Here is a 56,687-nt window from a genome sequence, read left to right on the forward strand (position 1 = left end):
CAAGGGCCCAGGCAAGGCCCGCTTCGACGACCCCGGGCAAGGCGCCCCGTAGGGGCCGCCTTTCAGGGGCGCGGGGAACTGCGCGACCAGCCCCCACCGGCCCGCACGCACACACACAAAGCCGATCACCACGAACCGAAAGGAGGGCGGACCATGCAGGCACTGCGCTGGCACGCCGCACGAGACCTACGGCTGGAGGAGGTCCCGGACCCGCCCGATCCCCGCCCCCACGAGGCCGTCGTGGACGTCACCTGGTCCGGAATCTGCGGCACAGACCTGCACGAGTTCCTAGAGGGCCCCCACATGATCCGCCCCAGCCCCCACCCCCTCACCGGCAAGGCCCCACCCCTCGCCCTCGGCCACGAACTCAGCGGCACAGTCCTCGCGTTGGGCTCGGAGACACCCGGGATCGAGATCGGTGACCGCGTCACCGCAGACCCCGTCTGGCACTGCGGAGTCTGTTTCTGGTGCGCGCGCGGCGAGTACCACATCTGCCCCAAGAGCGGCTCCGTCGGCCTCGCCTCACCCGGCGCCTTCGCCGACCGCGTCACCGTGCCGATAGCCGGCCTGACCCGCCTCCCCGACAACGTCAGCGACGAGATGGCGGCCGTGGCCGAACCGCTCGCCGTCGGCCTGCACGCCGTCACCCGCGCCGGAGTCCGGCCGGGCGACAACGTCCTGGTCGTCGGCGGCGGCCCGATCGGCGTCGCTGTGGTCCTCGCGGCCCGCATCGCCGGTGCCGCCGGCCTCTACGTGAGCGAACCCCTCGCGGGGCGCCGCGAGTTGCTGCTCAAACTGGGCGTCACCGAGGCGTTCGACCCGCGCGAGACGGACGTACGCCGTGAGGTGTTCCTCAAGACCGGCCGCATCGGCCCGGACGTCGTCATCGACGCGACCGGCGTACCCGCGCTCGCCGGACAGGCGGTCAGTACGGTCCGGCGCGGCGGACGCGTCGTACTCGCCGGTGTCGGGCACGGCGACGTCCAGTTCGACATGGGCCAACTCGTCTTCTACGAACGCTCGGTGGTCGGCACGCTCGGCTACAACTTCGACATCCCCCGTGTGATCGACCTGATGAGCACCGGGCGCCTGGACGCCTCCGCTCTGGTCACCGGACGTTTCCCGCTCGCGGACGGGGCCGAGGTCTTCGCCGACCTGGCCGCCGACCGGGCCCGGCACCTCAAGGTGCTGCTCACTCCGAAGGGACTGTGACATGGATTTCGACCTGCCGGAGGAGACCCGCGATCTCCAGGACATGGTCCGCGAGTTCGCCGCGAAGGAGATCGCGCCGAACGCCGCGGAGTGGTCCGAGACCGAGACCTTCCCGACCAAGATCTTCACCAAGCTCGGCGAACTCGGCCTGATGGGCATGCTCGTGCCCGAGGAGTACGGCGGCGCCGGCTCCGACACGGTCTCCTACGTCGCGGTCATGGAGGAACTGGGCGCCGCCGACCAGTCGGTCGCATCCTCCTGGAACGCGCACTCGACCATCGCCACGCTGCCGCTCCTGACGTACGGCACCGAGGAGCAGAAGCAGCGCTGGCTGGCACCGCTCGCCAAGGGCGAGGCCATCGGGGCGTTCGGTCTGACCGAGCCCGGCGCCGGGTCCGACGCGGCCGGCATCACCACCACGGCCCGCCGGGCGGACGGCGGTTGGGTGATCAACGGCACCAAGATGTTCATCACCAACGCCGGCACCGACATCAGCCAGGGCGTCACCCTGCTGGCCACGACCGGCAAGAACGACGACGGACGGAAACGGTTCGCCACCTTCTACGTCCCGACCGGCACGCCCGGTTACAGCTGCGGCGCCAAGCTGAAGAAGCTCGGCTGGCACGCCATGGACACCCGGGAACTGGTCTTCGAGGACTGCTGGATCTCCGACGACCATCTGATCGGCGAGGAGGGCAACGGGCTGCGCCAGTTCCTCAACGTCCTCGACAAGGGCCGGATCAGCGTCGCCGCGCTGGGTCTGTCGCTGGCGAAGGCGGCGCTCTCACTGGCCGTCAAACACGCCACGGAACGCCACCAGTTCGGCCGCCCGCTGTCCGCCTTCCAGGCGGTCTCCCACAAGATCGCCGACATCGGTACGGAGTTCCAGGCCGCCCGCTGGATGGTCTACCGGGCCGCATGGCTCGCCGACCAGGGGCGCCCGTACGGCACGGAGGCCGCCATGGCCAAGCTGTACGCCTCCGAGGTGGCCAACCGTGCCGCCTCCCAGGCCGTCCAGATCCACGGCGGATACGGCTATGTGCGGGAGTCGGAGATCTCCCGGTTCTACGCCGACGCCAAGATCCTGGAGATCGGCGAGGGCACGAACGAGATCCAACGCGACGTCATCGCACGGGCGTTGCTGAAGCAGACGTGACACGAGCAAGCGTGACATGAGCAGGCCGGTGCGCGACGCGAAAGGGCCCGCGGCGGATGCCGCGGGCCCGGGGATCCCGGAACGGGGATCAGCTCGCCAGTGCGGCCGGCTGCCACTCGGCCTCGGGGTCGAGCGGCAGGTCGGGCCGGTCGCGCTTGAAGGCCGCCGCCTCCTCCTCCACGTCCGGCAGGGCCGCGCCGGGTGCTCCGAACCCCCGCAGCAGGGTGTCGCAGTACTCGCTGGACAGGTACGAGGCGTCCCAGCGGCCGCCCGGCTTCACCCACTGGTAGGTGTGGTTGTGCAGATTCAGGAACTGCAGGGTGGCCAGGTGCGGTTCGACCGCGCGGAAGGTGCCCGCCTCCACGGCCTCCGTGAGCAGTCCCCGGACCAGCTGCTCGAACTCCGCGCGCTGGCCGAGGAGCGTGTCGAGGTAGTCGCCGGTGAGGCTGCGGTAGTCGTGCTCGTAGACCCAGATGTGGTCGAGCCTGCGGAAGATGATCGTCAGCAGCGACTCCGACAGCAGCCGCAGCCGTACCAGCGGGTCCGCGTCGAGGCCCGCGATCTGCCGGGCGCGGGACAGCAGCGGGTCCATCACCCGCGACTGGATCTCGATCAGCAGGTTCTCCTTGGACCCGATGTAGTAGTACAGGGCGCCCTTGGCGAGCCCGACCGCTCGGCCCAGTTCGTTGATCGAGGTCGCCGCGTAGCCATGACGGGCGAACAGGGTGGCCGCGGTGTCGATGATCTTCTGACGTCGGACCTCGTAGTCCGGTCCATGGCCCGGTGGTCGTGGCATGTGGTTCTCTCCCCGCCTGCTGTGTCGACATTCGACATACCGATGAGACATGACCTCGGGCCCGCATCCGGACGGCCGAATGGCACATCCGGGGGGAAGCGGGCCCGGGACCTCGTTCTATTGTGCTTGACCAGTTTGCTAGACCAGACGGTACATTAAAAGATGGACTCCGGCGGCGCGGCCTTGTACCGCCCGCGCGACATTGCGAGGACGCGCATGACGATCGAGGCATCGCACAAGACAACGACCGGTTCCGCCGGTTCCGCGCACGCGGAACAGCTGCTGGAAATGTACCGCCGGATGCGTCGAATCCGACGCTTCGAGGAGCGGGCTTCCGTGCTGTACAAGGCGACGGAGATCCCCGGATTCCTGCATCTGTCGATCGGCCAGGAGGCCAGTGCCGTCGGCGCCTGCTGGCCGCTCGGCCCCGGCGACGGAATCACCTCCACCCACCGCGGCCACGGGCATGTCCTGGCCAAGGGCCTGGACACGGCGTCCATGATGGCCGAGCTGATGGGCAAGGAGGCCGGGACCAACCACGGCCGCGGCGGCTCGATGCACATCGCCGACCCCCGCCTCGGCATCTACGGCGCCAACGGCATCGTCGGTGCCGGCCTGCCGATCGCCGCCGGGGTGGCCACCGCGGCCAAGCTGCGCGCCGCCGGTGACGTGGTGGTGGCGTTCTTCGGGGACGGCGCGGTCGCCCAGGGCATGTTCCACGAGGCCGTCAACCTGGCCGCCGTATGGGACCTGCCCGTCGTCTTCCTGTGCGAGAACAACCACTACTCCGAGTTCTCGCCCGCCTCCGAACAGCACCGCGCCACGCTCTCCGCCCGCGCCGCCGGATACGGCATCGACTACGCGCACGTCGACGGCAACGACGTCCTCGCGGTGGCGGGCCTGATGAACGACGTGGTGGAACGCCTGCGGGGCGGCGCCGGACCCGTCCTCGTGGAGGCCGAGACCTACCGCTGGCACGGCCACTACGAGGGCGACCCCGAGCGCTACCGCCCCGCCGAGGAGGTCGCCGCGGCCAAGGAGCGCGACCCGCTGCTGGTGGCCCGCAAGCACCTCGCGGCGGCGGGTGTCCCGGCCGTGCTGGCCGACGCCGTCGACGAGGAGATCGACAAGGAGATCGAGGCGGCCGTCGAGTGGGCCCGGAGCCTGCCCGAGCCGGCCCCCGAGACCCTGCACGACTTCGTCTCCGCGCCCCGGTCCGAGATCCCCGAGCCGGCTCCCGCCGACGGCGAGGTCTTCCGCTCCATGGACGCCGTACGCCTCGCCCTGGAGCACGAACTCACCGCCGACCCCGATGTGTTCATCGCCGGGATCGACGTCGGCGCGGGCGGCAACGTCTTCGGCCTCACCCGTGGCCTGGCGGACGCCTTCCCGGGCCGGGTCCGCGACACGCCGATCAGCGAGAGCGCCATCCTCGGTGCGGCGGTCGGGGCGGCCATGGCCGGGATGAAGCCGGTCGTCGAGATCATGTACATGGACTTCATCGGCGTCTGCCTCGACATGCTCCTGAACCAGGCGGCCAAGCTGCGCTTCATGACCGGCGGCCGGGCCTCGATGCCGCTCGTCGTCCGCACCCAGTTCGGCGCGGGCCGCTCCTCGGGCAGCCAGCACTCGCAGAGCCTGGAGGCGATCCTCGCCCACATCCCGGGCCTGACCGTGGTGATGCCGTCCAACCCGGCCGACACGTACGGCCTCCTGCGCGCCGCCATCCTGGACCCGAACCCGGTGATCTTCGTGGAGAACCGGCTCCAGTACGGCCTCAAGGGCCCGCGTCCGCCGGCCGACCACCTGATCCCGCTGGGCAAGGCCAAGGTGGTCCGCGAGGGCACCGACATCACCCTGGTCTCCTGGTCGCGGATGGTCCAGGACGCCCTGGCCGCCGCCGACCTGCTGGCCGCCGAGGGGGTGAGTGTGGAGGTGATCGACCTGCGCACGATCGCCCCGCTGGACCGCGAGACCGTCCTCGCCTCCCTCGCCAAGACCAACCGCCTGGTCATCGCCCACGAGGCGGTACGGGACTTCGGCGTCGGCGCCGAACTGTCGGCCCTCGCCGTCGACGAGGGGTTCTGGCACCTGGACGCCCCGGTGACCCGGGTGGCCCCGCCGCACGTACCGGCGCCGTACGCGCCCTCGCTGGAGCGGGTGTGGCTGCCGTCGAGGGACACGATCGCGGAGACACTGCGGCGGATCGCGGCGGTCTGACCGTCCGAAGTGAACAAAGGGAGGGGCCCCAGGACCAGGGTCCTGGGGCCCCTCCTCTGAGCGGTCCGGGTCAGACGGTGGCCACCGGAGTCAGGGGGCTGCCCTGCGTCCCCGGGAGGTTCAGCGGGGGAGCGGTGAGCAGGAAGCGGCTGCGGTTGTGCTCGCGCAGCCAGGCGGCGAGAGGGCCGAGGTTCCACAGCTCGCCGAGCGGAACGCCCAGCTTGAACAGGCACAGGTGGTGGATCGGTAGCAGCGAGTGCTTGCCCGTCGCGTTGCCGACGCCCACCCCCTCGACCGCGTAGTTGTCCGCGGCCAGGCCCGCGAGCTGCGAGTCGGTGATCCACTGGAGGATCTCCGGGTCGTGGGCGTCCAGGTAGGCGGCGGTCTGGTGGATCGCGACCGGGTCCGGGTTCTTCTCCCAGGCGAGGATCTGGGTGGCGAAGCCGGTGTGCAGCAGGACGATGTCGCCGGGCTCCACGACGACGTTGTCGGCGTCCATGATCTCGCGCAGCTGGCGGTAGTTGACGGCCTGGTAGCCGGTGCCGAGGTGGTGGGCGATGTCGATGAGGACACCGCGCCCCTGGACGCCGTGCTCGGCCATGTGCTCCAGACCGAGGTGACGCGCGAAGCCGAGGCTGCCGCTGCCGTCGCCCTTGGCGTCCTCCTGCGGTCCGACGAGGTCGGTGCCCGCGCGGTAGCCGTTGTAGTACACCGCCTCGGCGACCCCGTCGGAGTCCGCGTCGAACTCGGCGCCCTGGTGGCAGAGCGCGTCCCACTGCGTCGAGTACTGGAGCCAGAGGGTGACCACGTCGTCCGACCAGACGTCGATCAGGTCGGGCGAGAAGTGCTCGCTGCCCTTGATGTTGTAGAAGACGTCCTGGTTGTGCTGGAGGTCCTCGGTCGGGCGCAGGATCGGCGGGTAGCGACGCTGGTTCATGGCCGAGCCGCCCGGGTAGTCGAGTGGCAGGCTGAGGCTGAAGGTGATGCCGTGCTCGACCTCGCGCACACCCTGGAGCACCTTCTCCTTGGTGACCAGGTTGATCCGGCCCAGCTCGTCGTCCTCGCCCCAGTCGCCCCAGGTCGAGCCCGGCGGACGCTGCTTCCAACGCTTCGTCATGACTAACGCCTCCTCAGGCGACGGTCCCCGTTGACGGTCGGCGGCATGCTATTTGGATTATACCGGTCGGTCAACAAGAAGAACTGCTTCGGTTCAGCCCTTTATATTGTCTTGCGGTGAGCAATAGACTCAGTGGTCGAAACATCGACTGTTGGGGAGATGATGAGCGAATCCACACAGGCGTGGGTGGCTGCCGGAGTACGTGCCGTGATCGGGACGCACACGCAGGCCCAGGACGCCGGCCGCACCGACGAGATCGTCGCGCTGTACACACCCGACGGGGTCCTGGAGCTGCCGGGCACGGACCCCCTCCAGGGGCACGACGCGCTCCGCGCGGCCTTCAAGGGCTGGGAGCCGGAGCTGCCGCAGCTGCACCTGGTCACCAACACGGTCGTCACCTCCACCACGGCCGACGAGGCGACGGCCACGAGCGACGTGGTCTTCCTCCAGCGCGGCGAGGCGGGCTGGGCGGTCCAGGTCGTAGGCCACTACGAGGACGACCTGATCCGAACAGACGGCACCTGGCTGCTCAGGCGCAGGAAGACGACGTACCAGGTCTAGGCGAAGCGCCCCAAAGGGGCGCGGGGAACTGCGCGACCAGCCACAACGAACCCGCAGATCACCCGCGACCTGTCCACCCCCATGCACTTAGCCCTTGGAGAGAGATGACCACCACTTCCCCCGACACAGAGGCATCGGTCGCCGCTGGCGTACAGGCAGCCATCGCCGCCTACGCCCAAGCCCTGGACACGGGCCGCAACGACGACGTAGCCACCCTCTTCACCCCCGACGGCGTAGCCGAGATCGCAGGCATAGCCACCTTCGAGGGCCGCGACGCGATCCGCGAAGGCTTCGCGGCCTTCGCCCCGACCCAGCCGCAGCTGCACCTCGTGGCCAACACGGTGGTGACCTCGTACACCGAGGAGGAAGCCACCGCGGTCAGCAACCTCGCGTTCTTCCAGCGCGGCGAGGCCGGCTGGGCCGTGCAGATGGTCGGCCGCTACGACGACACGCTCCGCCACCACGACGGCACGTGGAAGTTCCAGCGGAGGGTCACGACCTTCCTGCCGTAGCAGGAGTGCCCGACGGAAAAGCCGATGCTCGTGCCACCCGAACCGCCGGGTGACACGAGCATCGGCTTTCTGCCTGATCAGCCCTTGGGCTCCGGCTCCCGCTCCGCCGCCTTGGAGAAGGCGAAGGCCGGAAAGTCGTTCTGGACCGCCTCGCGGATCAGCTCCTGGAGGTTCCAGCGGCCGGTCGGGTTCAGCAGCTGCTTGATCGGCTTGCCGGGGATGTTGCCCCCGGAGAAGTAGCTGCTCTCCAGGAAGGAGGACATCGTGCTGGAGTTGATGCTGTCCGTCCACTCCGCCTCGGCGGCCTCGGTCACCTCGATGACGTCGTGACCGTGCTCGCGGGCGTGGACGATCGCGTCGGTGACGAACTCCACCTGGTCGCCGGCGTACCGCGGGTTGTTGCCCGTGGCGCCGTGCGGCCCGCCGGGGAAGAAGAAGTTGGGGAACCCGGCCGTCGCGACCCCGAGGTAGGTGAGCGGGCCGTCCGACCAGTACTCCTTCAGCGGGAGGCCGTGACGGCCCTGCACGCCGAGCCGGTTGAGGGCGCCGGTGCCGAAGTCGTAGCCGGTCGCCCAGATGATGATGTCGAACTCCTCGACACCCGCGCTGGTCTCGATGCCGTCCTCGGTGATGCGGGTGATCGGCGTCTCGTTGATGTCGACGAGCGTGACGTTGGGCTTGTTGTACGTCTCGTAGTAGCCGGTTCCGAAGGGAGGGCGCCGGCCGCCGTAGCCATGGGCCTTGGGGATCAGCTTGTCCGCCGTCGCCGGGTCCTTGACGATGGAGCGGATCTTCTCTGCCATGAACGCGCACCACTCCGCGTTCACGGTCTCGTTCGAGAGCATGTCGTAGTAGTGCTCGGTCAGCTTGGTGAAGCCGGGGCCGTTCCACCGCTCCTCGTAGAACGCCTGACGGTCCTCCGGGCTGTCCTCCAGGCCGGAGCGCATGACGATCTGGTGCAGGAAGCCGCTCGGCGAGGTGTTCAGCGTCTCGCGGATGGACTCGAAGTTGGCCTTCAGCTCGGCCTGCTCCTCGGGCGTGATCGGCCCGTTGTTGAGCGGCGTGAGCCAGTCGGCGTCCTTCTGGAAGACCGTCAGCTGTGCCACGTCGTCCGCGATCGCCGAGATGATCTGCACACCGCTGGAGCCGGTGCCGATCTGGGCCACCCGCTTGCCGGTGAAGTCGATCGGCGTCTTCGGCCAGCGGCTGGTGTGGTGCTGCGCGCCGCGGAAGTCGTCGCGACCGGGGATGGCCGGGATGAACGGCACCGAGAGGTTGCCGGTCGCCGCGACGACGAAGCGGGCCCGGACCTCGGTGCCGTCACTGCCCCGCACGGTCCAGGTCCCGGACGCCTCGTCGAAGACGGCCGCGGTCACCTTGACGCCGAAAGCGATGTCCCGCCGCAGGTCGAACCGGTCGACGACATGGTTGAAGTACCGCTCGATCTCGGGCTGGCCCGCGAACTTCTCCGACCACTCCCACTCCTCCCACAGTTCCTTGGAGAAGAGGTAGCCGTAGGTGTAGCTCTCGGAGTCGAAGCGCGCCTCGGGATAGCGGTTCCAGTACCAGGTGCCGCCGACTCCGGTGCCCGCCTCCAGCAGTTTCACCGAGAACCCGGCCTCCCGGGCCAGGTACAGCTGGTAGATGCCGGTGACACCGGCGCCTATGACCAGCACGTCGACTGTGCTGTCCGCGCCGCCCGCTCCGACCTGGTCCGGGCCCGGCTTCGTCGTGTCGCTCATGTGCTCTCCCGCGTGAGCCTGATTCATTTTGTCGACCGGTCGGTCGAATACTCAGTGAGAAGTGAGAGTAGATGAGGCGGCGGGTCCGGGCAATGGATGTGAATCTCGCCCGGGTCATTGATTGTACCGACCGTCTGATCTAACTTTCGCTCAAGGACGTGAAGCCGCACAACGGGAGTACAGGCATGAGCGACAAGGGTGTCGAAGAGACCGCCGATCTGCGGGCCGCGGGCTGGAAGGCCATGCGTGCCGCACTTCCGGGTGTGTTCCCCGAGGGCGACATCGATCTGAAGGACGGCCGCCTCGGCGAGGATCTCGTCGACATCGGCCTCCTGAGTGTGTGGGGCGGGCTGTGGGGCCGCGACGGGCTGGCTCCGCGTGACCGCAGTCTGGTGACGCTGGGCATTCTCATCGCCCTCGGCGCCGAGACCGAGCTGAAGACCCATGTCCGTATCGCGCTGACGAACGGTCTGACCGAGGACGAGATCGCCGAGGTCATCTACCACTCCAGCGGCTACACCGGCTTCCCCCGGGCCGTGGCCGCCCGTACGGCGGCCCGCGAGGCCCTGGAGAGCTGACCGAAAGCCCCTGCGTCACCGCCGGCCGGGCGTGACCCGTCGGCACCCACCCCACATCACACGAGGAGTACCCATGTCACTGCAGGGAAAGGTCGCGGTCGTCACCGGCGGCGCCCGGGGGATCGGCCGCGGAATCGCGACCGTGCTCGCGGCCAAGGGCGCCGCGGTCGCCGTCTGGGACCTGAATGTCGAGGGCGCCGAGGAAACGGTCGAGCTGATCGTCAAGGAGGGCGGTACGGCGATCGCGGTGGGCGGCGACGCGGCCGACGCCGAGGCGGTCGCGGCCTCGGCCGCCCGTACCCGTGCGGAACTCGGTCCGGTCGCGATCCTGGTCAACAACGCCGGGACGACCGCGTACGAGCCCTTCACGAGCATCAGTGAGGCGGCCTGGGACCGGATGATCGGCATCAACCTCAAGGGCCCGTTCCTGGTCACCAAGGAACTGGTGCCGGACATGGTCGAGGCGGGCTGGGGCCGGATCATCAACATCTCCTCCTCCTCCGCGCAGACCGGCGCGCCCTCCATGGCGCACTACGCGGCCTCCAAGGGCGGTGTCATCGGCCTCACCAGGGCGCTGGCCGTCGAGTACATCGAGAAGGGGATCACGGTCAACCACGTACCGCCCGGGTTCATCGACACCCCGCTGGTGCGCCAGGGTCCGGTCGACGTCGACGCGGTCGCCGCCATGATGCCGATGAAGCGCGCCGGCACCCCGGAGGACATCGCCCACGCGGTGGCCTATCTGGCCTCCGAAGAGGCGAGCTATGTGACCGGTCAGACGCTCAGCGCGAACGGCGGCCGCTACCTGGCCTGAGCGGTTGCCGCCCAGGCGCCGCCGCCGGATCTCTTGTTCGAGTGTTTGTTGTACCGACCGGCAGGTATAATTTTCAGCGAGGCATCGGGCCCCGGCTGCAATGGAGCACGCATGAGCATCGACGACGACGTCAGAAGCGGCACCCGAGGGGTGACCGCATGACGGCCCGCGTCCTGGTGGTGGGCGCTTCCGCGTCCGGGTTGTCCACGGTGGAGGCGTTGCGGCGCAAGGGTTTCGCGGGTGGGATCACGGTGCTGGGTGATGAGCCGCATGTTCCGTACGATCGTCCGCCGCTGTCCAAGCAGGTGCTGTCGGGTGCCTGGGAGCCGGCCCGGGCCGAGTTGCGCAGCCAGGAGCAACTGGCGTCGCTGGACGCCGAGTTCCTGTACGGCGACCCGGCGGTCGGGCTCGATCCGGCGGCGCGGACGGTCCGTACGGAGTCCGGGCGGCAGGTGGGCGCGGACGCGATCGTGATCGCGACGGGTGTGCGGGCGCGGCGGTTGGCGGGTCAGGACGATCTGGCCGGTGTGCATGTGCTGCGGTCCCTCGATGACGCGTTGGCGTTGCGGGGTGATCTGGTGGCGGGGCGGCGGCTGGTGGTCGTGGGTGAGGGTGTGCTGGGGTCGGAGATCGCGGCGACGGCGCGGATGCTGGGTCTTGAGGTGACGTTGGCGGGTCCGTTGGCGGGGCCGATGGCGTTGCAGGTGGGTCCGGTGGTGTCGGGGGTGCTGGCGGGGCTGCATGCCGAGCGTGGGGTGAGCCTGCGGCTGGGTGAGGGTGTGGTCGGGCTGGCCGGTGAGGGTGGCCGGGTGTCGGGGGTGCGGCTGGCCTCGGGTGAGGTGCTGCCCGCGGATGTGGTCGTGGTGGCGATCGGGGGGATTCCGGCGACGGAGTGGCTGGCGGACAGTGGGCTGACGCTGGACAACGGTGTGGTGTGTGATGCGTACTGCCGGGCGGCCGAGGGTGTGTACGCGGTCGGTGATGTGGCGCGTTGGCATCACGAGGGCTTGGGCCGGTTGTTGCGGTTGGAGAACCGTACGAATGCCACGGAGCAGGGGATGGCGGTCGCGGGGGGGATCCTCGGCGAGGACCGGCCCTATGCACCGGTGCCGTATTTCTGGACGGATCAGTTCGACGCGAAGCTCCAGGTCCACGGTTTCCTGCCCGCTGACGCCGAAGTGGACGTGGTGGAGGGCGAGTTGGCGGCGCGGCGGTTCGTGGCCCGGTATCGGGTCGGGGGCCGGGTGACGGGTGTCCTCGGCTGGAACATGCCCAAGCAGACCCGGCTGGCCCGCCAGGAAGTCGTCGACGGGCTCGAAGCGGCCCCGGCCCCCACTCACTGAACGATCACCCACTGAACGACCACCCACAGAACGACCATTCACCGAGTGACCAGGAGAGATGCCATGAAGGTTGTCGTCGACGAGGAGAAGTGCGTCGCCGCCGGGCAGTGTGTGTCCGCCGCCATGGACGTGTTCGACCAGCGTGACGAGGACGGCATCGTCGTCCTCCTGGACGAGAACCCGCCCGCGGAGCTGGCCGAGGACGTACGCAACGCCGCCGCTGTCTGCCCCGCGCTCGCCATCCGCATCGAGGAATAGACCGAGAGACAGACCGAGGTCGGGACCGAGGCCGAGAACGTCCGGTTCCGCGTGCGTTCCCCCCACCATCACTTGAGGAGAATCCATGGCTGAGACAGAGACCCCGCTCGCCCCCGACGAGCAGGCGTACTTCTACCAGGACGACCGGGACGCCAAGTGCCCCTTCGCGCCACCGCCCGGACTGCGCGCCCTGAACGAGAGGGCTCCGGTCTCCCGGGTCCGTATCTGGGACGGCAGCACCCCGTGGCTGGTCACCGGCCACGCCGCGCAGCGGGCGATCCTGTCCGACCCCCGGGTCAGCTCGGACGACAAACAGCCCGGGTTCCCGTACCCCAACCACGTCATGGCGGAGTCCGCGCCGCACCACCCGCTGACCATCTTCAACGCGGACGGCGCCGACCACACGCGCATCCGCCGCATGATGACCCGGCCGTTCACGCGCCCCCGGATGGAGGCGCTGCGGCCGAAGATCCAGCAGTTCACCGACGAACTCATCGACCAGATGCTGGCCGGCCCGAAGCCGGCCGACCTGGTGACCGCGCTGTCGCTGCCGCTGCCCTCGCTGATGATCTGCGCGCTGCTCGGAGTGCCGTACTCGGACCACGACTTCTTCCAGGAACACGCCCAGTGGGCCACCCGGAGCGACAAGACGGTCGAGCAGCAGGAGACGGCGAACGCGGCGCTGGGCGGCTACCTGGCCAAGCTGCTCCAGCAGAAGATGGAGGAGCCGGCCGAGGACGTCCTCTCGGACTTCGCCGCGCGGATCAAGGACGGTGACCTCGATCTTCGCGAGGCCATCATGCTGTCCATGATCCTGCTGATCGCCGGTCACGAGACCAGCTCCAGCATGATCACCCTGGGTACCGCCCTGCTGCTGGAGAACCCCGAGCAGCTGGCGAACCTGCGCGGCATCGAGGAAACGAAGGACGCCGCGAACGCGGTCGAGGAGATCCTTCGCTATCTGACCGTTCCGCAGCTCGGGCAGCGCCGGATCGCGGCCGAGGACTTCGAGTTCGAGGGCGTGCAGATCAAGGCGGGCGACGGCATCATCGCCGCGCTGCCCGCCGGGAACTGGGACCCGGAGGCCTTCCCCGAGCCGGAGAAGCTCGACCTCACGCGCAAGGCGAACCACCATGTCGCCTTCGGCTGGGGCATCCACCAGTGCCTCGGCCAGCAGCTGGCCCGTATCGAACTGCAGGTCGTCTACGGCACGCTCTACCGTCGTGTCCCGACCCTGCGCCTCGCCGTCGACCGTGACGAGCTGGACTTCCGTCCGGCCGACGCGCTCGCCTTCGGCATCAGCGAGCTGCCGGTCACCTGGTAGTACCCGGCAGACCCGGTAGTCCTGGCAGTACCCGGCAGACGGCGACCGCCCCTCAACCCCAGCACAACAGGAGTCACCTATGAGCGAGTTCAGCTTCGAAGGACGCGTCGCCGTCGTCACGGGCGCGGGCCGCGGTCTCGGCCGGGCCTACGCCCGTCTGCTGGCGGAGCGGGGCGCCAAGGTCGTCGTCAACGACCTCGGCGGGTCGATCGAGGGCGACGGCGCGGACATCGGTCCCGCGCAGACGGTCGTCGAGGAGATCAAGGCCGCGGGCGGCGAGGCGGTGGCCGACACCAACGACGTGTCCACACCGGCCGGCGGTCAGGCGATCATCGACGGCGCGATCGCCGCCTTCGGCCGGATCGACATCCTCGTCAACAACGCCGGGATCGTCCGCTACGCCGGGCTGCCGGAGATCGAGGCGGAGAACCTGGAGCGCCATCTCGACGTCCACCTCGTCGGCTCCTTCAACACGCTGCGGGCCGCCTGGCCGCACTTCGTGGAGCAGGGGTACGGCAGGGTCGTACTGACCACCTCCAGCGGCATGTTCGGGCTCGACAACAACCTGTCGTACGCGGCGGCGAAGGCGGGCACGGTCGGTCTGGCCCGCAGCGCGAAGCTGGCCGGCGAGCCGCACAACATCAAGGTCAACCTGATCGCCCCGGCGGCGATGACCCGGATGGGCGGTGGCGAGCAGCCGGACGACGCGCAGCCCGTGCCCGGTCAGCCGTACATGCCGTCGAGTGCGGTGGCGCCGATGGTGGCGTACCTCGCCCACGAGAGCTGCCCGGTCAACGGGGAGATCTACACGGCCGGCGCGGGCCGTTTCGCGCGTCTCTTCATCGCCTCGACCGAGGGGTACGTCCGGGAGGACGGCCCGGCGACCGTCGAGGACGTCGCGAAGAACTGGGACACCATCAACGACGAGAAGGACTACTACGTCCCGACCGACCTGATGGGCTGGTCCGGCTCCTTCCTCAAGCACCAGTTCCGCGATCTCTCGGTGCCTGGGGCCCAGTAGGCACGCGAGTGGTCAGACAGTACGGCTGTACGGCCGTGGTCTGACCGCGAGCCCGATCCACCGATGAGCGACACGTCGTCGCAGATCGTCGGGGGGTCGGGCTCAGTGCTGTGCGGTGGTGTTGCGGACGAGGAGGACGATGCGGCGGGGCACGCCGGTCCCGGAGGTTGCCGGGACGGGGGTGCGTCACGGTACGGGCCGTCCCGGCTGCCGAGAGGGAGGGGCAGGTCTCCGTGACGTCGCCGGGGACCGGCGATGCGCATTCGCGCACGCACCTTGCCGGTCGGTGGGCGGTGCCGGCCGGTGCTTGGTGCTTGGCCGCACCTCGTCCTTGCTCCCTGCCCCTTTGCCCCTGCCCCCTTGACCAACGCGGACCGGCCCGCCGCTTCGGGGAAGCGGGCGGGCCGGTGCCGTGTGGTGCGGGCCGAAGCCGATGTGGCCGTCAGGGCCGAGGGGTCAGGCGACGGCCTGGCCGACCTGGACCTCGTCGAGGCGCTTGGCCTTGGGGATCAGGGAGACGAGCACCGTGCCCACGGCACAGCAGCCGACGACCAGCCAGAGGCCGTTGGTGAAGCCCTTGTCGAGGTAGAACTGGGTGCCGTGCATGACCGCCCCGTGCTGGGACATCACGACGAAGGCCACCTGGGACACGATGATCTGCGCGACGCCCTGGCCGAGGGTCTGGGCCCCGTTGGCCAGTGCCTGCTCCTCGGGGGTGACCACTTCGATGATCATGATGGGCACGATGGCCATCACGACACCCGTGCCGAACCCCGCGATGATGCCCATCCCGATGATCTGGGGAGCGCTGTGGTGCAGCTGGGTGCCGATGCCGTAGCCGAGGACGGTGAGCGCAGAGCCGACGGCGAGGATGATCCGCGCGTCCATCCGGCGGGCGACGAAGCCGGTGCCGACGGCGGCCACGATGATCATGGCGCTGATGGGACTGGTGACGATGGCGTTGTGGGTGCCGGACCAGCCCAGGCCCTCGGAGACGTTGGGGATCTTCGGCATCAGGATCAGCATCTGGATCACGACGCCGACGGCGCTGAGCGAACCGGCCGCGATGGAGGTGGCCAGCAGGACGCTCCACACCGAGCGGCGCCGGGTCATGGACGGCGGGAACAGCGGTTCGGCGACACGGCGCTCGACGAGGACGAAGACGAGCAGTGCGATGAGCGCTCCGACGATCCAGGCGGCGAACTTGCCGCTGCCCCAGCCCCAGTGCGAGCCCTGGCCGACGGCGTAGACGAGGGCGGTGATGCCACCGCCGAGGAGGATGCCGCCGAGCCAGTCCATCCGCCCGCCCGCCTCACGGATCGGGCTCTCGGGCACGAAGGCCGCGACCAGGACGAAGCTCACGGCGGTGCTGACGGCCATGAACCACAGGACGCCGCGGAAGCCGTAGTCGTCCAGGAGCCAGCCGGACAGGAACGGCCCGCCGAAGGCGACGAGGCCGACACCGCCCGCCAGGATCCCGCTGGCGAGTCCGACCCAGCGGCGGGGGAACACGTCACGGGTGATCGCGTAGGCGAGCGGGGCGGTGGCCGCGTAGACGCCCGCGATGCCACGCCCGATCAGCAGGGTGCGGTAGTCGGTGGCGAAGGCGGCGATCAGGTCACCGACGAAGCCCAGCCCGATGGCGACGAGCAGAACCTTCTTCTTGCCGAAGAGCGCCGCGGCCTTGACTGCGAAGGGCAGGAAGAAGGTCCCGGTCAGGAGGGTCATCAGGGTGAACCAGGCGATCTCGGTGGTCCGGAAGTGGATCGCGACCTCGGCCTGCGAGATTCCGGACAACGCGGCCATCAGCGCGACCAACTGGACGGTCCACACGAGCGCGATGACGACGAGGACGTTGCGCCTGGTCGAGAGAGGTCTCTCGTGTTCCTGTGGGGCGGCGGTCTGTGTCTGGGACATGGGCGGCCCTTCCAAGGGTGAGCGGAGATCCAGAGCACGGCTCTGACTCTGGAGATGTGGGGAGGTTGGTGCCGGTAAAGTAGACCTAACGGTCGGTACAATCAATAAGCTGCGCGTAAAGCCATCGAGCAGCCGTTCCGGGTCCCACTCACCGAGACTTTGAGAGGCAGCCCCGAAGGGGCGCCGATCAGGGGCGCGGGGAACTGCGCGACAAGCCCCCACCGGCCGCAAGTCGAATGAACCACCGAAAAAGGGGCCGCGAGGAACGACGCGACAACCCGGCCAACCCGCGCCCAAACGAACCGCCGAACCAGCGGAGCGTTACGCTCGGCACCGTGCTCCGCATCCTCGACGCCCGAACCGGCGAGACCGTCACCGCCGCCCCGGCCCGCAGGGCCCTGACCCGAGTCGAGGCGCACGCCCACCGCTTCGACGCCACCGCCCTCCGCGTACTCCTGGTCGCCGACGTCCTCATCCGCGCCCTGGAGGTCGGCGGCACCCCCGCCTGGCCCGTGCTGGCCGGTGAGGAACAGGTGGCCGAACTCCGGGCGGGCGCCGCGGCGCTCGGCATCCGCCCCTTCGAGGACCGGCACGACGTCGGACCGGAACTGGCGGAGGCCCAGCTGCTCCATGTGACGAGCCGGGACGACCGGGCGACGGACGGCATCCGCCTCGACGTCGCCCCGGTCGACTTCGCCGGCTCCGCGGGCGGCCTCGGAGAGATCGACCCCAACACCCTCCGCCTGGCCCTGCTCACCCATCCCCGCGCCGAGCCCGTTCGGCTGACCCCGGCCGCCCTGGCCGAAGCGGGCGACACGCTCACGCACTGGCGCCGGTCGGTCGCCGTCTGGGCCGGGCAGCCGTCCCGGCCGGTGCCCGACGCCGTACGCCGCGACCTGCGCGCCGCCTGGGAGGACGACCTGGACGTGCCCGCCGTGCTGGACGTCCTGCGCCGCGTCGAGACCCTCGACGGGCTGCGGGACGGGGCCCGCTTCGAGACGTACGCCTACGCCGACCGCATCCTCGGCCTCGAACTCACCCGCGACATCGGGACCCTGCCGTGACCGCCCACTGGGGCATGGGCCCGCTGCGCCGGCTGGTCGTCCTGCGGCACGCCAAGTCGGCCTGGCCACCCGGCGTCGACGACCACGACCGCCCCCTCGGCCCGCGTGGCCTGCGCGACGCCCCCGCTGCCGGACGGGCGCTCGCCGAGGCCGACTGCCTGCCCGACCTCGCCGTGTGCTCCACCGCCGAACGCGCCCGCCGCACCTGGGAGTTGGCGGCGGCCGAGTGGGGCACCCCGCCGCCGGTGCGGCACGATCCGAGGGTGTACGGGGCGGACGTACCGGAGTTGCTGGCCGTCGTCCGTGAAGTCCCGTCCACCGTCGAGACGTTGCTGCTGGTCGGGCACAACCCCGGCCTGGAGGAACTGGTGCTGGAGCTGGCCGAGGACGCGCTCGACGAGGCGCTGGACGACGTACGGACGAAGTTCCCGACCTCCGCGATCGCCGTCCTGGTCTGGCACGGCGAGAGCTGGCACGACCTCGCGCCCGGCACGGCCCTGCTCACGGACATGATCGTGCCGCGCGGCAGGAAGACCCACTGACCCCAGGCCGCCCCACCCGGTGCGCATAGGGTGGCCGGATGCCGGACGAGTACCGCACAGTGGCCCACGCGGGCGTGCACGAGACCGAGGTCAACCGCTCCCGCTTCCTGTGCGCCCTCGCCCCCGCGGCCACCGAACAGGAGGCCCAGGAGTTCGTCGCAGCCGTCCGCAAGGAGCACGCGGACGCCACCCACAACTGCTTCGCGTACGTCATCGGCGCCGACGCCTCCGTCCAGCGGGCGAGCGACGACGGCGAACCGGGCGGCACCGCCGGTGTCCCCATGCTCCAGATGCTGCTGCGCCGCGACATGCGGTACGTCGTCGCCGTCGTCACCCGGTACTACGGCGGCGTCAAGCTGGGCGCGGGCGGGCTGATCAGGGCGTACGGGGGAGCGGTCGGCGAAGCCCTCGACGTGCTCGGCACCCGCACCCGCCGCCGGTTCCGGCTCGCCACGGTGACCGTCGACCACCAGCGCGCGGGCAAGCTCCAGAACGACCTGAGGTCCACCGGGCGCGAGGTGCGTGACGTGCGGTACGGGGAGGCCGTCACGATCGAGATCGGGCTGCCGGACGCCGATGTGGAGGCGTTCAAGGGGTGGCTGGCGGATGCGACGGCGGGAACGGCCGGATTCACCCTCGGGGGAGAGGCGTACGGGGACGCGTGAGCGATGTGGCGACCTCGGGGGCCGCACATCGGGCCGATACGGGAGTAACCGCCCGTGATGTCAGACCCGGCTGTTAGTTTCGGGGATCATGAGACTGCTGCACACGTCCGACTGGCATCTCGGCCGCGCCTTCCACCGGGTGAACATGCTCGGGGCGCAGGCCGAGTTCATCGGCCATCTCGTCACCGTCGCGCGCGAGCGCGAGGTCGACGCGGTGGTCGTGTCGGGTGATGTGTACGACCGGGCGGTGCCGCCGCTGGCCGCGGTCGAGCTGTTCGACGACGCCCTGCACCGGCTCGCCGACCTCGGGGTGCCGACGGTGATGATCTCCGGCAACCACGACTCGGCGCGACGGCTCGGCGTCGGCGCAGGGCTCATCGGCCGCGCCGGCATCCATCTGCGTACCGACCCGTCGGCAGCGGGGACACCGGTGGTCCTCCGGGACGCCTCCGGGGACGTGGCCTTCTACGGCCTCCCCTATCTCGAACCGGCGCTGGTGAAGGACGAGTTCGAGGTGGAGAAGGCGGGCCACGAGAGTGTCCTGGCCGCCGCCATGGACCGGGTCCGCGCCGACCTCGCCACGCGCGCGGAGGGCACTCGTTCCGTCGTCCTCGCCCATGCCTTCGTCACCGGCGGCGAGGCCAGCGACAGCGAGCGGGACATCACCGTCGGCGGGGTCGCCTCCGTGCCCTCCGGTGTCTTCGACGGCGTCGACTACGTCGCGCTGGGCCATCTGCACGGCTGCCAGACCATCACGGAACGCGTGCGCTACTCGGGCTCCCCGTTGCCGTACTCCTTCTCCGAGGCCGACCACCGCAAGAGCATGTGGCTGATCGACCTGGCGGACGACGGCTCGCTCACCGCGGAGCGCGTCGACTGCCCGGTGCCGCGCGCGCTAGCCCGTATCAGGGGCGCGCTGGAGGACCTGCTCGCCGATCCGGACCTGGCCCGCCACGAGGACGCGTGGATCGAGGCGACGCTGACGGACCCGGTGCGCCCGCCCGACCCCATGGCCCGCCTCTCGGAACGGTTCCCGCACACCTTGAGCCTCGCCTTCGACCCGGATCGCTCACCGGACGACCCGGACGTGACCTACGCGCGGCGCCTGGCGGGCCGCGACGACCAGGAGATCGCGGAGGACTTCGTCCTGCACGTGCGGGGCGCGGAAGCGGACGAGCACGAACGGGGCGTGTTGCGGGACGCGTTCGACTCGGTGCGGGTGGACGAGACGGTACGGGAGGTCGCGCGGTGAAGCCGGCGCGGGCTGTATGGACATGGATCGGGCGGAACGGCATGGGCGGGAGCTGCCGCCCGGTGCCCGGGCCGGTCGGCGGGCCTGGGGGCCGCACGGCGGGCGCTCGTGAGCGGATCGGCACGGGTCCCGACGCGGGGCAGGGCGTCGGCCAAGGTGCGGAGTGTCACGCAGGGTGCGGGCCGGTGGGGCTTCTCGCGCAGTTCCCCGCGCCCCTGAAAGGCGGGGGCTGCGCCCCTGGCCTGTCGGGCCGCAGGGCCGGGGCGGACTACGACGGGCGGCAGGGCGCCGACCATGGCACGGGCCAGGGCGCCCACTACGCGAGCCAAGGCACGCGCCGTGACGGGGGGCAGGGCACCGACCGAGGCGCGGGCCGTGATGCGGGCCAACGCAACCGCCAGGGCATTGGCCGAGGCCCGGGCAGCCGTGCCCCGACCGGGCCGCACCGCACCGACTCGCACAGCGGCTCGCACGCGGAGGGCGCCCGGTGAGGCTGCATCGGCTGGACATCACGGCCTTCGGGCCCTTCGGTGGCGCTCAGCAGGTCGACTTCGGTGAGCTGTCCGCCGCCGGGTTGTTTCTGCTGCACGGGCCGACGGGCGCGGGCAAGACGTCGATTCTCGACGCCGTCTGCTACGCGCTGTACGGCTCGGTGCCCGGCGCCCGCCAAGGCGGCTCCCTGCGCAGCGACCATGCCGCGCCCGGCACCCGTACCGAGGTCACCCTCGAACTGACCGTCGCGGGACGCCGGTTGGAGCTGACCCGGCAGCCGCCCTGGGAGCGCCCCAAGAAGCGCGGCGAGGGCACGACCCTCGACAAGGCGCAGAGCTGGCTGCGCGAGTACGACTCCTCGGCCGGTGCCTGGAAGGATCTCAGCCGCTCGCACCAGGAGATCGGCGAGGAGATCACCCAACTGCTAGGGATGAGCCGCGAGCAGTTCTGCCAGGTCGTGCTGCTGCCCCAGGGCGACTTCGCCCGCTTCCTGCGCGCCGATGCCGAGGCCCGCGGCAAGCTGCTCGGCCGGCTCTTCGACACGCACCGCTTCGCCGAGGTCGAGAAGCGCCTCGCGGATCGCCGGCGCGCCGCCGAGGCCGAAGTGCGCGACGGGGACGCGGAGTTGCTGGCCGACGCCCACCGCATGCAGCAGGCCGCCGGTGACGCCATGGAGCTGCCCGGCCTCGCGCCGGGTGAACCGGGGCTGGCCGAGGCCATCATGGGCGCAGCCGCCGTCGCCCGCTCCACCGCGCGCGAGCGCCTCACCATCGCCCACTGCGCCCGCGCCGCCGCCGAGTCCGCGCAGGTCGCGGCCGACGGCGCGCTGGCCGACGTACGCGAAGTGGCCCGGTTGCAGCGGCGGTTCGCCGAGGCGCGGGAGCGGGCCCGGCTGCTGGAGGAGCGGGCGGAGACGCACCGGACGGACCGGGCGCGGATGGAGCGGGCCCGCAAGGCCGAGGTGGTGGCGCCCGCGCTGGAGCTGCGGGAGGCCGCCGAGGACGAGCACGGGCACGCGGCCAAGGACGAGGCACGCGCGCGTGCCCTGCTGCCGGACGCCTTCACCGACGCCGGCGCCGGTGGACTCGCCGCCGCCGCGCGCCGCGCCGCCGAGGAACTGGGCGGGCTCGAATCCGCCCGCCGCGCCGAACAGCGCCTCGCCCAGCTCGTCGCCGAGCGCACCGGCCTGGACCGTCAGGAACGCGCCGACGAGGACGTCCTGCACGACGCCGAGAACTGGCTCGGCGGATGGGAGGCGACCCGGGCGGGCCTCCATGCCCGTATCGAGTCGGCGCAGGAGGCCGCCACCAGGGCCGAACAGCTCGCCGTCCAGCGGGAACCCGCTCAGAACCGGCTCCGGGCGGCACGGCAGCGTGACGCGCTCGCCCGGGACACGGACGAGACGCAGACCCACGTACTGGCCTCGCGCGAGCGTGCCACGGAGGCCAAGGCCCATTGGCTCGACCTCAAGGAACAGCGCCTGAACGGCATCGCCGCCGAACTGGCCGCCAAGCTGAGCGACGGCGAACCCTGTGCCGTCTGCGGGGCCACCGAACACCCCGCGCCCGCGCGGAAGGTCGCCGGGCACGTCGACCGGGAGACGGAGGAACGGGCGCTCGCCGCCTACCAGCGGGCCGACGAGCGACGCGCCGAGGACGAACGTCGGCTGGGCCTCGTACGCGAGGCACTGGCGGCCGCCACCGCCGAGGCCGGGGACACGCCCACCGCACAACTCGCCGAGCAGGCAGAGGAGTTGGAGCGAGGGTACGAGGAGGCCCGGCGGGGCGCCTCCGGGCTGCACTCCGCGCACGAGGAGCTGCGCCGTGCCGAGCAGGAGCGCGAGCGTCGCAGCGCCGCCCAGCAGGAGGCGGCACTCAGGACGGCGTCCCGGGTCGCCCGACGGGACACCCTGGACAGTGAACGGGCCGCGCTGGAGGAGGAGTTGGCGCAGGCCCGGGGTGGCGCGGCGAGCGTTGCCGTGCGGGCCGGGCAACTGGAACGCCAGGTCGCGCTGCTCACCGACACGGCCGAGGCGGCCCGCGCCGCCGAGGACACCGCCCAGCGCCTCAAGGATGCCGACGCCCGTCTCGCCGACGCCGCCTACCGCGCCGGGTTCGACACACCACGAGCGGCGGCGGAAGCCCTGCTGGACGACACGGCCCACCGCGAACTCCAACGGCGCCTGGACGCCTGGCAGTCCGAGGAGGCCGCCGTACGAGCCGCCCTCGCCGAACCCGACACCGTGGCCGCCGCACAGCAGCCGCCCGCCGACCTCGCGGGCGCGGAGCGGACCGCCTCGGCCGCCGCCCGGCGCCTGCGGGAGGCCGCCTCCGCTCGCGACGCCGCCGAGAGCCGCTGCCGCGAACTCGACCGCCTGTCCGCGCGCTCGGCCACGGCGGTAAGACGCCTCGCACCCCTTCGTGCCGCCCACGACCGCGTGGCCCGCCTAGCGACCCTCACCGCGGGCACCTCGGCGGACAACGAACGCAAGATGCGCCTGGAGTCGTACGTCCTCGCCGCCCGCCTCGAACAGGTGGCGGCAGCCGCGACGGCACGGCTGCTGCGCATGTCGTCCGGCCGCTACACCCTCGTCCACTCGGACGACCGGGCCGGACGGGGCCGCAGCGGCCTCGGGCTGCATGTGGTCGACGCCTGGACCGGCCGCGAGCGGGACACGGCGACCCTGTCCGGCGGCGAGACGTTCTTCGCCTCGCTCGCCCTCGCCCTCGGCCTCGCGGACGTCGTCACCGACGAGGCCGGCGGGGTCCGTCTCGACACCCTCTTCATCGACGAGGGCTTCGGCAGCCTCGACGAACAGACGCTGGACGAGGTCCTCGACGTCCTCGACTCACTGCGCGAACGCGACCGAAGCGTCGGCATCGTCAGCCATGTACCGGACCTGCGGCGCCGGATCCACGCCCAACTGGAGGTGGAGAAGGGGAGATCGGGGTCGGTGGTGAGACAACGCGGCGGCGGATGAGGGTGTGGGCGCTCACTGCCCGACGGGGCGACGGGGGAGCGGCGACGAGTAGACGACGCTCGTCGTCACCGACCCCAGCGCGCCGATCTTGCCCGACACCTCCTCCAGATGCCGCATCGAACGCGCGATGACCTTGATGACGAAGCAGTCGTCCCCCGTCACGTGATGCGCCTCCAGGATCTCGGGCGTCACGGCGACCAGGTCGTGGAACGGCTTGTAGTTGCCGTTCGGGTACCTGAGCCGGACGAAGGCCACGATCGGCAGACCGAGCCGCTCCGGATCGACCACCGCCGCGTACCCCTGGATGACACCGGCCTCCTCCAGCCGCCGGACCCGCTCGGTGACCGCGCTCGGGGACATCGCGACGGCACGCGCCAGCTCGGCGAAACTGGCGCGGCCGTCACGCTGAAGGACATCGAGGATGCGCCAGTCGGTGGCGTCCGGGGAAAACGTGCTCATGGCCGAGGAATAGCAGGGAAATCCCCGGCTGATCAAGGGTAAGGCCGTGGATCACACCTTCAGGTGAAGCGATCGCCGACCGTAGATTTCCGGTGAGGAACCTCAGCCGGGAGTTCCCGCCAAGGGAGGCCAGACCATGAGCACCACCGCGATCACCACCAACCCCGTCCTGCGCGTCGCCCCGGCCGCCCCGCCCGAGGCCGCCGCCTACTTCGCCGCGAGTCTCGCCTTCCACGCCGACGTCTCCGACGTGGCCGCCGCCCTCGCGGCCGACGCCGACCCCGGTTTCGTCCTCATCGACTCCCGCTCCACCGAGTCCTGGGACCAGGGCCACATCCCGGGTGCCCTCCACCTCCCGACGGCCCTGATCCCCGCACAGGCCGCCCAACTGCTCGACAAGTCGATACCGGTGGTCACGTACTGCTGGGGCCCCGCCTGCAACGGCGGGACCCGCGCCGCCCTGGCCCTCGCCCAACTCGGCTACCAGGTCAAGGAGATGCTCGGCGGCTTCGAGTACTGGGTACGCGAGGGCTTCGAGTTCGAGACCTGGGAGGGCCGGACCCGCCGCGACGCGGACGCGCTGACGGCTCCGGTGGACGCGGCGGACTGCGGCTGCTGAAGCAAACGCCGGCCGCAGTCCGCACGAGCCGCAGCCCTGCGCGACCTTCAGTCCCGCACGACTTCGGGCAGCGGCCGCAGGAAGGCACGGTCCGCCGATCCGAACTCCTCGTACGGGCGGGCCGCGTGCAGGACGACGTCGAGGGCGGCATCCGGATCGCAGGCGTAATGCCCGCTGGCCCAGGCCGCGTTGGCCTCGACGACGGCCCACTCCGAGCCCTCCGTCAGCAGACCGACGTCCACGACGACCGCGCTCGGCAAGCGCTGGGACGCCAGGCGCTCGGCGAAGGCCAGTACGTCCGCGCGCCGAGGGTCCTCGTCGAGCGGGACGACATCCAGCTCGCCGTGCGCCAAGTACCGGCTGCCGGTGCGGACTTCACCGTCGAGCAGGAACAGCCGGTACTCCACGGCGAACGTCACGATGTCGCTCACCAGCACCGGCGTGCCGTCGTCGACCGCGTCGGGACCCGGCAGCCGGCTCCCGTCCGGATAGACGCGCGCGGGGAAACTCTTGTCGTTGGGCGGCTTCACAAAGGCGGGCCGCCGCAGCTGCCGCGCCTCGGCGACGGTGCTGAACTCGATCTCCCTGTGCGTGAGTTCGTACGGCAGCCGGGCCAGCCAGTCCGGCGCCGCCTCCAGCAGCCCGAGGCCCAACTCGGCGGCCACCGCGTCCGCGAACAGTGGACCGGCGTACAGCGTCGCGCCCTCGGCCGCCCGCCACTCCTCCGGCACCCGCCACTCGCGCAGAACCTCGACGCCCATGGCGCGACGGCGTGCCGCGTCGGCCAGTGCGTGTCCGGTCGCGGTGACACGTGGGGAGAGAAAGAGAGTTCGGGCGTTCATGGAAGTCGAGGGTGGCCCACCGGGTGGGACGGGGGACAGCGAATTTACGGGCGCGCACTGCGTGTAGGTTGCTGCGCATGGCAGTTGAGTGGGTGGAGTCGGGCGGCGGGCCGCTCATCGCGGTGCCGGAAGCGGTGCTGTCGTTCTGGGCCGGGGCCGACGGCGACGAGTTGTCGACGGACTACGACCGGGCCTGTGAGGTGGACGGTCTCATCGGGTTCGTGCCCGTCGGTGACACCACGGCCCTCGTCCTCGGCGACGAACCCGCCTCGACCGCGTTCCTGCCGGAGCACGACACCTTCGTACGGTGGTGTGCCGCCGACTCCGAGGACGAACTCCTCGCCTGTGTCCCGGCCGCGCTCGCCGCAGCGGAGTGGGAGGCGGACCGGGTGTGGGAGACACCGGGAGACGTGGTCCTCTTCGACTCGGCCTGGCCGGGCAAGGAGACGGACCGGACCGATCAGCTGCGGGTCGGGCTGGCGCCGGGGCGGTACGCGGTGCGGGCGGCGTACGTGGAGCCGGGGCCGGAGACGTGGGTGGGGCTCGTGCAGTTGCGGCGGCTGGTGGACTGACCGGCTGACGCACGGACCGGGGTGGAGGTTGTGAGGCGCGCAGCCCCACAACCCCCGTACCCCGCCCCTCAGTTGCTCTCGGCGAGCCGCCTCACAGCTGCGACAGCTCGTCCACCAGGTCGTCCAGCCCCAGCGAACCCTGCGACAGTGCCGCCATGTGCCAGGCCTTCGCGTCGAAGTCGTCGCCGTGGCGGCGCTGGGCGTTCTCGCGGCCCAGGAGCCAGGCCCGTTCGCCCAGCTTGTAGCCGATCGCCTGGCCGGGGATCGTCAGATAGCGGGTCAGTTCGCTCTCCACGAAGTCCGCGGGGCGGCTGCTGTGGGCGCCGAAGAACTCCTCGGCCAGTTCCGGGGTCCAGCGCTCGCCGGGGTGGAAGGGGGAGTCCGCCGGGATCTCCAGCTCCGCGTGCATACCGATGTCGACGATGACGCGGGTCGCCCGCATCATCTGCGCGTCGAGGTAGCCGATGCGCTGCTCGGCGTCCGTGAGGAAGCCCAGCTCGTCCATCAGGCGTTCCGCGTACAGCGCCCAGCCCTCGCAGTTGGCGCTGACGCCACCGATGGTGGCCTGGTACCGGGAGAGGTTCTCGGCGACGTGGGCCCACTGCGCGAGCTGGAGGTGGTGGCCGGGGACGCCCTCGTGGTACCAGGTCGAGACCAGGTCGTACACGGGGAAGCGGGTCTGGCCCATGGTCGGCAGCCAGGTGGTGCCGGGGCGGGAGAAGTCCTCGGACGGGGCCATGTAGTACGGCGCCGCCGCACTGCCGGGCGGGGCGATGCGGGACTCGACCTTCTTCACCCGCTCGGCGAGTTCGAAGTGGGTGCCGTCCAGCGCGTCGATCGCCTGGTCCATCAGCCCCTGGAGCCACTCGCGGACCTCGTCGACGCCCTCGATGTGCTTGCCGTGCTCGTCGAGATGCGCCAGCGCCACCCACGGCGTCTCCGCGCCCGGGAGGATCTTCTCGGCCTCCTGCTTCATCTCGCCGAGGAGACGGTGGAACTCGGCCCAGCCGTACGCGTACGCCTCGTCCAGGTCCAGGTCGGTGCCGTTCCAGTAGCGCGACCAGCGCGCGTACCGCTCCCGGCCCACCGTGTTCGGCTTGGCCTCGACGGCCGGCGCGTACACGTCCCGCATCCAGTCCCGCAGTTCGAGGACGGCCTCGTCCGCCACGCGCGCCGCCTCGTCCAGCTCGGTGCGACGCGCCTCGGGGCCGGCCGACGCGAAGTCCGCGAACCAGCCGATGCCCTTGCCGTCCAGGTCGGACCACTCGCCGAGCTGCCCGACGAACGTCGCCGTGGGGCGCGGAGCCGCGTACAGCTCGCGTTCCAGGCCCAGGGTCAGGCTCTCCCGGTAGCCCCGCAGCGCGGTCGGCACCGCGCGCAGCCGCTCCACGACCGCCGCCCAGTCCTCGTCCGTCTCCGTCGGCGTCACCGTGAACACCTCGCGCACCGAGTGCGCGGCCGTGTGCATGTTGCCGACGGCCCGCAGCCCCTCGCCGGCCTCGTGCACCGCGAGTTCGGCCGTGAGCCGCTCGCGCAGCAGCCGCCCGCAGCGCCGCTCGATGTCACTGTCCGCGCCGGGCCGCCGCTCGGCCTCGTCCAGCCGCGCCAGCGTTGTCCGCGCCAGCTCCGCGAGGGCCTCCTGGCCGGCGGGCGAGGTGTCCGGCAGCCTGCTCGAACTCTCCTTCACACCCAGGTAGGTACCGGTAACGGGATCGAGGGCGACAAGATCGTCGACATAGGCGTCGGCGACCTCACGAGGCAGGGGGCTCTTGGTATCTGACATGCGCTCATCCTCGTACGCGCCCATGGACCATGCCAAGCGGGTTCGGCGTGGCCACGTGCAGTTCGGCCGCGCCCTTCAGGGGCGCGGGGAACTGCGCGACAAGCCACGACGAACCCGCAGGCGACGAACAAACCCTCAGTCGCGTGAACTGTGGTCGTACGGCATGGGAGAGGCAACCGGCGACGCATCCAAGCGAGCCGTGATCACCAGCGTGCCCTCCTCGATCTGATAATCCAACGGCAACCCAAGCCCCCGCATAGCAGCGACCATCCCCGTGTTGGACGACTGCGTCACCGCATACACGTGCTCGCAGTTCGCCTCACGAGCCATGGACACCAGGCGCCGAAGAAGCTCGCCGCCGATCCCCCGCCGCTGCCACTCGTCCTCGACGATCAGCGCGATCTCGGTCTCGTCGCCGTCCCAGAGGAGATGACCGAGCCCGACGACCCGCCCGGACGCCGTCTGCACGGCGAGCGTGCGCCCGAAGCGCGGGCTGAGCAGGTGGTTGAGATAGCGGTCGGCGTCGCCCATCGGCCCGTGGTAGCGCAGCGACAACGTGCGCGGCGAGCAGCGCTCGTGCATCGCCTTCGCCGCGTCCAGGTCACCCGCGTCGGCGCGCCGTACGGTGATGGCGTTGCCCCGCGGCAGCGTCAGCACGTCCTGGCCGTGCGGGACGCGGGGCCCGAGCCGCGCGTCCAGCTCCACCAGCGCCCGCGCCCGGGCGAACTCGGTCGGGGTGAACGGCAGATACGGCCGCTCCACGGTGATCACTCCACCTTCCGGCGCGCGCAGCCGCATCACCGTGTCCGTCTCTTCGAGGGCGCCCTCGACCGGTACACCCTCCCGCGTGGCCGAGTCGCCGCCGGGCAGCGACCGGATCGTGCACCGCCCGAGCAACTGGCGCAGCGCCAGCGGCAGTTCGGCCCTGTCCAGGGCCGTACGGGTGGCGAGGCCCAGCACGCGGGTCGGCGCGTCGACGAGATCGTGGGCGTCGGCCCGCTCGATCCACGTCCCGGCGCCGCCCGCCCAGGACACCGACCCGGAGATCTCGGCGGCGTCGAGGTCACCGGGGGCGCGCAGCAGGAACTCGTCGACCGTGCCCACGGCCAGCGGATGCGTCTGGAGGCTGAGGATGTCGATGCGCCGCTCGGCGAGGGCGGTGCACAGCGCGGCGAGCGACCCCGGCTGGTCCTTCACCGTCGTCCGCATCCGCCACAGCACACTCACGCCGGTGTCCATGCCGGTATCGGTATCCGTACCGGCATCGGCGTCGTCCGGGGGCGCATGACCGTGGCGGCTTGTCCACCATGTGCGCAGCAGGGCGGCGAGTTCGACGACGTCCTGCCGCCACCGGCGTACCGGGCGCCCGTCCGTCACACCAGTTCCTTCACATACTTTTCGACTCATGCAGTCACCATGCGCCAACGGTGTTGCGTGATCACGAACGGACTGTGACCGAAGGGTTAAGTTGCCTTTCGCCCTTTTTGTTAACTTTTCCACCATTATTGGCGGGCGTACCGCTACTGCCCCACCCGCCCCGGCTGTAGCACCTTCGTGAACAGCACGGTCCCGTCCTGCTCGCGCAGCCGGACCGTCAGTTCCCCGCTGTGGCCGTCGATGTCGACCTCGCCGAAGAACTGGTAGCCGCCGGCCGGCGAGACGTTCGCGGTCTCCGGCGCCTTCACGAAGACCCGCTCCGGACCGAACGTGCCGTCGAGCGTGCTGGCGGGGAAGGCCCCGGCGTTCAGCGGGCCCGACACGAACTCCCAGAACGGCTCGAAGTCGGTGAAGGCGGCCCGCGAGGGTTGGTAGTGCTGCGCCGAGGTGTGGTGGACGTCGGCGGTCAGCCAGACCGTGCCGGTGATCCGCCGGTGCTTGATGTACCGCAGCAGCTCGGCGATCTGTAGCTCACGCCCGAGCGGCGCGCCCGGGTCGCCCTGGGCGACGGCCTCGATGTTGGCCTTGCCCTCGGTGGCGTCCGGCACGACCAGCCCCAGCGGCATGTCGGCGGCGATCACCTTCCACACGGCACGCGAGCGCGACAGCTCCCGCTTGAGCCACTCCAGCTGCTCGGCGCCGAGGATGCCCTGCGGGTCGACGGTCTGGTCGTCGGGGGAGTTGGCGTTGCGGTACGTCCGCATGTCGAGGACGAACACGTCGAGCAGCGGACCCTGGTGCAGCACCCGGTAGACACGGCCGTCCTTGGCGCCCGGCCGGAGCGTGGAGATCGGGAAGTACTCGCTGAAAGCCCGCCGGGCCCGGACGGCGAGGGTGTCGACGCTCTTCTCGGTGTAGCGGGTGTCCGAGTCGAGGATGGTCTGCCCCGGGTACCAGTTGTTGCGGACCTCGTGGTCGTCCCACTGGATGATCGAGGGGACCTGCGCGTTGAACCGCCGCAGGTTCTCATCAAGCAGGTTGTAGCGGAAGTTCCCGCGGAACTCGGCGAGCGTCTCGGCGACCTTCGCCTTCTCCTCGGTCGTGATGTTCCGCCAGGTGCTGCCGTCGGGCAGTGCGGCGGTCGCGGCTATCGGGCCGTCCGCGTAGATGTTGTCGCCGCTGCATATGAAGAAGTCGGGGTCGAGCTTCCCCATCGCGTCGTAGATCCGGTAGCCGCCGAGGTCGGGGTTGATGCCCCAGCCCTGCCCCGCCAGGTCCCCCGACCAGAGGAACCGCACCCCGTCACGCCGTCGCGCCGACGCCGTACGGAAGGTGCCGGTGACGGGCTCGCCGGTACGGCGCGGGTCGTCAGGGTCGGCCAGCAGTACGCGGTAGTGGATCTGCTCGCCGGACGGCAGCCCGCGCAGCCGCGTCGTACCGGTGAAGTCGCTGTCCGCGCCGAGCAGCGGACCGTGCCAGCGGCGGGCGTTGCGGAACGACTCGGTGGCGGACGTCTCGACGACCATCCGGGCGGGCCGGTCGGAGCGCACCCACACAAGACCCGAGTCGGCGGTCACATCGCCGGTCTGGACACCCCACCCGGCCTTCGGCCGCCCGGACAGGGCGAACGCGGGAGCCGCCGCACCGATGGCGGCGGGCAGGGTCAGGGCCGCCGAAGCGGCGAGCGAACCGCGCAGCACGCTGCGACGACCGGGCAACGGGAGAGGTGACATGGGACGTGCCTCCGGGGACAGGATCCGGCGAGTGTGCACTGCCACAACTACTGGGACACCGCAGCGCGCACGCAAACCACAAATGAACAACTGCCCCCGCCGACAAGGGAACCGGACAAAGGAAGCAGGCAAGGGCAGCAAGCAAGGGAACAGGTCATCCGCCGACCGCGTCGGCCATCAGCCGCACCCCGGCCGCGATCCGCGCGGGCGACAACTGCGCGTATCCCAGCACCAGCCGCACGCCCCCACCCTCACCCTCCACGCGCGCGTGCGCGAAGTCCGTCAGCGGCCGTACGGCGACGCCGGCTGCCGCCGTCCGCTCCAGGAACCGCTCCTGCGGCCCGTACCGCTCCGGCAGCGCGGCGATGACGTGCAGACCGGCCGCGATCCCCGACACCTCCGCCCCGGGAAAGTGCTCCTCAAGCGCCGCCACGAGGGCATCGCGCCGTTCACGGTACGCGCGCTGGCAGCGGCGCAGATGCCGGTCGTAGTCGCCGCGTTCCACGAACCGCGCGAACAGCTCCTGGTCGAGGGCGGGATGCCCCAGGTCCATCGTCCGCTTCCGCTCGACGACCTCCTCGGCGACCGACTCCGGTACGAGGAGCCAGCCGAGCCGCAGCCCGGGCGCGAGCGACTTGCTGACGGACCCGGTGTAGGCGACACGCTCGGGGTCGAGCCCCTGAAGCGCGCCCACCGGGGCACGGTCGTACCGGAACTCCCCGTCGTAGTCGTCCTCGATCACCAGCCCGTCGACCGACCGCGCCCAGTCGAGAAGCTCGGTACGGCGGCCCGCCGAGTAGGCGATCCCGGAGGGGAACTGGTGCGCGGGCGTGGTCACCACCGCCCGTACTCCGGACGCCCGCAGCGCGTCGAGGTCGAGCCCCTCGTCGTCCAGGGGCAGGGGTACGGCGTCCAGGCCGGCCGCGATATACAGGGTGCCGTGTTCCGGGCTCCCGGGGTCCTCGACGCCGATGTCGCGCATCCCGCGCGCGTGGAGCACGTATCCGAGCAGCGTCGTCGCCTGCGCCACCCCGGAGACCACGATCAGCCGTTCCGGGTCCGTGACCACACCCCGGCGCCGCGCGAGCAGCTCCGCGAGTGCCGTCCGCAGCCGGGGCAGTCCGCGCGGATCGGGGTAGCCGAGGGCGTGATGGGGCACCTCGGCGAGCACCGCGCGCTGGGCGGCGGCCCACGCGGCACGCGGGAACAGCGACAGGTCCGGGGTGCCCGGGCGGAAGTCGGCGCGGGCGCCGGGGGAGCGTGGGGCGAGGTCCCGCGCGCGTGGGTGCGCTGCCCGGACGGCACCGCCCACCCAGGTCCCGGCCCCGCGCCCGCTGCGCAGATAGCCCTCCGCGGTCAACTGCTCGTACGCCTCCGTGACCAGCCCGCGCGACACGCCGAGGTCGGCCGCGAGGTCCCGGCTCGACGGCAGCCGCGTCCCCGGCACGAGCCGCCCCGAGCGGACCGCCGCCCTGAGCGCCTCCTGAAGCGAACGCCCACGCGCGCGTGCCGGTGCGGCGGCGGCCGGAAGCAGCAACTCCCAGGCGGCGGAGCCCGGCAGCCCGCTCGGACTGGTCCCCGATGACGTCATGGAAGTGGACCTTAATCCGGTCCACCGCGGTCCCTATCGTGACGCCCATGAAGACCACCGCCGACCCGTCCGACATCACTCCCGCGCGCGGGGCCCTCCTCACCGCCCTCGCCGCCGTCCTCGTCGGCTGCTCCTTCACCGCCAACAGCGTCCTCGGCGACTACCCGTACGCGGGCGGCCAGTTCCTCCGTTACGGCCTGGCCTGCCTCCTGCTCCTGCCCCTGGTCGGCCGGGGCGGCGCCGCCCCGCTGCGGACGCTCACCGCCCGCCAGTGGACCCGCCTCGCGCTGCTCGCGGCCGTCGGCATGGTCGGCTTCAACCTGGCCGTCATCGCCGCCGAACGCAGCGCGGAACCGGCGGTGCCGGGCGTGTTCGTGGGCTGCGCGCCCGTGGTCGTGGCGGTCCTGGTGCCCCTGCTGGACGGGCGGCGCCCCCAACGGGTCGTGCTCTACGGGGCGTTGATCGTCGCGGTGGGCGCGTTCGCGGTCCAGGGGTGGGGCCGTACGGACGGCGTCGGCATCGCCTTCTCCGGGTGCGCGCTGGCCGGCGAGGTCGGCTTCGCAGTGCTCGCCGTGCCCCTGGTACGGCCCCTGGGGCCCCGGCTGCTGTCCGCGACCGTGTGCGGCCTCGCCGCCGCCGAGTCCGCACTCGCCGGGGCGGTCCTCGACGGCGCCGGCTGGCTGCGCGTGCCCGACGCCACCGAGACCGCCGCACTGCTGTGGCAGGCGGCGGTCGTCACCGTCATCGGCTTCGTGTGCTGGTACATCGGCATGCAGCGGATCGGGGTGGAGCGCGCCATGCTCTTCTCCGGCCTCGTCCCGGTCGCCGCGGCCTGCACCGCCCCACTGGTCGGTACGGGCTCCTACGGCCCCGCCCAGGCCGCCGGAAGCGCCCTCGTAGGCGCCGGAGTCGCCCTGGGATCGAGCGCGTTCGGCCTCGTACGCCGGTCAGCGGCTGCCGTCGAGGATCACCCGGGCGACCAGCGCCGGGTCGTCGTTCATCGGGACGTGGCCGCAGCCGGGCAGCCGGATCAGCCGGGCCTTGGGGATGATCCGCTTGGCGCGGACGCCCTGGCGGCGCACGAGCAGCAGATCCCGGGTGCCCCAGGCCACGGTGACCGGGATGCCGGGCACGTCGTCCGTGAACCGGACGTCACGGCCGGATCTGAGGGTCTCGGTGAACCGCTGGGCGTTCGCCAGGGCGAGCGTCTCCGCGACGACGGCCTCGGGTGAACGGCGGCCGGGCCGGGCGTAGATGGTGCTCGTCAGGACGCTCCGGCCCGCCGCCGAGCGCGACAGCCGCTCCACCAGCGGCACCGGCATGCTCCGCGCGGCCCGCCGCATCGCGAGGAGCACCCCGAACGCGTACCGCCGCTCCGCCTGCGACCAGAACCCCGCCGGGGAGATCGCGGTGACCGACCGTGCCCGCTTCTCCCGCCCGAGCTCCAGGGCCAACAGCCCGCCCAGCGAGTTGCCCGCCACATGCGGCCGGTCCAGCTCCAGCGCCTCGCACAGGGCGCCGAAGACGGCGGTCATCGTCGGCAGGTCGTGGGTGAAGCTGTCCGCCAGCGGCGGGGAGACGCCGAACCCGGGCAGATCGACGGCGATCACCTCGCGCTCGGTGGCCAGGATGTCGATCACCGGGTCCCAGGCCTGCCGGTGGTGCCCGATGCCGTGCAGCAGCAGAAGCGGTTCGCCGGCGCCCACGCGCGCGTACGACAGGGTCACGGTCCTGGTCCCGGCCTGCGGGCCGGACGGAGAGGGGACCTCGAAGGAGACGGTGGCGGACATGGGGCTGCTCCTCGGCGTGCACGTCTGCGTGGCTGTTTGCGGGCGCTGCGTAGACAGCTTGTCAGCAACTGCTACCGACGGGTAGCCCCATGCGGTCACTGCCCGCAACTCGCTGGACACGACCCTCGCCGCCGGGTTGGGATGGAGTGGTGACCGCCGACACCGTGACCGACGTATTCGAAGAGCACCGGCCCGTTCTCATGGGCGTCGCCTACCGCATGCTCGGCCGGGTGGCCGACGCCGAGGACGTGGTCCAGGACGCCTGGCTGCGCTGGGCCGGCGCCGACCGGTCCGACGTACGCGAACCGCGCGGCTACCTCGTACGCGTCACGACCCGACTCGCCATCGACCGGCTGCGCCAGGTGAAGTCACGGGGCGAGACGTACGTCGGCCCGTGGCTGCCCGAGCCCTACGTGACCGACCTGGCAGACGCCGTTCCGGACGCGGCCGAGCGGGCCGTGCTCGCCGACACCGTGTCCCTCGCGGTCATGGTCGTCATGGAGTCCCTCTCGCCGCTGGAGCGCGCGGTGTTCGTCCTCCGCGAGGCCTTCGGATACCCGTTCGCGGAGATCGCCGCCATGCTCGACCGCGGCGAACCGGCGGTGCGCCAGCTCGCCGGACGCGCCCGCCGGCACGTCGACGAACGGCGCCCGCGGTACGAGGTCGACCCGGCCCAGCGCCGCGACCTCACCGAACGGTTCCTCGTCGCCGCGGAACAGGGCGACCTCGCGGGCCTCATGGAACTCCTCGCCCCGGACGTCTGCCTCGTCGCCGACAGCGGCGGCCTCGCGCGGGCGCCGCGCCGCATCCTGGAGTCGGCCGACCACGTGGGCCGCTTCGTCATCGGCACCGCCGGCAAGGGCCTCGCGGAGGCGTCGATCCGCTTCCTGGAGATCAACGGCGGCTTCGCGCTGCTGGTCCTGGACGGCGGCAAGCCCGACGCCGTGATCCAGATGGACGTGGCGGACGGCCGTATCCGGCACGTGTACATCATCCGCAACCCGGACAAGGTGCGTTCCCTGGTCCCTCCCCAGGAACACTGATTGGTCTTGACCAAGTACCTGGGCCGCCCTATGGTCGCAGGAAAGTGCAACAACCTTTAATAAACAAGGGCGTTAAAAAGCCGCCGGACCACGGCGATTGCGGAGGACAGGGTGGGGACCACGCAGTTGGAAACGGTGCCGGAGCCGAAGTACTGGCATCTGAAGACCGTGCTCAGTGAGGCACTGGACTCCGAGTTCACCGTGGGCGAGATCCTGCCCAACGAGCGCGACCTCGCGGCCCGCTTCGGTGTCGCCCGCGCCACGCTCCGCCAGGCACTGGAGCAGCTCGAACTCGAAGGCCGCCTCCAGCGCCGCCGCGGTGTCGGTACGACCGTCGCCCCGCCGCGCATGGGTGTCGCAGTCGGCACGGCGGCACAGCACGCGTGGCCGGGCGCGTCGGACGACACCTGGCAGCCGGTGGACAGCACGCTGGCCGTACCGGCCGCGGTGGTGGCCGCCGCCCTGGAGACCGACCGGGACGAGCCCGTCCACACCGTCCGCCGCTCCCGCGTCTCGCACGGCCAGCCGGTCGCCGCCGAGCTGCTCTACGTCCCGGTCGCCTCGGTGCCGGACCTGTCGGCGATAGACGCCCCGTTCGGCCCGGCACGCGCGCGTGCGGTGCTGCGGGAACTCCAGCGCCTGGACCTGGAGGGCCAGGACCGCGCGGTGGAACTCGGCTCGGCCCGCGCGGACGACGCCAAGGAACTGGACCGCCTCCCCGGGGCCCCCGTCCTCGTCGTCACGACCCGCTTCTTCGCGGGAGCACGCACAGCGGCCCTCTCGGTCGCCACCTACCGCGCTGACACGTGCCGCCTGACCTTCGGCGACACAGGGGGAGTGGAAATACACCACGGCCCGGAACGCCGCGCTTCCTGACCGACGTACAGTCCCGCGCCCCCAAAGGGGCGCGGGGAACTGCGCGACCAGCCACGACGCACCCGCAGTGTTCACACCACCTGTCGGGGAACACTCAACGCCGGGCAGTCACAGTCCCCTCCACCGCGAACAATTGCTCTTCGACATGGTCAAGGGCAAGACGCAATGCTCCCGTAGCCACCGCCGCCTCCCCGAGCAGCGACAGAGCCACACCCGGCGGTCGCAGACAGTACCGCGCCAGCTCGTCCCGCAACGGCTCCAGCACACCGTCCAACCCCGCCGCCCACCCGCCGACGACGACCAGCTCGGGGTCGAGCGCCAGGACGAGCGCGGCCACGTCATGGACGAGCCGCTGAATGAACCGGTCGACGGCCGCACGGGCCCGCTCGTCACCCTCGCGCGCACGGCGGAACACCTCGGCGACGGCCACCTCGTCGAGCGGGTGCAGCGGCTCGCCCGTGGTCGACAGCAGCGCCTCGGGGGTCGCCTCCCGGCCCAGCAGATGCAGCGCGCCGATCTCCCCGGCCGCCCCGCCGTACCCCCGGTGCAGCCGCCCGCCGATCAGTGAACCGGCGCCGGGACTCAACCCGGCGAGGACGAACACGACATCGTCGGAGTCGATCGCGGCACCTTTCCAGTGCTCGGCGACGGCCGCCGCGTTGGCGTCGTTCTCGACGAGGACAGGGCACTTGAAGGACCGGCTGAGCCGTTCACCGAGGGGCAGCCCGGTCCACTCGGGCAGCGCGGTGCACAGCCGTACGACCCCGTCGGCCTCGACTATCCCGGGCGTTGCCACGCCCACGGCCCGCAGCGAGTCGCGGGCCACCCCGGCCCGGCGCAGCAGCTCGGCGACCGCCGACCGCAGCCGCTCCAGCCGCTCGTCGGCGGGGGCGGCCTCGTCGACGTCCTTCGAGATCGACCCGAGGAGCCGCCCGTCGAGGTCGGACAGCAGCGCGGCGACGCGATGGGAGCCGATCTCAAGACCCAGCAGATGCCCGGCCTCCGCCCGGAACCGGAACCGCCGCGCGGGCCGCCCCTGCCGCCGGGCGACGCTCTCGTCGGCGGCCTTCTCGACGACGAGCCCGCCGTCCATGAGCCCCTCGACGACGCCCTCGACGGTCGGCCGGGACAGCCCGGTGACCCGGGTGATCTCGGTCAGCGTCGCGCAGTCCGTGGCACGCAGCGCGTGCAGCACCACCGCGGAGTTGATCCTTCGCAGCAGCGAGGGATCCCCGCCGGTCAGCTGCCCCAACGTACGTCCTCCCAGCTAAGCCGACCTGGTGAAGGCGGGTGTGCGACCGCGCCCCGAGAGGGGCGCGGGGCTGTGTCTGTTTGCGGCTCCGCCGCGTGGGCGCGACAGGCCCCACCGACCCGTGGGTTCATCATCGCGCGTCCAGCGGAGCGTTCGTGCAGGTGTGGGGCGGATCGTACTCGGCGCGGAGCACCCGGGCGAGAGCCGGACGTCCCCGACCTGTCCGACGGGCCGGGATCATCCGGGCGCAACGAACCCGGACTCGTACGCCACGATCACCGCCTGGGTACGATCCCGGGCCCCCAACTTCGCCAGCACCGCGCTGACGTGCGACTTCACGGTCTCGGCCCCGACGACCAGCCGAGCGGCGATCTCCGCGTTGGACAGCCCCCGCGCCATCAGCCGCAGCACCTCCGCCTCCCGCTCGGTCAGCCGCGCCCGCTCCAGAACGGCCCGGGCGGCCCGATTCCCGCCGCCCCCGTCCCCGTACTCGGCCGCCAACCGCCGCACCGAGGCCGGGAACAACAGCGACTCCCCTTCCGCGACCAGCCGCACCGCGTGCACGATCTCGGCCGGCCGGGCCCGCTTGAGGAGAAACCCGTCGGCACCGGCCCGCAGCGCCTCGTACACGAACTCGTCGTTCTCGAACGTCGTGATCACCAGGATCTTCGGCGGCTCCGCCACCGTCCGCAGCACCGCGCGCGTGGCCTCGATCCCGTCCATCAACGGCATCCGCACATCCATGGCGACCACATCGGGCCGCAACCGCCGGACCAACGGAATGACGGCGGCCCCGTCGGCGGCCTCCCCGACGACCTCGATATCGGGCTGAGCCTCCAACACGGCCCGCAGACCGGCGCGTACGAGGGGCTCGTCGTCGACTAGGAGAACGGTGACCGGCATCCGACGAGCGTAGATCAGCGCAGCGGCAGCTCGACCTGTACCTGCCAGTCGCCCTCGTCGGGCCCCGTACGCGCACGGCCGCCCAGCAGTGCCGCGCGCTCCCGTATGCCACGCAGGCCGCTGCCCCGGCCGGGACCGGGTATGTCGGCGGTGAGCGGGTTGCGGACCTCCAGAGCGAGGGTGTCGTCCGCGACCCCGATACGGACCCGGACGGGAACGGCCCCCGCGTGCCGCAGCACGTTGGTGAGCGACTCCTGGAGGATGCGGTAACCCTCGCGGGACACCGGACCCGGCACACCGTCGAGAGGGCCGGTCACCTCGATGTCGACCTTCGCCCCGGAGAAGCGCGCGGACTCCAGGAGGCGGTCGGCCTCGGTGAGGGCGGGGCGGCTGCTCGCGGGCCTGCCCGACTCGCGCAGTACGCCGAGGACACGCTCCAGGTCCTCCAGCGCGGCCCGGCCGGTCTCCTCGATGGCGTTCAGCGCCCGGTCGGTGAACGCGGGATCACCTGCCGCACGGGCTGCGCCCGCCTGCACCACCGCCACCGTGAGCGCGTGCCCGATGGAGTCGTGCAGCTCACGGGCGATGCGATTGCGCTCCAGGAGCTGATCGGTGCGCTCCTCCAAGGCGGCGAGCCGCTCCGCGGGCGAGGGGCCGAGCAGGCGCCCGGCCAGCCGGGTGATCAGCTCGCCCGAGCCGACCACGACCGCGGCCAGCAGAATCAGGGGCAGCGGCGCGAGCAGCGCGTGCCACCAGTGGTGGTCCTCGATGCGCAGCAGGGCACCGCCGCCCGGGGGGTCGCCCAGCGCGGTCCTCACCAGATCGTGGGTGGTGATGGGCAGTTGGACGGTCAGCATCGAGACCAGACCCCCGAGCACCAGCCGGGCCTCCAGCCAGAGCACCGTACGGCCCCGGTGGCCCCAGGTGACGGACGAGGCAGCGACGATCTCCGGATCGCCCTTGTCGCTGTCGCTGTCGCTGTCGCTGCCGTGACGGTGGTCGGTGAGCAGCAGTCTGGCCTGAAGTCCCTCCACGGTCCGCATCGCGGGCACGAGCCCGGCGAGTCCGAGCAGCCCGGCCGACAGGAGCCAGATCCACCACTCGTCCTCGATGAACAGCCACATGGCCGGCCACACGATGGCGATGAACAGGTGCAGCCATCGTGTGTACGTGACCGCCCGGGTGAACGGGCGCAGGATGCGGACCATCCCGACATCGTGACAGCCGCCACTGACAACGGGCCTCCCCCGGGCGGGGGAGACCGAGCCCTCCGACGGGGGAGGCGCCCGCCCCGGGCCGGCGGCCAGGCTGCTGCCATGACCAGCATCGACGTCCAGAACCTCACCAAGGAGTACGGCACGACGCGAGCCGTCGACGACCTCACGTTCCGTGTTCTGCCCGGCCGCGTCACCGGATTCCTCGGCCCCAACGGCGCCGGAAAGTCCACCGCGATGCGGTTGGTGCTCGGCCTGGACCGGCCGACGTCCGGCACCGCCATGGTCGGCGGCTGCGCGTACGCCACCCTCGACAACCCCCTCCGCAAGGTCGGCGCCCTCCTCGACGCCCAGGCCGCCCACGGCTCCCGTACCGCCCGCGACCACCTCCGGGCTCTCGCGGTGGGCAACCGCATCCCGGAGCGCAGGGTGGACGAGGTGCTGGCGGAGACAGGGCTCGCCTCCGTCGCTCGTCGCCGGGTGAAGACGTACTCCCTGGGCATGCGCCAGCGGCTCGGCATCGCGGCGGCGCTCCTCGGCGACCCCGAGGTGGTGCTGCTCGACGAACCGTCGAACGGCCTCGACCCCGAAGGCATCGTCTGGATCCGCGAGTTGCTGCGCAGACTGGCCAGGGAGGGCCGTACGGTCCTGGTCTCGTCCCACCTCATGAACGAGACCGCGTCCTTCGCCGACCACCTCGTCGTCCTGGGCAGAGGACGCCTGCTGGCGGACACCCCGATGCGCGAGTTCATCGAGGCACGCGTACGCCCGCGCGTGCGGGTGCGCACGCCGGACGGCACTGCCCTGTACCGGCTGCTGGCGGAGCACGGCTACGAGGCCGCCGCGCAAGACAACGACTTCTGGACCGTGGAGCACGCGCGCGTGGACGACATCGGCCGGCTCACCTCGGCGGCAGGCCTGACCGTCCTCGAACTGGCCGCCGACGAGGGCACGTTGGAGCAGGCCTACCTGGAACTGACGGCCTCGGCGACGGAGTTCACCGCCACCCCCGTCCAAACTTCCGCCCAGCAGCCCCTGGAGGCCTGAGCATGTCCTTCGTACCCGTGCTCCACGCCGAGCTGATCAAGATCCGTAGCCTGCGGTCGCTGCTCGGGGCGCTGTGCGCGGTCGTTCTGGCGACCGGCCTGTTCTCGGCGCTGGCAGGTCTCGATTCCGGCACCGGTGCCGGTGAGGAGGACTTCGACCCGTTGTTCTCGGCGTTCTTCGGTGTCAGCTTCGGGCAGATCGCGGCGGTGGCCTTCGGCGCCACGGCGGTGTCGTCCGAGTTCCAGGGCGGCGGCCTGCGCGTCACGCTGGCGGCGGTGCCGCGCCGGGGCCGCTGGTTCGCGGCCAAGACGGTGGCAATCGCCGTACCCGTCCTGGCCGTTGGCCTGCTCGCCGGGGGAGTGAGCCTGGCTGTCGGCAAGACGGTGCTCGGCGCCGACGCGAACGGCCTGACCTGGACCGAAGGCCTGCGTGGGGTGATCGGCTGCGGTCTCTACCTCACCCTGATGGCCCTGCTCGCGGCCGGCCTGACCGCCCTGCTGCGCAGCGGAGCCGCCACGCTGAGCATCCTGATCCCGTTTCTGCTCATCGTCTCGTTCGTGGTCGGCGGAGTGTCGGGGACCATCGCCGACTTCCTGCCCGACAAGGCGGGCCAGGTGGTGTTCCACGGCACCTGGGACGGCGCGCTGGGCCCCTGGACCGGCCTCGCGGTGACCGCGCTGTGGGCGGCCGGTGCGTTGTCGGCGGGCGGGTGGAGCGTACGACGCAGGGACGCGTAACGGCCGTACGCGGCCTAGGAAGCCGCTTCCCGCAGCCGCCCGAACTCCTCGGCCATGGTCGCCGCTGTCCAATGGGCATTCAGGCCACTCGGGTTGGGCAACGCCCACACGCGCGTGTCGCCGATCAACCGCTCCTGCGGTCCCACCTGTGCCTTGCGGTCGTCGAACGCGGCCCGGTACGCGGTCACGCCCACCACGGCCAGCCAGCGTGGCCGCAGCCGCGTCACCTTCGCGGCCAGCAGGCGCCCGCCCTCGCGGTACTCCTCGGCGGACAGCTCGTCGGCCCGTGCGGTCGCTCGCGCGACGACGTTCGTGATGCCGAGGCCGTAGGAGAGCAACTCGCCCTGCTCGGCGGGCTTCAGCAGCCTCGGAGTGAATCCGGAGAGGTGGAGGACGGGCCAGAAGCGGTTGCCGGGGCGGGCGAAGTGGTGGCCCGTCGCCGCTGTCATCAGGCCGGGGTTGATGCCGCAGAACAGGACGTGGAGGCCGTCCGCGGTCACGTCCGGTACGAGACGGTCGCGGGCGGCCTCCAGTTCGGCCTGGGTGAAGCGGGTCAGAGGATCGCTCCGGGGGTGTAGGCCGCGGCCTCCGGGTGCTGCTTGGCGATCTCCTCGATCCGGGCGACGACGGCGGTGACCTGGTCGGCGGCGGCGCCCGTGAAGGACAGCTTGTCGGCCATCAGGGCGTCGAGCTGGGCGCGGTCCAAGGGGATGCGCTCGTCGGCGGCGAGCTTGCCGAGGAGTTCGTTGCGCTCGGCGCCCTGCTCACGCATGGCCAGCGCGGAGGCGACCGCGTTCTCCTTGATGGCCTCGTGCGCGACCTCGCGACCGACGCCCGCGCGCACCGCGCCCATCAGCACCTTGGTGGTGGCGAGGAAGGGCAGGTAGCGGTCCAGCTCGCGGGCGACGACGGCCGGGAAGGCGCCGAACTCGTCGAGGACCGTCAGGAAGGTCTCCAGCAGCCCGTCGAGGGCGAAGAACGCGTCGGGGAGAGCTACCCGGCGCACCACCGAGCAGGACACGTCGCCCTCGTTCCACTGGTCGCCCGCCAGCTCGCCCGTCATCGAGGCGTAGCCGCGCAGGATCACCATGAGGCCGTTGACGCGCTCGCAGGAACGCGTGTTCATCTTGTGCGGCATGGCGGACGAGCCGACCTGGCCGGGCTTGAAGCCCTCGGTCACCAGCTCGTGCCCGGCCATCAGCCGGATCGTCTTGGCGGTCGAGGAGGGGGCGGCGGCCAGCTGCACCAGCGCGGTGACCACCTCGTAGTCGAGGGAGCGGGGATAGACCTGACCGACGGAGGTGAAGGCGGTGGAGAAGCCCAGGTGCCCGGCGATCCGCTGCTCCAGCTCCGCGAGCTTGGCCGCGTCGCCGCCGAGCAGGTCGAGCATGTCCTGGGCGGTGCCCACGGGACCCTTGATGCCGCGCAGCGGGTAGCGGCCCAGCAGCTCCTCGACCCGGGCGTACGCGACGAGCAGCTCGTCCGCGGCGGTCGCGAAGCGCTTGCCGAGGGTGGTGGCCTGCGCGGCCACGTTGTGCGAGCGGCCGGCCATGACCAGCTCGGCGTACTCACCGGCGAGCTTGCCGAGCCGCGCCAGTACGGCCACCGTACGGTCGCGCATCAGCTCCAGCGAGAGCCGGATCTGGAGCTGCTCCACGTTCTCGGTGAGGTCGCGGGAGGTCATGCCCTTGTGGACGTGCTCGTGGCCGGCGAGGTCGTTGAACTCCTCGATCCGCGCCTTCACGTCGTGCCGGGTGACCTTCTCGCGCTCGGCGATGGAGGCGAGGTCGACTGTGTCGAGGACGCGCTCGTAGTCGGCGAGGGCGGCGTCGGGTACCTCGATCCCGAGGTCCTTCTGGGCCCGCAGCACGGCGAGCCAGAGCTGGCGCTCCAGCCTCACCTTCTGCTCGGGGGACCAGAGCGTGGCCAGTTCGGCGGAGGCGTAGCGTCCGGCGAGGACGTTCGGGATGCGGGGCTTTGCGGGTGCGGCGGTCACGTGGAGGGATTCTACTGGCGCTTCGCGCAGGCCGACGCCAGAGGGTTTTCGCCCCCGCCGCCCCTACCCGTCCCATCCTCGGGGGCTCCGCCCCCGAACCCCCGCTCCTCAAAGCCCGAGGGGCTAGATCTTTCAGCCCGTCCGGCGTTTGAGGACAAAGGGGGGTCTGGGGGCACAGCCCCCAGGGATGGGAACGGGTAGGGGCGGCGGGGGCGAGGAGAAGTTTGCCGTCAGTCCCCGTACGGCGACAGTTCCGCTCGCTTCGCCGGCATCCCGTCCCCCGACGACCGCCCCGTCAGGCGACGCCCTATCCACGGCAGCAGGTGCTGCCGCGCGAAGCGGGCGTCCGCCACCCGGCGCGCGCCCCAGCCGGGCGGTGGCGTCGGCGGCATCGGCGTGTGCCACTCCGGGTCCTCGGGCTCGTGGCCGAGGGTCTGCCAGACCGCCTCGGCCACCCGCCGGTGCCCCTCGCCCGTCAGGTGCAGCCGGTCCACGTCCCACATGCGTGGGTCGCCGAGGGACGGGGCACCGTACAGGTCGACCACGACCGCCCCGTGCCGGGACGCGAGGTCGTCGACGCAGGCGAACAGCTCCTCCATGCGCGGCCGGAAGCGCTCCAGGACCGGGCCCTGGCGGCCGGGGCTGCGCATCAGCACCAGCTGTTTGCACGCGGGCGCGAGGCGTTCGACGGACTCCTCCAGGAGGCCGCGCACCCGGCCCATGTCGCACTTGGGGCGGAGCGTGTCGTTCAGCCCGCCCACCAGTGTGATCACGTCGGGCTCCATGGCCACCGCCACGGGCACCTGCTCGGCGGCGATCTGCCCGATCAGCTTGCCGCGCACGGCGAGGTTCGCGTACCGGAAACCGGGCGTACGGGCGGCCATCCGGGCCGCGAGGATGTCCGCCCAGCCACGGTACGAGCCGTCCGGCAGCCGGTCCGACATGCCCTCGGTGAAGGAGTCGCCGACCGCGACCAGGCTGGTGTATGAGGGGTTCTTCTGCATGGCGACAGAGATGATAGCCCGTACACATACCCGTCAGTCGGTCGGCCTCTCCGAGGTGGGTTACGCCGGCTGTCCGAACAGCTCCCGCAGCACGTCCTCCATCGTCACCATGCCCGCGAGCAGCCCGTCCTCGCCCTGCACCGCCGCCAGGTGCGTACGGCTGCGCCGCATCGCCGTGAGGACGTCGTCCAGGGGAGTGTCCGCCCGTACGCTCGCGATGGTCCGCAGGTCCCGGACCTGGAAGGCGAGGTCCCGGGGTGCGGCGTCCAGCGCGTCCTTGACGTGCAGATAGCCGGCGATCCGGCGCTCCTCGTCCACCACCGGGAAGCGCGAGAAGCCCGACTCGGCCGACAGCCGCTCCAACTCCTCCGGAGTGACGCCCACGCGCGCGTAGACGACGCTTTCGAGGGGGAGTACGACGTCACGGACCGGCCTGCGGCCCAGTTCCAGGGCGTCGTGGAGGCGTTCGCGCGCGCGGGCGTCGATCAGTCCCGCCTCGCCGGAGTCCCGGACCAGGCGGGCCAGCTCGGCATCCGAGAAGGTCGCCGTGACCTCGTCCTTGACCTCGACGCGCAACAGCTTCAGCAGCGTGTTCGCGAAGGCGTTGATCGTGAAGATCACGGGCTTCAGTGCCCGCGCCAGGGCCACCAGGGGCGGGCCGAGCAGCAGTGCGCTGCGCACCGGCTCCGCGAGCGCGATGTTCTTCGGCACCATCTCGCCGAGCAGCATGTGCAGATAGGTCGCCAGGGTGAGAGCGATCACAAAGGACACCGCGTGGCCCGCGCTGTCGGGGACACCCACCGCGTGGAACACCGGCTCCAGCAGATGCGCGATCGCCGGTTCCGCGACCACACCCAGGATCAGCGTGCACAGCGTGATGCCGAGCTGGGCCGCCGCCATCAGCGCGGACACGTGTTCCAGGCCCCACAGGACGCTCTTCGCGCGCCGGTCCCCGTCCGCGCGGTCCCTGTCGGCGCCCTCCGCACCTTCTTCCACGTATTGCTCGATCTGGCTGCGGCGTACGGAGATCAACGCGAACTCGGCGCCCACGAAGAAGGCGTTGACGACCAGTGTCGCCAGACCGATCAGCAGCTGGATGGTCGTCACTTCGCCTCCCCTTCCTCTTCTTCCTTCATGAGCGGCGCGTGCAGCAGGACGCGCGCCGCCCTGCGGCCCGACGCGTCCAGCACGTCCAGGCGCCAGTCGGCGACCTCGACGGTGTCACCCTCCTGTGGGATACGGCCCAGTTCCGTGGCGACGAGGCCCGCGAGCGTCTCGTACGGGCCCTCCGGCAGCCGGAGGCCGACGCGGGCGAGCTGGTCGGTGCGGGCGGCGCCGTCCGCGGAGTAGAGGGAGCGGCCCTCGTCGTCCACGCCGGCCGGGTCGAGGTCGGACGTCTCGTGCGGGTCGTGCTCGTCCCGTACCTCGCCGACGACCTCCTCGACGATGTCCTCCAGCGTGGCCACGCCCGCCGTACCGCCGTACTCGTCGATGACGACGGCCATCGTGCGCTTGCCGGAGAGCCGGTCGAGCAGCCGGTCGACCGTGAGCGACTCGGGGACCAGCAGCGGCTCGCGCATGAGTTCGGAGACGGGTACCCGGGGGCGACGCTCCGCGGGCACCGCCAGACAGTCCTTGATGTGCGCGACGCCGACGACCGAGTCGAGGTTGCCGCGGTAGACGGGGAACCGGGACAGCCCGGTCGCCCGGGTGGCGTTCGCCACGTCCTCGCAGGTCGCCTGGGCGTCGAGGGCGATGACCTGGACGCGCGGTGTCATCACGTTCTCCGCGGTGAGGTCGGCGAGGTTCAGGGTCCGTACGAACAGTTCCGCGGTGTCGGGCTCCAGGGCGCCCTCCTTGGCGGAGTGCCGGGCCAGCGCCGCCAGTTCCTGGGGGCCGCGCGCGGAGGCCAGTTCCTCGGCGGGCTCGATGCCGAAGAGGCGCACCATGCGGTTGGCCGTGTTGTTGAGGTGGGTGATGAACGGCCGGAACAGCGCGCTGAACCAGCGCTGCGGGGTCGCCACCCGCTTGGCCACGGCCAGCGGTGAGGAGATCGCCCAGTTCTTGGGCACCAGCTCGCCGACGACCATCAGGAAGACGGTCGACAGCGCCGTACCGAGCACCAGCGCCAGGGTCGAGGACATCGAGGTCGAGACGCCGACCGACTCCAGCGGGCCCGAGATCAGCGCGGCGATCGACGGCTCGGAGAGCATGCCGACCACGAGGTTGGTGACCGTGATGCCGAGCTGCGCGCCGGAGAGCTGGAAGGTGAGGTTCCGTACGGCCTTCAGGGCGCTCGCGGCACCCCGCTCGCCGCGCTCCACGGCCCGCTCCAGCTCGCTGCGCTCGACCGTGGTCAACGAGAACTCCGCCGCGACGAAGGCACCGCAGATCAGGGAGAGCAGGATCGCCACCAGGAGAAGGAGCACTTCCGTCATCGGGTCACCTCCGTCCCATGGTCGGGCACGGCCGGGGGGATCGCTCGATGTCGAGTGCTGCTGGTGCTACTGGGAGGCTCGCCCATGGGCGGACGCTCACACCTTTCCTGGAAGAGATCGGAGAACTTGGGGAAGTAATGGTTCCGACAATAGTAAAGGATGCGCAAAGTGGCTCGGCCGGTGAGTGGCCCAGCCACTAAATGGCTCAGCCGGTGAGGGGCTTCACCCAGCGGCGCCACTGCTCCTCGCGCCCGTACCCCGCCGCCCGCCACGCCTGCTGCCCGCTCTCGTTGCGCTCCAGCACCATCGCGTCCGCGCGCCGCCCGCCCAGCCGTACGAACCGTTCCTCGGCGGCGGCCAGCAGCGCCGTACCGATGCCCTGGCGCCGCCGATCCGGATGCACCGCGAGCCGGTAGAGGTGGCAGCGCCAGCCGTCGAAACCGGCTGTCACGGTACCCACGAGGACCCCGTCGCGCTCCGCGAGGAGGAGCGCTTCGGGGTCCCGGTCGACCAGTCGGGCCACGCCGTCGCGGTCGTCGCTGATGCTGGTTCCCTCGGCGGCCTCGCGCCAGAACCGCAGCACGGTGTCGATGTCGGCGGGGGCGGCGTGGCGGATGTGGAGATCGCTCATGGAAACGAGCCAAGCAGAGCACCCGTCCCTATGGCGAACCGTTTCCGTCAGGCAGGCAGCTGGAACTGCTGGTTGGTGGTGCCGGTGCAGGACCAGATCTGAAGGCGGGCGTTGTTCTCGGTGGACATACCGGTGACGTCCAGGCACTTGCTCGACGCCGGGTTCACCAGGGTGTTGCCGTCACCGCGCCGCCACACCTGGGCGGCGGTGCCGTTGCACTGGAACAGCTGGACCTTGGTCCCGTCCGCGGTGCCCGCGGAGGCGACGTCGAGGCACTTGCCGAGCCCACGGAGTGTGCCGTCGCCGCCCACTGTCCACTGCTGGGCGTTGGTTCCGTTGCAGTCGTACATCTGGACCGGGGTGTTGTCCGCGCTGTTGGCACTGTCGATGTCCACGCACTTGCCTCCGAGGCCGGTGACCGGCCCGGTGGGCAACTGAGTGTCGGGCTCGACCGGGTTGTTCGCGTTGGTCAGCGTCTCCCAGGCCACGAACAGGTAGTTCGTGCCGGCCGGGCGGTTGCGTTCGGTCAGCGTCTGGGTGTTGGCCATGGCGATCCCCTGCCGCGTGTGCAGGGCGTTGAACCCGGTCTCGGTGACCGGGCCGAGACCGCGCTCCAGCGGTCCTTTGCCGCACAGGTTCGCCGGCTCCGGCGCCGCGCGGACCTCCTGGGTGGCGTGCCACCCGAGAGCCTGCCGAAGCCGCTCACCGACCTGCGGATAGAGATCCGTGCCCTGCATGAGTGCCGTCTCGGCGATGTGCGACATCGAGGCGATGCTGTACCCGGTGTGCACGAAGTCCCGGCAGGTCTCCTGCGTCATCCCGGTGATGTACCGGGTCGCCGTCTCCCAGTTGAAGCCGCCGTCCGGGCTCGGATGCGGCGTCGGCCCGTCGGAGGCGAGGTAGACGAAGGCCGGAACGCGCGCCAGGTACTGGCTGACGGCCTTGTCGAAGGTGACCCCGTCGTTGGTGAAGACGGCGATCCCGATCGAGGCCTCGGCCTCGGTGAGGTCCCAGTTGCTGGTCCTGTCGTCGCCGTTCACCACGATGGGCAGGTACACCGAACGCAGCATGTTCGCGAAGCGGCCCGCGTTCGGCCAGTTCTGGTACTGGTACTTGATGAGTTCGGCGGCCTTGACCCACGACGCGGCCGACCACGCCGTCTGGATGCCCGTGTTGGCGCCCGTGTGGTTCGTGATCGTGGACGACCAGGCGTCCATGATCTGGATCGCCTTCTGGGCGTACCGTTCGTCACCGCTGATGGCCCACGCCAGCGCGTCGGTGTACGCGGCGATGGCGTCCTGCCGTTCGTCTGTGCAGCCGTTGTTCGGGTTGCTGCTCTGGCCGCAGTTGACGACGGGCCGGGGCGCCGGCACACGCGACAGCGAGGCCAGCGGATCGCCGACCATGTCGTCGTAGGCGGCCTTCCAGGGAGCGGCGCCCTGTTGGACCTTGGTCCGCACGAACTCCAGTTGCGTCGAGGTGATGTTGACCCCCGGATGCGCGAAGGTCTGCGGAGCGAACCGCTGGGCGGCCACGGGCGTCGGCGCGCTCGGAGCTGCCACCGCCGCCGTGGTCGTCGAGGTGGCTGAGAGACCCAGAAGTCCTGACACTGCCGCCAAGGCACAGCGTCTCAGCATCGTGCTCATGTGGGGGAGTTCCCGTCTGTCGAGGTCGAGAAGAAGTGAGTCGAGAAGAAGGGGAAGAAGTCGGGGCCTCAGCAGTAGAGGTTGTTGCCCGGGGCGACTCCGAGGATCCCGGTGAACTTCTGGTACGCGCTCACCCGGGCCTGCACCTGCGCGGGGTTCTTGCCGTCGCACTCAAGAGCGCCGTTGATGGCGCGGATGGTCTGTCCGAAGCCCGCCTGGTTCACCATCGCGTTGTGCGGGGTCATCGTCCCGGCGCCCGTCGAGGTGTTCCAGAACCACAGGCCCGTACGCCAGGCCACGGCCGCGTCGTTCTGGACCAGCCAGGGGTTGTTGAGCAGGTCGATGCCGAGCGCGTCGCCCGCCGCCTTGTAGTTGAAGTTCCAGCTGAGCTGGATGGGACCGCGCCCGTAGTACGCGGCCTGACCGGCCGGGCAGCCGTACGGTTGCCCGGCGTCGCAGTAGTGCGGGTAGTTGGCGGTGTTCTGCTCCACCACGTAGACCAGGTGGCCGGTCTCGTGGTCGACGTTGGCGAGGAAGGCCGCGGCCTCCTGCTTCCTGACCGTGTCACTGCCGGTCTTCGCGAACCCCGGGTAGGAGCTGAGCGCCTGCACCAGCCCGCTGTACGTGTAGAAGCTGTTCCGGTTCGGGAACATCTGGTTGAACTGGGCCTCGCTGACCACGAAGCCGGAGGGCGTCGTACCGCCGCTCGCGGGCGCCGTCCACTTCTGGTTGGGGTTGCCGGTGCAGGTCCAGATCTGGAGCCGGGTGGCGTTGGTGGAGACGTTCCCGCGCACGTCCAGGCACTTGTCGGCCGCGGGGTTCACTATGTCGCGCGCCGCGGTGACCACCCACTGCTGGTTGGCGCCGCCCGTGCAGTCCCACAGCTGGACGGACGCGCCGTCGGCCGTGCCGTGTTCGACGACGTCGAGGCACTTGCCGAGGGCGCGGAGGGTGCCGTCGCCCGGGTTCGACCAGAGCTGGGCGCTGGTTCCGTTGCAGTCGTAGATCTGGACGGCGGTTCCGTTGGCGCTGCTCGCCCCGGCGATGTCGACGCACTTGCCGGCCAGCCCGGTGATCCGGCCCTCGGCCGCCGAGGCGGTCGGAGCGGCCACGAACAGGGCGATGATCAGCGCGGTGAGCACGGTGAACACCGTGGACCTGCCGAACAAGGCGTGCCTTGCGGGCAGTTGTCTGAGAGCGGACATGGGCATGGTGAACTACTCCTTTTGTTGGGTGAGTTCGTGTTGTTCGGTGAGCTTGTGTTGGCGTGCTCGGGCTACTTGCCGGCCCGCTCCGGCAGCCGGATCAGTTCGAGCGCGGCCGGTCCCGAAGAGGCCGGATTCTGGCCGGTGACGAGAAGCCCGTCGGTCACCACATACGGCTCGAAGTCGCCGGTCTTGGTGAAGTCGGCGCCCTTGTCGATGAGTTCGTCCTCCACGAGGAAGGGCACGACCTTCGTCAGGCCCATCGCCTCTTCCTCGCCGTCGGTGAAGCCGGTGAGCCTCCGGCCCGCCACCAGCGGTGTGCCGTCCGGCTTCTTGCAGTGGCGCATCGCCCCTGGCGCGTGGCACACCAGCGCCAGGGGTTTGCCCGACTCGACGATCCGCTCGATCAGCCCGATCGACGTCGGGTCCTCGGCGAGGTCCCACAACGGGCCGTGCCCGCCCGGGTAGAAGACCGTGTCGAAGTCGGCGGCGGACACCGAGTCGAGCCGCACGGTCGTGTCCAGCCGTGCCTCGGCCCGCGTGTCGGCCTCGAACCGGCGGGTCTGGTCGGTCTTGAACCGAGGTTCGTTGCTCTTCGGGTCCAGCGGAGGGCGCCCGCCCTTAGGCGACGCGAGTGTGATCTCCCAGCCCGCGTCCTCGAAGTGGTAGTACGGGGCGGCCAGTTCCTCCAGCCAGAACCCGGTTTTGCGTCCGGTGTCGCCCAGCCGGTCGTGCGAGGTCAGTACGATCAGAATCCTCAACTGTCCACTCCCGTCCCGTCGGCCGTGTCTCCGTCAGACATCGACGGCCATGACTTCCAGCTGGATGTTGTCAATGTCCCGGAAGACGACCGTCGAGAAGACGAACGGCTCCTTGTTGCTCTGGACGCCGGAGTGCGCGACGCCGAGGCTGTCCAGCCAGTCCGCCCACGCCTCCAGCCCCTCACGCCCCTCCACCCGCAGGGAGATGTGGTCGAGGCCGGTACGGACCTCGTCGAACTCCTCGCCCTCGTTGCCGTCGTTGTGGTGCAGGCCGATGGCCAGAGCAGTGCGCGGCTCGATGACCAGGCGGGCGAACCCGGTCCACTCCCGGCCGTAGTGCGGCAGGTCTCCGTCCACGAGAGTCGCCTGGAAGACCTTCTGGTACCAGGCGACACTGGCCTCAAGGTTGCGGACGGTGAACGCGAAGTGGTGCAGCCCGCCGATGGCGGGCGCGGTCGACTCACTCATGTGTGGCTTCCTCGCGTTGTCGGTGACGATGCGGAGAGCGCGCGCGATCGGCTCCCGCCCGACCAACACAACCGCCGAGGTGTCTACGGCCCGTTGACGGCCGCTCCACGGACGATTGACATCCGTTTCGCCCGCCGGTTCACGTCGGATCGTCGAGCCGACGCAGTCTGGCGCGGAGCTGCTCGGCGTCGGAGTGGGCGAGCCGCTCAAGGATGTCCAGCCCCTCGGTCCACGCGGCACGGGCCGCGTCCGGGCGGCCGACGCTCAGATGGGTGTCCCCGAGGCGCATGAGGGTGCCGGAGAGAAACCAGCGCAGGTCGTCGTGTCTGCGGTAGAGAGCAAGGGCGTTGCGGAAGCTGGTGACGGCCTCGTCGTACTGTCCGAGGTGATGGTGGGCGTGACCGATGCTGTCCCAGGTGTGCGCCGCGTGGATGTCGTCCCCGAGCTGCTCGTGCAGGGCCAGCGCCTGTTCGCAGTGGTCGAGACCCTCCCGGTGCTGGCCGAGCAGTACGTGGGACCAGCCGACCGAGTTGAGCGCGGATGCCGTGGCCGTCCGCAGACGGCGGCCTTCGGTGCCGGTGCCGCCATGGGCCCGCAGGAGTGCGAGGGACCGTTGCGCCGCATCGAGCGCGGAGTGCAGATCGCCCTGCTGTTCCGCCACCCAGGTCAGTACCCGGCAGCTCTCGGCGCAGGCTCTCGTGTCCCCTGCCTCGGTGTGCAGTTCGATGGCCCGCTCGACATGGACCCGCCCTTCGCCGAAGCGGCCCAGACCCGTCGTGGCGGTGCCGAGACCGAGGTGGGCATAGGCATGGGCGGTCCGGTCGCCCAGCCGGAGGGCCGCGTCCACGGCGGTGCGGTGCACGGCCTCTTCCTCCTGCCACAGGCCCTGGACGTGCAGATGGTTGGCCATGGCCCAGGCGAGTTGCCAGGCGTGGACGTCGTACCGGTGGGTGGCCGCCTGTTCGACGGCCGCGAGCAGTACCGCCTGCTCTGCGGCGAACCAGGCCGCCGCGTTCTCGGCGTCCTCGCCGAACTCCTCGGCACGCATCCCCTCGGCCGGGCGAGGCAGGGAGATGAGCACGCGTCCACGGTTGGTCAGCGCGACCGCCTCACGGGCGGTGTGCAGATAGTGGTCGAGCATCCGCTGCCGGGCCGTCCGCACCTCGTCGGGCGGATCGGCGCTCTCGGCCAGCTCGGTGGCGTAGGCGCGCAGCAGGTCGTGGGAGGCGTAGCGGCCCGGAACGGTCTCGTCCACGAGATGGGCCCGGACGAGTTCGGACAGCAGCTGCCGGGCGTGCGGGCGGGTGAGGCCGGCCAGGGAGGCCGCCGCGGGCAGCGAGGTGTCGGGGCCGGGGTGCAGGGCGAGCAGCCGGAACAGGCGGGCGGCATCGGGGGTGAGGGTCTGGTACGACCAGGAGAAGACGGCGCGTACGTCGGCGGCGTTGTCGCCGTCGTGGAACGCGTCGAGGCCGCCGGCGCTCTCGCGCAGTTCGGCGGAGATCGCCGACAGGGGGACGGCGGACCGGGTCGCCACGCGGGCCGCGGTGACCGCGAGGGCCAGCGGCAGCCGTGCGCACCGGTTGATGATCTCCTCCACCGCATCCGGTTCGGCCGCGACCCTGCCGGTTCCGAGGCGCCGGGCGAGCAGCGCGCGGGCCTCCGGCATGGAGAGCACGTCGAGGTGGAGGGGGTGGGCACCGTCCACGGCGACGAGTCCGGAGAGCCGGTTGCGGCTGGTGACGATGACCAGGCAGCCGGGCTCCCCGGGCAGCAGGGGCCGTACCTGCGCGGCGTCGCGGGCGTTGTCCAGCAGCACCAGTACGCGCTTGCCGGTGAGCAGGGTGCGGTACAGGGCCGCGAGCGCGTCGACGTCCTGCGGCAGCCCGCGCGGGTCGGCGCCCAGCGACTCCAGCAGGGTGCGCAGGGCGTGCTCAGGTGGGACCGGCTGACCCACCGGGTCGAACCCCCGCAGGTTCAGGTACAGCTGGCCGTCCGGGAAGCCGTCGGCGGCCCTGCGTGCCCAGTGCACCGCGAAGGTCGTCTTGCCGACTCCGGCCATGCCCGCGATCGCGCTGATCACCACCGTGCCGCCAGAGGGCAGCCCGGCCACCTCGGCCAGTTCGGCGTCACGGCCGACGAACACCGAGAGACCGGCGGGCAGTTGGGCCGGTGCGGCCACGGGGGCGGCGGCGGTCCGGGCGGGCTCGGGCGGCTCCGCGGAGGCGAGGGGCGGCGGGGCGAGGAGCGCGGTGTCGGCTCGTAGGACGCGCTGGTACATCGTCTGGAGGGCGGGGCCGGGGTCGACCCCCAGCTCGTCCGCGAGCAGCGTCTGGGCCTCGCGGTAGGTGTCGAGGGCCGCCGCCTGCCGTCCCGACCGGTAGAGGGCGAGCATCAGCAGTTCCCGGAACCGCTCGTCCAGCGGGTGCTCGGCGACCAGCCCGGTCAGCGCCGCCGTGGCCTGCGCGTGGGCGCCGAGATCGAGATCGGCCGAGAGACGGGCCGCTTCCGCGGACAGACGCAGTTCGTGCAGCCGCTGCCGCTGGGTCTGCGCGTACTCGCCCCGGACACCGGCCAGCGCGGTCCCCTGCCACAGACCGAGCGCGTCCCGCAGCTGGGCCGCCGAGCCCTTGAGGTCCCCGGTCCCTCGCGCCCGCTCACCCCGGCCGAGCAGTTCGCGGAAGGTACGGAGGTCCAGTTCGGCCGACGACGTACGGAGCTGGTAGCCGTCGCCGGTGGAGCGGATCACGGACGACGTGGTGTCCCCGGCGGGCTCCAGTGCCTGCCGCAGCCGGTGGACGTACGTCCGCAGAATGCCCAGTGCGGAGGCCGGTGCCCTCGTTCCCCAGACCGCGTCGACCAGTGCGCTCGTCAGTACCTGCGAGCCCTCCGCCAGCAGCAGCACGGCCAGCAGCGCCCGCTGCTGGGGCGGGCCGAGTTCGATCTCGTCCGTGCCGCGCCACGCTCTGACCGGTCCCAGCACCGAGAACCGTAATCGCCCTTCCACCGGCTTCCTCCTCGGGGAACGCGCGTCCGGAGCCGACTTCGACGGTCGGTTTCCGGGCCACCCGAGCGGATGGCTCCCGGAGTGTAAGGCAACCGCCCGCCCGGGTTGTGCGCCTTCCTCCCGCGCATGCACGGCAACGCGCCACACGACGGGCCGCCCGGCCAAGAGCTCTGTTGACCAGGTGGGCGACCGTTTCCGTGCACGAATGCGAAGTGTCCGTGCACGGAAACGAGCCGAACCGTCAGCCCCGGTCGAGGAGTGTCGAAAGGGCCTCCCGCAGCACCGCCCCGGGATTCGCCGACGCCCCCTCCGAGCGCCAGGCCACGAACCCGTCGGGGCGCACCAGCACCGCCCCGTCCAGGCCGACGCCGTGGACCTCGGCCCACTCCAGATCGCTCGCCGAGGACAGCTCGGCGTCGGAACCACTGCCGATCCGGTACGAGGTGAGCGGCACCGCCAACTCCCGCGCGACGTCCGTCGCCGCACTGTGCCAGTCGCCGCCGGCGCCCGCCGCGCTGAGCAGGACCAGCGAGCCCTCGTACAGATCGATCGTCGAGATCCGGGTCCCGGCGCGGTTCAGCCACATGTGCGGCGCCCGGCTCCCCGGCTCACCCGTCAGCCGTACGCCCTCGGGTACGACCGGCACCGCCGCGTCCGCACCCAGGACCGCGCCCCGCGGATAGCGGTAGCCCAGCGCCACGTTGAGGATTCCGCCCTTCTTGCCGCCGGGGCCGCCGGCTCCGGGGGAGGGCGTGTACCCGGGGTGGCTGTGCTCGACCGAGCGCGCCGAAGCACGGGCGCTCGTCGCCTCCGCGACCGGGCGGCGCTCCAGGTCGTACGACTTCAGCAGACCGGGACCCGCCCAGCCGCCCAGCACGGCGGCCAGCTTCCAGGCGAGGTTGTGGGCGTCCTGGATACCGGTGTTGGAGCCGAACGCACCGGTGGGGGACATCTCGTGGGCCGAGTCACCGGCGAGGAACACCCTGCCGTCCGCGTACCGTTCGGCGACCCGCTCGGCGGCGTGCCAGGGCGCCCGGCCGGTGATCTCCACATCCAGGTCCGGTACGCCGACGGCCCGCCGGATGTGTTCGCGGCACCGCTCGTCGGTGAACTCCTCCAGCGTCTCGCCGTGTTCGGGGTGCCAGGGCGCGTGGAACACCCAGCGCTCCCGGTTGTCGACCGGCAGCAGTGCCCCGTCGGCGTCCGGGCTGGTCAGGTAGCAGACGATGAACCGCCGGTCGCCGACCACGTCCGCGAGACCCCGGGAGGTGAAGGTGATGCTCACGTTGTGGAACAGATCGCCCGGGCCGCTCTGCCCGATGCCGAGCTGCTCACGGACCGGGCTGCGCGGACCGTCCGCCGCGACGAGATAGTCCGCCCGGATCGTGGTGTGCTCACCCGTCTCCCGGCTCTTGACCTGCGCTGTCACGCCCTCGGGGCCCTGCTCGAACGACATCAGCTCGGTCGAGAACCGCAGATCCCCGCCCAGCGCCCGCGCGCTCTCCAGCAGCACCGGCTCCAGGTCGTTCTGGCTGCACAGGCACCAGCCGCTCGGGCTGAACCGGGCGAGCCCGCCGCCCGGGTCGATCTCCTTGAACAGCCACTCGCCCGCGTCGCCCACCAGGGTCGGCGTCTGGAGGATGCCGTGGTTGTCGGCCAGCACCGACGCCGCCTCCTCGATGCGGCGCTCCACCCCGGCCACCCGGAACAGCTCCATGGTGCGCACGTTGTTCCCGCGCCCGCGTGGATGGATCGAGGTGCCCGAGTGCCGCTCCACAAGGGTGTGCGGCACCCCGAGGCGCCCTAGGAACAAGGAGGTCGACAGGCCCACCAGGGAGCCGCCGACGATCAGGACGGGCGTGCGGTGGCCGCCTCGGCCATCGGCCTCTTCAGCGCGGTTCATGGAATGCCTCCAGGGTCTGCCGGTGTCTGCCGGGACGCGGGTCAGCGAGGGGACGCACCTGCACACTGCACGCGCGCGGCCCGTTCCGCCCGCCAGGGGCACCCGGATGGAGCACGGTTCACTCGCCCGACCCCGTGGGAGTCGCGCACAGCGCAACTCGCGTCAACTATCGGCTCATGGCGGCCCCGGCTTTCGGCCACGACGGTCGCTTCCCGCCTTCCACCACG

General features: G+C 71.2%; 50 protein-coding genes and 2 pseudogenes (1 of these 52 only partly in view). 25 read left to right on the forward strand and 27 right to left on the reverse strand.

The window, feature by feature from the left end:
• From OG787_RS42315 to OG787_RS42325, 3 genes are all read left to right on the forward strand, one after another.
• Positions 1 to 52, forward strand: partial view of an enoyl-CoA hydratase/isomerase family protein gene (locus OG787_RS42315; RefSeq protein WP_369032634.1) — the 3' portion only. It extends 677 nt beyond the left edge of the window; the window shows 52 of its 729 coding nt (coding positions 678-729); the start codon falls outside the window, past its left edge; it ends in the stop codon at positions 50 to 52.
• Between the two features lie 101 nt (positions 53 to 153).
• Complete coding sequence (locus tag OG787_RS42320; RefSeq protein WP_405538855.1) at positions 154 to 1,212, forward strand: 2,3-butanediol dehydrogenase; 1,059 nt, start codon at positions 154 to 156, stop codon at positions 1,210 to 1,212.
• Between the two features lies 1 nt (position 1,213).
• Positions 1,214 to 2,368 carry an acyl-CoA dehydrogenase family protein gene (locus tag OG787_RS42325; RefSeq protein ID WP_405538856.1) on the forward strand — a complete coding sequence of 385 codons (1,155 nt, stop codon included), beginning with the start codon at positions 1,214 to 1,216 and terminating at the stop codon, positions 2,366 to 2,368.
• Positions 2,369 to 2,456: 88 nt separating this feature from the next.
• On the opposite strand, the gene OG787_RS42330 is transcribed toward OG787_RS42325, so the two are convergent.
• Entirely contained in the window at positions 2,457 to 3,164 is a 708-nt protein-coding gene (locus OG787_RS42330) for a TetR/AcrR family transcriptional regulator (protein WP_389354120.1), read from the reverse strand.
• A gap of 216 nt (positions 3,165 to 3,380) precedes the next feature.
• Here OG787_RS42330 and OG787_RS42335 point away from each other — a divergent pair, with 216 nt between their 5' ends.
• On the forward strand, positions 3,381 to 5,384 hold the full coding sequence (locus OG787_RS42335; protein WP_369032511.1) for a pyruvate dehydrogenase complex E1 component subunit beta: 2,004 nt from the start codon (positions 3,381 to 3,383) through the stop codon (positions 5,382 to 5,384).
• 70 nt (positions 5,385 to 5,454) lie between these two features.
• On the opposite strand, the gene OG787_RS42340 is transcribed toward OG787_RS42335, so the two are convergent.
• A complete protein-coding gene (locus OG787_RS42340; protein ID WP_405538857.1) occupies positions 5,455 to 6,501 on the reverse strand; it encodes a cyclase family protein in 1,047 nt (348 codons plus the stop codon).
• Between the two features lie 162 nt (positions 6,502 to 6,663).
• On the opposite strand from OG787_RS42340, the gene OG787_RS42345 reads away from it, so the two are divergent.
• The gene (locus OG787_RS42345) at positions 6,664 to 7,062 is read left to right on the forward strand and encodes a nuclear transport factor 2 family protein (RefSeq protein ID WP_405538858.1); all 399 of its coding nucleotides are present in this window, start codon (positions 6,664 to 6,666) and stop codon (positions 7,060 to 7,062) included.
• A gap of 104 nt (positions 7,063 to 7,166) precedes the next feature.
• Positions 7,167 to 7,574 carry a nuclear transport factor 2 family protein gene (locus tag OG787_RS42350; protein ID WP_405538859.1) on the forward strand — a complete coding sequence of 136 codons (408 nt, stop codon included), beginning with the start codon at positions 7,167 to 7,169 and terminating at the stop codon, positions 7,572 to 7,574.
• A gap of 77 nt (positions 7,575 to 7,651) precedes the next feature.
• Here OG787_RS42350 and OG787_RS42355 read toward each other — a convergent pair whose 3' ends face one another.
• On the reverse strand, positions 7,652 to 9,316 hold the full coding sequence (locus OG787_RS42355; RefSeq protein ID WP_369032506.1) for a flavin-containing monooxygenase: 1,665 nt from the start codon (positions 9,314 to 9,316) through the stop codon (positions 7,652 to 7,654).
• A 185-nt stretch (positions 9,317 to 9,501) separates the two neighbouring features.
• Here OG787_RS42355 and OG787_RS42360 point away from each other — a divergent pair, with 185 nt between their 5' ends.
• The 6 genes from OG787_RS42360 (at position 9,502) to OG787_RS42385 (ending at position 14,654) form a co-directional block, all read left to right on the forward strand.
• Positions 9,502 to 9,894 (forward strand): carboxymuconolactone decarboxylase family protein, encoded by a 393-nt coding sequence (locus OG787_RS42360; RefSeq protein ID WP_369032505.1) that lies wholly within the window; start codon positions 9,502 to 9,504, stop codon positions 9,892 to 9,894.
• Between the two features lie 73 nt (positions 9,895 to 9,967).
• Entirely contained in the window at positions 9,968 to 10,708 is a 741-nt protein-coding gene (locus OG787_RS42365) for an SDR family NAD(P)-dependent oxidoreductase (protein ID WP_369032504.1), read from the forward strand.
• 158 nt (positions 10,709 to 10,866) lie between these two features.
• Entirely contained in the window at positions 10,867 to 12,051 is a 1,185-nt protein-coding gene (locus OG787_RS42370; RefSeq protein ID WP_405538860.1) for an NAD(P)/FAD-dependent oxidoreductase, read from the forward strand.
• A gap of 63 nt (positions 12,052 to 12,114) precedes the next feature.
• Positions 12,115 to 12,309 (forward strand): ferredoxin, encoded by a 195-nt coding sequence (locus tag OG787_RS42375; protein ID WP_369034636.1) that lies wholly within the window; start codon positions 12,115 to 12,117, stop codon positions 12,307 to 12,309.
• Positions 12,310 to 12,394: 85 nt separating this feature from the next.
• Positions 12,395 to 13,633 (forward strand): cytochrome P450, encoded by a 1,239-nt coding sequence (locus OG787_RS42380; RefSeq protein WP_405538861.1) that lies wholly within the window; start codon positions 12,395 to 12,397, stop codon positions 13,631 to 13,633.
• 79 nt (positions 13,634 to 13,712) lie between these two features.
• Positions 13,713 to 14,654, forward strand: a complete 942-nt coding sequence (locus OG787_RS42385; protein WP_405538862.1) for an SDR family NAD(P)-dependent oxidoreductase — start codon at positions 13,713 to 13,715, stop codon at positions 14,652 to 14,654.
• Positions 14,655 to 15,110: 456 nt separating this feature from the next.
• On the opposite strand, the gene OG787_RS42390 is transcribed toward OG787_RS42385, so the two are convergent.
• Positions 15,111 to 16,571 (reverse strand): MFS transporter, encoded by a 1,461-nt coding sequence (locus OG787_RS42390; protein WP_369037450.1) that lies wholly within the window; start codon positions 16,569 to 16,571, stop codon positions 15,111 to 15,113.
• Between the two features lie 335 nt (positions 16,572 to 16,906).
• Between OG787_RS42390 and OG787_RS42395 the strand changes: the two genes are divergently transcribed.
• The 6 genes from OG787_RS42395 (at position 16,907) to OG787_RS42420 (ending at position 23,566) form a co-directional block, all read left to right on the forward strand.
• The gene (locus OG787_RS42395; RefSeq protein ID WP_405538863.1) at positions 16,907 to 17,635 is read left to right on the forward strand and encodes a hypothetical protein; all 729 of its coding nucleotides are present in this window, start codon (positions 16,907 to 16,909) and stop codon (positions 17,633 to 17,635) included.
• A 14-nt stretch (positions 17,636 to 17,649) separates the two neighbouring features.
• Positions 17,650 to 18,177: a SixA phosphatase family protein gene (locus tag OG787_RS42400; RefSeq protein ID WP_405540745.1), complete on the forward strand. Its 528-nt coding sequence runs from the start codon at positions 17,650 to 17,652 to the stop codon at positions 18,175 to 18,177.
• Between the two features lie 38 nt (positions 18,178 to 18,215).
• Entirely contained in the window at positions 18,216 to 18,842 is a 627-nt protein-coding gene (locus tag OG787_RS42405; protein WP_405538864.1) for a YigZ family protein, read from the forward strand.
• Positions 18,843 to 18,930: 88 nt separating this feature from the next.
• The gene (locus tag OG787_RS42410; RefSeq protein WP_405538866.1) at positions 18,931 to 20,094 is read left to right on the forward strand and encodes an exonuclease SbcCD subunit D; all 1,164 of its coding nucleotides are present in this window, start codon (positions 18,931 to 18,933) and stop codon (positions 20,092 to 20,094) included.
• Between the two features lie 185 nt (positions 20,095 to 20,279).
• Positions 20,280 to 20,585, forward strand: coding sequence for a hypothetical protein (locus OG787_RS42415; protein WP_405538867.1), 306 nt, complete (start codon positions 20,280 to 20,282; stop codon positions 20,583 to 20,585).
• The gene (locus OG787_RS42420; protein ID WP_405538868.1) at positions 20,582 to 23,566 is read left to right on the forward strand and encodes an AAA family ATPase; all 2,985 of its coding nucleotides are present in this window, start codon (positions 20,582 to 20,584) and stop codon (positions 23,564 to 23,566) included. The genes OG787_RS42415 and OG787_RS42420 overlap by 4 nt, the downstream gene beginning before the upstream one ends.
• 12 nt (positions 23,567 to 23,578) lie before the next feature.
• Here OG787_RS42420 and OG787_RS42425 read toward each other — a convergent pair whose 3' ends face one another.
• Positions 23,579 to 24,025 carry an Lrp/AsnC family transcriptional regulator gene (locus OG787_RS42425; RefSeq protein ID WP_369037443.1) on the reverse strand — a complete coding sequence of 149 codons (447 nt, stop codon included), beginning with the start codon at positions 24,023 to 24,025 and terminating at the stop codon, positions 23,579 to 23,581.
• 136 nt (positions 24,026 to 24,161) lie between these two features.
• Here OG787_RS42425 and OG787_RS42430 point away from each other — a divergent pair, with 136 nt between their 5' ends.
• Positions 24,162 to 24,644 (forward strand): rhodanese-like domain-containing protein, encoded by a 483-nt coding sequence (locus tag OG787_RS42430; RefSeq protein ID WP_405538870.1) that lies wholly within the window; start codon positions 24,162 to 24,164, stop codon positions 24,642 to 24,644.
• Positions 24,645 to 24,691: 47 nt separating this feature from the next.
• Here OG787_RS42430 and OG787_RS42435 read toward each other — a convergent pair whose 3' ends face one another.
• Positions 24,692 to 25,486 (reverse strand): ATP-grasp domain-containing protein, encoded by a 795-nt coding sequence (locus OG787_RS42435; RefSeq protein ID WP_405538871.1) that lies wholly within the window; start codon positions 25,484 to 25,486, stop codon positions 24,692 to 24,694.
• 77 nt (positions 25,487 to 25,563) lie between these two features.
• Between OG787_RS42435 and OG787_RS42440 the strand changes: the two genes are divergently transcribed.
• On the forward strand, positions 25,564 to 26,058 hold the full coding sequence (locus OG787_RS42440) for an Imm21 family immunity protein (RefSeq protein WP_405538872.1): 495 nt from the start codon (positions 25,564 to 25,566) through the stop codon (positions 26,056 to 26,058).
• 91 nt (positions 26,059 to 26,149) lie between these two features.
• On the opposite strand, the gene OG787_RS42445 is transcribed toward OG787_RS42440, so the two are convergent.
• From OG787_RS42445 to OG787_RS42460, 4 genes are all read right to left on the reverse strand, one after another.
• The gene (locus tag OG787_RS42445) at positions 26,150 to 27,841 is read right to left on the reverse strand and encodes a DUF885 domain-containing protein (protein ID WP_405538873.1); all 1,692 of its coding nucleotides are present in this window, start codon (positions 27,839 to 27,841) and stop codon (positions 26,150 to 26,152) included.
• A gap of 135 nt (positions 27,842 to 27,976) precedes the next feature.
• Positions 27,977 to 29,248, reverse strand: a complete 1,272-nt coding sequence (locus tag OG787_RS42450; RefSeq protein WP_405538874.1) for a GNAT family N-acetyltransferase — start codon at positions 29,246 to 29,248, stop codon at positions 27,977 to 27,979.
• A 113-nt stretch (positions 29,249 to 29,361) separates the two neighbouring features.
• A complete protein-coding gene (locus OG787_RS42455) occupies positions 29,362 to 30,951 on the reverse strand; it encodes an alkaline phosphatase D family protein (protein ID WP_405538875.1) in 1,590 nt (529 codons plus the stop codon).
• 154 nt (positions 30,952 to 31,105) lie between these two features.
• The gene (locus OG787_RS42460) at positions 31,106 to 32,542 is read right to left on the reverse strand and encodes a PLP-dependent aminotransferase family protein (protein WP_405538876.1); all 1,437 of its coding nucleotides are present in this window, start codon (positions 32,540 to 32,542) and stop codon (positions 31,106 to 31,108) included.
• Positions 32,543 to 32,589: 47 nt separating this feature from the next.
• Between OG787_RS42460 and OG787_RS42465 the strand changes: the two are divergent.
• Positions 32,590 to 33,447 (forward strand): annotated as a pseudogene (locus OG787_RS42465) (EamA family transporter); the annotation flags it as partial.
• Between the two features lie 42 nt (positions 33,448 to 33,489).
• On the opposite strand, the gene OG787_RS42470 reads toward OG787_RS42465, so the two are convergent.
• Entirely contained in the window at positions 33,490 to 34,332 is an 843-nt protein-coding gene (locus OG787_RS42470) for an alpha/beta fold hydrolase (RefSeq protein ID WP_405538877.1), read from the reverse strand.
• Between the two features lie 149 nt (positions 34,333 to 34,481).
• On the opposite strand from OG787_RS42470, the gene OG787_RS42475 reads away from it, so the two are divergent.
• Positions 34,482 to 35,375, forward strand: coding sequence for an RNA polymerase sigma-70 factor (locus tag OG787_RS42475; RefSeq protein WP_369037435.1), 894 nt, complete (start codon positions 34,482 to 34,484; stop codon positions 35,373 to 35,375).
• 111 nt (positions 35,376 to 35,486) lie between these two features.
• Positions 35,487 to 36,251: a GntR family transcriptional regulator gene (locus OG787_RS42480; protein WP_405538878.1), complete on the forward strand. Its 765-nt coding sequence runs from the start codon at positions 35,487 to 35,489 to the stop codon at positions 36,249 to 36,251.
• Between the two features lie 94 nt (positions 36,252 to 36,345).
• Here the strand turns inward: OG787_RS42480 and OG787_RS42485 are convergent, their stop codons facing one another.
• The 3 genes from OG787_RS42485 to OG787_RS42495 form a co-directional block, all read right to left on the reverse strand.
• On the reverse strand, positions 36,346 to 37,503 hold the full coding sequence (locus OG787_RS42485; RefSeq protein ID WP_405538879.1) for an ROK family transcriptional regulator: 1,158 nt from the start codon (positions 37,501 to 37,503) through the stop codon (positions 36,346 to 36,348).
• 237 nt (positions 37,504 to 37,740) lie between these two features.
• The gene (locus OG787_RS42490; protein ID WP_405538880.1) at positions 37,741 to 38,406 is read right to left on the reverse strand and encodes a response regulator; all 666 of its coding nucleotides are present in this window, start codon (positions 38,404 to 38,406) and stop codon (positions 37,741 to 37,743) included.
• A gap of 14 nt (positions 38,407 to 38,420) precedes the next feature.
• The gene (locus OG787_RS42495; RefSeq protein ID WP_405538881.1) at positions 38,421 to 39,614 is read right to left on the reverse strand and encodes a sensor histidine kinase; all 1,194 of its coding nucleotides are present in this window, start codon (positions 39,612 to 39,614) and stop codon (positions 38,421 to 38,423) included.
• Positions 39,615 to 39,722: 108 nt separating this feature from the next.
• On the opposite strand from OG787_RS42495, the gene OG787_RS42500 reads away from it, so the two are divergent.
• Together OG787_RS42500 and OG787_RS42505 are read left to right on the forward strand one after the other, a co-directional pair.
• Entirely contained in the window at positions 39,723 to 40,667 is a 945-nt protein-coding gene (locus tag OG787_RS42500) for an ATP-binding cassette domain-containing protein (protein ID WP_405538882.1), read from the forward strand.
• A 2-nt stretch (positions 40,668 to 40,669) separates the two neighbouring features.
• The gene (locus OG787_RS42505) at positions 40,670 to 41,404 is read left to right on the forward strand and encodes an ABC transporter permease (protein ID WP_369037907.1); all 735 of its coding nucleotides are present in this window, start codon (positions 40,670 to 40,672) and stop codon (positions 41,402 to 41,404) included.
• Positions 41,405 to 41,418: 14 nt separating this feature from the next.
• Here the strand turns inward: OG787_RS42505 and mug are convergent, their stop codons facing one another.
• The 13 genes and pseudogenes from mug to OG787_RS42570 form a co-directional block, all read right to left on the reverse strand.
• A complete protein-coding gene (gene mug / locus OG787_RS42510; protein WP_369037912.1) occupies positions 41,419 to 41,961 on the reverse strand; it encodes a G/U mismatch-specific DNA glycosylase in 543 nt (180 codons plus the stop codon).
• Entirely contained in the window at positions 41,958 to 43,400 is a 1,443-nt protein-coding gene (purB, locus tag OG787_RS42515; protein WP_405538883.1) for an adenylosuccinate lyase, read from the reverse strand. The genes mug and purB overlap by 4 nt, the downstream gene beginning before the upstream one ends.
• Before the next feature lie 230 nt (positions 43,401 to 43,630).
• Positions 43,631 to 44,404, reverse strand: coding sequence for an SGNH/GDSL hydrolase family protein (locus tag OG787_RS42520; RefSeq protein ID WP_369033812.1), 774 nt, complete (start codon positions 44,402 to 44,404; stop codon positions 43,631 to 43,633).
• 60 nt (positions 44,405 to 44,464) lie between these two features.
• Positions 44,465 to 45,511, reverse strand: a complete 1,047-nt coding sequence (locus OG787_RS42525) for a hemolysin family protein (RefSeq protein ID WP_405538884.1) — start codon at positions 45,509 to 45,511, stop codon at positions 44,465 to 44,467.
• The gene (locus OG787_RS42530) at positions 45,508 to 46,842 is read right to left on the reverse strand and encodes a hemolysin family protein (RefSeq protein ID WP_405538885.1); all 1,335 of its coding nucleotides are present in this window, start codon (positions 46,840 to 46,842) and stop codon (positions 45,508 to 45,510) included. Before OG787_RS42530 ends, OG787_RS42525 begins: the two co-directional genes overlap by 4 nt.
• Positions 46,843 to 47,047: 205 nt before the next feature.
• A complete protein-coding gene (locus OG787_RS42535; RefSeq protein WP_369033815.1) occupies positions 47,048 to 47,473 on the reverse strand; it encodes a GNAT family N-acetyltransferase in 426 nt (141 codons plus the stop codon).
• Between the two features lie 47 nt (positions 47,474 to 47,520).
• Positions 47,521 to 47,907 (reverse strand): ricin-type beta-trefoil lectin domain protein, encoded by a 387-nt coding sequence (locus OG787_RS42540; protein ID WP_405540747.1) that lies wholly within the window; start codon positions 47,905 to 47,907, stop codon positions 47,521 to 47,523.
• Positions 47,908 to 47,925: 18 nt separating this feature from the next.
• A pseudogene (locus OG787_RS42545) lies at positions 47,926 to 49,119 on the reverse strand (alginate lyase family protein); the annotation flags it as partial.
• A gap of 68 nt (positions 49,120 to 49,187) precedes the next feature.
• Positions 49,188 to 50,330: a glycoside hydrolase family 19 protein gene (locus OG787_RS42550; RefSeq protein ID WP_405538886.1), complete on the reverse strand. Its 1,143-nt coding sequence runs from the start codon at positions 50,328 to 50,330 to the stop codon at positions 49,188 to 49,190.
• A gap of 65 nt (positions 50,331 to 50,395) precedes the next feature.
• Positions 50,396 to 51,085, reverse strand: coding sequence for a type 1 glutamine amidotransferase domain-containing protein (locus OG787_RS42555; protein ID WP_405538887.1), 690 nt, complete (start codon positions 51,083 to 51,085; stop codon positions 50,396 to 50,398).
• Between the two features lie 33 nt (positions 51,086 to 51,118).
• Positions 51,119 to 51,553 (reverse strand): VOC family protein, encoded by a 435-nt coding sequence (locus tag OG787_RS42560; RefSeq protein WP_369033818.1) that lies wholly within the window; start codon positions 51,551 to 51,553, stop codon positions 51,119 to 51,121.
• Between the two features lie 139 nt (positions 51,554 to 51,692).
• A complete protein-coding gene (locus OG787_RS42565) occupies positions 51,693 to 54,557 on the reverse strand; it encodes an AfsR/SARP family transcriptional regulator (RefSeq protein WP_405538888.1) in 2,865 nt (954 codons plus the stop codon).
• Positions 54,558 to 54,798: 241 nt separating this feature from the next.
• Positions 54,799 to 56,460, reverse strand: a complete 1,662-nt coding sequence (locus tag OG787_RS42570) for an FAD-dependent oxidoreductase (RefSeq protein WP_405538889.1) — start codon at positions 56,458 to 56,460, stop codon at positions 54,799 to 54,801.
• Between the last annotated feature and the right edge of the window lie 227 nt (positions 56,461 to 56,687).

This window comes from Streptomyces sp. NBC_00075, assembly GCF_045041225.1.
GTDB lineage: Bacteria > Actinomycetota > Actinomycetes > Streptomycetales > Streptomycetaceae > Streptomyces > Streptomyces adonidis.

Excerpts from the sequence above, each read along its gene's own strand:
- OG787_RS42425 (WP_369037443.1), bottom strand. The coding sequence starts at position 24,025 with ATGAGCACGTTTTCCCCGGACGCCACCGACTGGCGCATCCTCGATGTC.
- OG787_RS42550 (WP_405538886.1), bottom strand. The coding sequence starts at position 50,330 with ATGCCCATGTCCGCTCTCAGACAACTGCCCGCAAGGCACGCCTTGTTC.
- OG787_RS42450 (WP_405538874.1), bottom strand. The coding sequence starts at position 29,248 with ATGAGTCGAAAAGTATGTGAAGGAACTGGTGTGACGGACGGGCGCCCG.
- OG787_RS42455 (WP_405538875.1), bottom strand. The coding sequence starts at position 30,951 with ATGTCACCTCTCCCGTTGCCCGGTCGTCGCAGCGTGCTGCGCGGTTCG.
- OG787_RS42360 (WP_369032505.1), top strand. The coding sequence starts at position 9,502 with ATGAGCGACAAGGGTGTCGAAGAGACCGCCGATCTGCGGGCCGCGGGC.
- OG787_RS42560 (WP_369033818.1), bottom strand. The coding sequence starts at position 51,553 with ATGAGTGAGTCGACCGCGCCCGCCATCGGCGGGCTGCACCACTTCGCG.
- OG787_RS42520 (WP_369033812.1), bottom strand. The coding sequence starts at position 44,404 with ATGCAGAAGAACCCCTCATACACCAGCCTGGTCGCGGTCGGCGACTCC.
- OG787_RS42325 (WP_405538856.1), top strand. The coding sequence starts at position 1,214 with ATGGATTTCGACCTGCCGGAGGAGACCCGCGATCTCCAGGACATGGTC.
- OG787_RS42390 (WP_369037450.1), bottom strand. The coding sequence starts at position 16,571 with ATGTCCCAGACACAGACCGCCGCCCCACAGGAACACGAGAGACCTCTC.
- OG787_RS42495 (WP_405538881.1), bottom strand. The coding sequence starts at position 39,614 with ATGGTCCGCATCCTGCGCCCGTTCACCCGGGCGGTCACGTACACACGA.
- OG787_RS42430 (WP_405538870.1), top strand. The coding sequence starts at position 24,162 with ATGAGCACCACCGCGATCACCACCAACCCCGTCCTGCGCGTCGCCCCG.
- OG787_RS42330 (WP_389354120.1), bottom strand. The coding sequence starts at position 3,164 with ATGCCACGACCACCGGGCCATGGACCGGACTACGAGGTCCGACGTCAG.
- OG787_RS42460 (WP_405538876.1), bottom strand. The coding sequence starts at position 32,542 with ATGACGTCATCGGGGACCAGTCCGAGCGGGCTGCCGGGCTCCGCCGCC.
- OG787_RS42570 (WP_405538889.1), bottom strand. The coding sequence starts at position 56,460 with ATGAACCGCGCTGAAGAGGCCGATGGCCGAGGCGGCCACCGCACGCCC.
- OG787_RS42335 (WP_369032511.1), top strand. The coding sequence starts at position 3,381 with ATGACGATCGAGGCATCGCACAAGACAACGACCGGTTCCGCCGGTTCC.
- OG787_RS42530 (WP_405538885.1), bottom strand. The coding sequence starts at position 46,842 with ATGACGGAAGTGCTCCTTCTCCTGGTGGCGATCCTGCTCTCCCTGATC.
- OG787_RS42365 (WP_369032504.1), top strand. The coding sequence starts at position 9,968 with ATGTCACTGCAGGGAAAGGTCGCGGTCGTCACCGGCGGCGCCCGGGGG.
- OG787_RS42370 (WP_405538860.1), top strand. The coding sequence starts at position 10,867 with ATGACGGCCCGCGTCCTGGTGGTGGGCGCTTCCGCGTCCGGGTTGTCC.
- OG787_RS42535 (WP_369033815.1), bottom strand. The coding sequence starts at position 47,473 with ATGAGCGATCTCCACATCCGCCACGCCGCCCCCGCCGACATCGACACC.
- OG787_RS42345 (WP_405538858.1), top strand. The coding sequence starts at position 6,664 with ATGAGCGAATCCACACAGGCGTGGGTGGCTGCCGGAGTACGTGCCGTG.
- OG787_RS42340 (WP_405538857.1), bottom strand. The coding sequence starts at position 6,501 with ATGACGAAGCGTTGGAAGCAGCGTCCGCCGGGCTCGACCTGGGGCGAC.
- OG787_RS42440 (WP_405538872.1), top strand. The coding sequence starts at position 25,564 with ATGGCAGTTGAGTGGGTGGAGTCGGGCGGCGGGCCGCTCATCGCGGTG.
- OG787_RS42410 (WP_405538866.1), top strand. The coding sequence starts at position 18,931 with ATGAGACTGCTGCACACGTCCGACTGGCATCTCGGCCGCGCCTTCCAC.
- OG787_RS42320 (WP_405538855.1), top strand. The coding sequence starts at position 154 with ATGCAGGCACTGCGCTGGCACGCCGCACGAGACCTACGGCTGGAGGAG.
- OG787_RS42375 (WP_369034636.1), top strand. The coding sequence starts at position 12,115 with ATGAAGGTTGTCGTCGACGAGGAGAAGTGCGTCGCCGCCGGGCAGTGT.
- OG787_RS42445 (WP_405538873.1), bottom strand. The coding sequence starts at position 27,841 with ATGTCAGATACCAAGAGCCCCCTGCCTCGTGAGGTCGCCGACGCCTAT.
- OG787_RS42490 (WP_405538880.1), bottom strand. The coding sequence starts at position 38,406 with ATGCCGGTCACCGTTCTCCTAGTCGACGACGAGCCCCTCGTACGCGCC.
- OG787_RS42505 (WP_369037907.1), top strand. The coding sequence starts at position 40,670 with ATGTCCTTCGTACCCGTGCTCCACGCCGAGCTGATCAAGATCCGTAGC.
- OG787_RS42470 (WP_405538877.1), bottom strand. The coding sequence starts at position 34,332 with ATGTCCGCCACCGTCTCCTTCGAGGTCCCCTCTCCGTCCGGCCCGCAG.
- OG787_RS42400 (WP_405540745.1), top strand. The coding sequence starts at position 17,650 with ATGGGCCCGCTGCGCCGGCTGGTCGTCCTGCGGCACGCCAAGTCGGCC.
- OG787_RS42385 (WP_405538862.1), top strand. The coding sequence starts at position 13,713 with ATGAGCGAGTTCAGCTTCGAAGGACGCGTCGCCGTCGTCACGGGCGCG.
- OG787_RS42405 (WP_405538864.1), top strand. The coding sequence starts at position 18,216 with ATGCCGGACGAGTACCGCACAGTGGCCCACGCGGGCGTGCACGAGACC.
- OG787_RS42355 (WP_369032506.1), bottom strand. The coding sequence starts at position 9,316 with ATGAGCGACACGACGAAGCCGGGCCCGGACCAGGTCGGAGCGGGCGGC.
- OG787_RS42350 (WP_405538859.1), top strand. The coding sequence starts at position 7,167 with ATGACCACCACTTCCCCCGACACAGAGGCATCGGTCGCCGCTGGCGTA.
- OG787_RS42380 (WP_405538861.1), top strand. The coding sequence starts at position 12,395 with ATGGCTGAGACAGAGACCCCGCTCGCCCCCGACGAGCAGGCGTACTTC.
- OG787_RS42435 (WP_405538871.1), bottom strand. The coding sequence starts at position 25,486 with ATGAACGCCCGAACTCTCTTTCTCTCCCCACGTGTCACCGCGACCGGA.
- OG787_RS42500 (WP_405538882.1), top strand. The coding sequence starts at position 39,723 with ATGACCAGCATCGACGTCCAGAACCTCACCAAGGAGTACGGCACGACG.